Below are 56,466 nucleotides of genomic sequence, written 5' to 3'. Positions count from 1 at the left end.
GATAGCTGTAATCGGCAGAGAAATTGCTGCCCATGATATTTTGCCAGCCCACTTGTACACCGTTGATATCACGGCGTGTGTCGCTGCGATCGGTGCCAATGGCGTACGGGTCTTGCCACACTTTATTCGGTAAACCGGAGAATACATACGATACGGAAACAATACCGCTTTGGCCTAAACGCTGACGCACCCCCAGTTGCTGAGAGAAGTCCAGACGCACGGTATCTTGGATCAGGTTACCCAGATAGAACTGAGTGCCACTGTCACCCAGTGTATAACGCAAGTCGAGGTTAAAAGCAGGGCTTACCTGATTCTTCCCTGAGGGATCACTGGTCAGGCTGTTAACTTGTTTGTTCGCACCATCTTCGCCGCTTGGGCCAAGGTACAGGTTTGATGAGTTGCGAGTTACGTTTACGCCCGCAGAAACAAATCCTGACCAACCACTTTCTGTTGGAATATCAAATGGTCCCGCCGCATTTGCGTAGCCAGCTATAGTGAGCAAAGGGAGAGTAATTAGCGCTTTAGTCTTCATGATGATCCTGATTATAGTTATTTAGTGAGCCCACTCACGGATATTGCTTTCTCAATGTAACGTTAATGCATTGTTTTTCAATGCAATTTATGGGTAAATACATTTTCTTATTATCAGGCGCTTATCTTATACCGGTTAGTCATAGAATACTGTTTCGATATTGTTTCTCGCGAAATATACAAATACATCTGCAATTAAGTATTTACGCTACCAGCCACTTTGCAACATTAAAGCAAGCTCGTTACGCATGTTTACATGCTGAAATGTGATCTTTGTATGACTTAACGCTGATGATCGGGTACACCAAAGACGGTTTTATTTGCTTATTTTGTATTCGGCAGAAAATAACGGATTGTCCTGCTCAAGTGAATATCAATTCAACATGAAATCTGAATGGTTACCTTATCATTATGCCAATGAGTACGATTACCCGATCACGATTGAAAATGATATTTATCAGCATGTCGCTGGTATTTTCTTCAGTTACACACGCCGCTGAACATAGTAATGGCTTGCCTTCCTCAGTGATGAGTGAAAGCGCTATCCGTGACAGCAATATGCAAGCATGCGCAGAGCGATTACACTTTGATAGTGTGCAAGATTACATTCACTATCTTGATACCCATAATATCGATATGGATAGTATTACCGAAAATGGCGTCCCTGCGCTGTATTGCAAAGATTTGCCGTTGGACATGAAAAAAATCAGCGGTGATACCAAGAAAAACACATTTATTATGATCATGCTTCCGGTGATCAAAAAAATAAATCAGCAAATTGAAGATGACCGTAGTCAATTAATCAGTTTGCACGCTAAACAAGAACGTGGAACTCCGCTATCACCAGAGCAAAAACTGTGGTTAGAAAATTTAGCGGATCAATATGACGTAAGCAGTGGGAATTATCGTGAACTGCTACAGCGCGTGAATACTATTCCCGCCTCGTTAGTGTTGGCGCAAAGTATTCAGGAAAGCGGGTGGGGGACATCTTATACCGCGCGAGCGGGTAATGCATTGTTTGGTCAGCATCGATCGCCAGGCAATCAAAATTACACTGTTACCGTTGATCGTGGACGAGTGCATCTTGCTGGTTACGATACCATCCATAACGCGGTTTCTGCATATATCCACAACCTCAATATTAATCCAGCATATAAACACTTACGCCAAATTCGCGCTGATTTACAAGCGAGGGGAGAGCCGCTGTCAGGTTACCAATTGGCGCAAGGTCTTGTTCATTACTCCACGCGTGGCAAGTCTTATATCCGCGATTTACACCACTTAATTCGAGGAGCTGACTTGGAACAATATGACGATATCAGTCTGGCGGATAACCCACCGGTCACAGTTAGTTTTCAGGATGCCTAAACACACAATTCTGTGGTGTTAAAATCAGTGTGGATTAGTGATGTTATGCTGATAGATACGTCGTCTAATCCACTCTTTACTCTTTTATTTATCCTATCTTTTTAGTACCACATCAGGTAATCTTCTATATAGAATACATTAAGTCATCATACAGTTTATTGATATACCAAAAGGTAAGCGCTTCGCGCTGAACTATCCCTTTAAAAAAGAACTCATCACAAATGACAGATCATCTTAAAGAAACAAAATACCGTATTGACTGCGCGCTCGATGAGCTTGAACATTTTCTAACGGAAAACCCGCTACAAGCATTATGGTTATACGAGCTACCACAATGGAAAAGGGACGATGAAGGAACGTTACCCGATACTATCCCTGTCACTGAAATTCATGGAGGTAATGAACTCACGCCGCTACTCATGAAAATCTATCGACAATTTTATGCACCAGAACCGGAGGGAAGGGATGATGAACCTTCGACCAAAATCGTGCAGCGCTATCCCGGCATTGCCGTCTGCTCCGGTTCACATGAAGAATTAACCGAGCTTATTGGGCAAGTGAATCAAGCCAAAGACGCCTTCGCGGCGGCAATCAAAGCTGTAGGGAACCCTGATCAGCGTTTCGAAGCCGTGCATTCACGTTTCCCCATGATGATCACCTTGCAGGCAACTCGATATTTAAAAGTGTTACCCTGTAACACCACACGCATCAGTTTTGCATGGCAAAAACCCATTGCCTCAAAAAGTGATCACGACAAGCTCAACCGTCAGTTATTGCTAGAAAAGCTCACTCAAGAAAGGCGCTATCCACCGGTTAATATTGCCATGCAATTAGACGGTGATATTTGGGCGGCTCAAATCGAAGAAGAAATCGCACTGGTCGAAGCGTTGCCTGAAAATGCACGTTTGCGTTATCGCCGTGTGCTGCGTGAAGTTCCGCAGGCCAATTGGGTGTATGAAACCTTTGATGCAGAGCAGGGTGAGATCATTGAATTGCGCGGTAACGGTAAGGTCAATTTGCCTCTGCTCACAACGCGAATGCCCGATAAACTCAAAGGGTTAAAAAGCTATGATCGGCAAAAAGCCGAAGCAAAACATCGCCGTCCTGTAGCGAAAGGTAAGATTCTATTGCCGCGATTAGGCATCGAATTAATCCCTCAGTAGACTGAGATCAGGTTTAATTTTATAAGGCCCAATCACCATGAGCGATTTACTGGTATTTCTGATCCAGCTGCAAAGCGTGTTTGATGCGCATGCTTGGCTCGCCCAAATCCTGATTGTGGTGATATTTACCGCGATCTCATTAATTGCTTGGTTTGTCTTTCGTAAGAAAAACCGTAATAGCCGTGACTATCACAAATACTTGTGGCGACTGTTTTGGCAAATCAGCTCACCGGTAATCTTGTGGAGCATCTTCATTCTGAGCAGTACGCAACTACTCAGAATTGTCGCCAATGAGTTTATGCCATCACTTAGCGGTATTATCGGTGATATTCGCTTATTTGCCGTGCTTTGGGTGATGGTTCGCGGGATTTTCAAATACCTGAACTCGGTTGAGAAAGTGCAAATTATGCACGGCAAAGACTCAACCACCGTGAGTGCCATCACCAAGCTCAGCAAGTTCTCAGTGCTCTTGCTATTTTCTCTGATCATCGCCGATTACTTTGGCGTCAGCTTTTCTGGATTACTGGCTTTCGGTGGGACAGGAGCCATCATCATCGGTTTAGCCGGCAAAGATATCCTGTCGAACTTCTTCAGCGGCTTGATGATCTACATTGACCGGCCATTTAATGTCGGGGATTGGGTCAGCTCTCCAGATAGAAATATTGAAGGCACCGTGCAGTCGATCGGCTGGCGATTAACCAAAATCTTTACGTTCGATAACCGCCCACTGTATGTCCCCAACTCGGTATTTTCGAATATCAGCGTTGAAAACCCAGGGCGCATGACCAACCGTAGAATCACCGCCACCATTGGTCTGCGCTATGAAGATGCAGAGAAAATGGATGATGTTGTGAACGCAGTCAGAAGCTATTTACAGCAACACGATGCCATCGATCAAACGCAAGATTTACTGGTCAGTTTCAATGAATTCGGCGCGTCATCACTGAATTTTTCCATCTACTGTTTTACTAAAACCAGCGATTGGGCTGAGTGGTTAGCCATCCAACAACAAGTCTTTTTGCGCATTATTACCTTGATTAAAGAGCAGGGCGCGGCATTAGCATATCCTGGCGAAACCGTGTTTTTGCAATCGGTACCGCTAAACCGTCCGGGAAATGCTGGCTCAGGTTCGAGTAACGGCGGAGTCGGCTCAGTGACTCTCAAATCCTAGCGTTGCGTTAAAAGATAACTGTCGCTAAAGCAGGCTGAAAATCAGCCAGTAACATCAAAGAAAAAACGGGTTTACCAGTACATTTTACTGAGCGCGACACTTAGCACTGTACAAATGCGGTAAACCCGTTTCAGTTCGTGATGCTCGTGATGTAAGTTTTACGGAAATACTGCCGGCTCAACTCAGCGTATATGACGGCCACCATCGACATGCAATGTGCGTCCGGTAACGTAACAGCTGCTCAGCAAATACGACACCGCCTCGATAATTTCTTGTTCGCCCGGTGCGCATTGCATCACTGATTTATCCAAGGCTTTTTGTTTGTACTCGTCTGAGTCTTGCGGATTGAACATAATCAAAGCCGGAGCAATCGCATTTACCTTAACTGCGGGCGCAAATTTCTTGGCAAATGAAAGTGTCATGTTCTCCAATGCCGCTTTACTCGCTGCGTATGCAATGTGTTTATCACTGCCTTTTTCCACCACATAATCGGTAAAGTGGATGATATCCGCTTTCGGTGCAAAAGACTGCGCTAACAGATGGTTAAGCAGATAGGGGGCTTTGACATGAATTTGCATCATCGCATCTAACGCATGTGACAGTGTCACAGCATCATGTCCATCTTTTTCCCATGCCGAGGCATTGTGCACCAATGCGCGAATTGAGGTATTTCCCCATTCCTTCAGTTGCTGGGAAACCCGTTCTGCAAACTCGTTAATCCCGCGATCTGTACTAAAATCAGCATACAGACAGCAGACACCACGCTCGCGAAGTTCTGCCAATTCAGGGTATTCACTCCGGTAACTAATGATAACGCGTTTAGCTTGCTCGCTAAAAAAGCGGGTCAGCGCATAGCCAATCCGGCGCGCGCCACCGGTAATGATATAAACCTCATTGCTCATTTCTGACTGCATGACATGTATCTGTTCGGTGAAGGTGATATGCTGTATTGATATCCTGAAATGCGCCACAGCTCAACATCTGAATCGGATTTTTGCTTTACCACTCTGATAGATAAGGTCAAAATCAGGGGGAAGGAGGATTATCGGGTTATGGCAATGGTAGACACTGATACTGTCGAGAGCCGTACAGTAGTGACGTTTGACTACACGGCGTTTTTGGCTGAGTCCTGTAAGAAGAAATGGAGTTTCATTGATGCGATTTACAGTGTAATACCATTATTTGGATTTGTGCTTAACAGTCAGATAAATAAAGATAAAAAGACAGAGGATCGTTTGCGTGATTTAGCACTGCAAATTCTGTCTACGCAAATCAGCGATGAAAACAATATCGCCCGTCTGATCAGACTGGCCAAACAGCAAAAAATTACCCATCTTCGGGTGTGCTTGCCTTATGCGTTAAACGCATCTCAGCTTTCATCGATCGAAAAAGAGTGCCCATCGGCACAACTTCAGCAGCAAGATGAGTTCCTTGATGTGAATATTCACTGAACACGTTGTGTGTCATTCAGAAGATCAATTCTGAGCATAGAACTTAGATAGCAGCTATAAAAAAACCGGCAATATATGCCGGTTTTTTTGCTCTCACATCGAGAAATGAAATGATGCTAGCGTTAGGAAATGCCTTGTGACAGCAACCATGCCGCTGGCAATACACTCAGTAACAGCAGGGAAACTCCAACGCGATCCATCTTCTTCAGTGGCGTACATTCGCAATCATTACGGCGCGCATAGAAGAAAATCAGCAAGCCTGGAGCATACATCAGCACTGACATCATCAGATGAGTCAGACCTGATGCGTACAGCAACCAGATCCCATAAATACACGCACCCGCACCAATCGACTTCAGCAGAACGCTTTGCTTTTTAATGGCCAACTTCAGCAAGAAAGCACCGACCAAGAAGTAGGGAACCAGCACCATTTCAGAGGCAATGGTCAGCAAGGTGTTGTAGGTGCCACCGTACATGTAGATCAGCAACAAGGCAATCTGTACCGCACCATTGGTCAGCCATAAAGACGCCGCCGGAGAACCGTTGGCATTCATCTTCGACAAGTAGCGCGGAAATGCACCTTGCAGCGCGGCCACGTATGGCACTTCAGCGGCCAGAATAGTCCAGCTCAGATAAGCTCCGCACACAGACACAATCAAACCAAGGCTGATGATGATTTTACCCATCGGGCCAATCATCAGATCCAGCATACCGGCCATAGATGGGTTACGCAGTTCGGCGACTTCGGCACGCGGCATGACGCCCACCGCCAGCAAAGTCACCAACAGGTAGATGCCCAGCGCAGAGAGCAAACCCAGCATAGTGGCACGGCCGATATCATGTTTGTTCTTCGCACGCGAAGAAACCACAACGGCACCTTCAACACCGATAAACACCCAAACGGTGATCAGCATGGTTTCTTTAACCTGCTGCCAGATTGGTGTGTCTAACGCGGCACCGGTGAAATCCAGATGGAAGGTTTCCCATTTAAAGAAAAATGCCGCCAGTACAATAAATGCACATAGCGGGATCAGCTTCGCAATGGTCGCCAACATATTGATACTGGCCGCTTGCTGTACACCGCGCAGGATCATGGCATGCACAATCCAGAGCAGGGCAGATGCACCGATCAATGCCTGCCAAGTATTGCCATCACCGAAAATGACATGACCGGGAGAATCCGTGAAAAAACTAAGCGTCGCAAATACAATCACCAGATAAGAAACGTTAGCGATAACAGCACACAGCCAATATCCCCACGCCGAGCAAAAACCAACAAACTCACCGAATCCTTCACGGGCATAAGTAAAAATCCCGCCTTCCAGATCCGGTCGCAGCCTCGATAAATGTAGTAATGCAAGTGCTAGAAAAATAATGCCAACACCAGTAATGGTCCAGCCAATCAGTAATGCGGCGGGACTGGCCACGGCAGCCATATTTTGGGGCAGGCTGAAAACACCGGCACCAACCATGGAGCTAAGAACCAGTGCAGTGAGTGCACCAAGACCAAGTTTTTTGTTCAATGTGGGGAGATCCTGAAGAATGGTCTAAACAAGCCGGTAGGAGATTACCGGCCCCAAGCATTATATTTTTACGACATAAAGTTTTATCCGGTGCTTACGCTGCGAAATATTCTTCGATGCCATTGAATACTCGCGAATTTTACGCACATGCTTTGGCATCAGCAAAGTTTTTTTACCCATGAAGGACTGATTTCTCAGCAATTAAGTATGAAATCACGTTGTAGCGCAGCAAATGTAATCAGCTAATTAGCAATACGCACAAAAACGATCGCGTAGCGTAATCAGCTTGTTGACATTAGGCCATTTACTACAAACCAAGCGCGTCAGAGCTGGCTAACACAGCCTAAATTTTGGTTTCGCTACGCAAAAATTTGTTGGCACTGTATCAGGCCGATTTTCAGATTTCACATAGCGCGATCAGCCTAAATCAGCGCATGAGCGAGTTAATAAGATGAGTGAGTTATGTGAAGTATCGATAACATTAGTCTGACTGCTACAGAGCCACTAAATAGCCAAGCGACATCATCACATAAGTACGCACAATGCCGGATTATGGTAAGTGACTCCAAAAATTCAGGCGTCAGAATTGCAAAAAATAATCTGCAAAAGAGAATTTCCGAAAACTTATAAAAACGGATGTTTAATTGTAGATGCGTGTTTTAACTCATAAAAACTTTATTTTTCGCTTTCACGAATGCGGTTTAACCCGCGAAGAAGCTGCTGAACTTTGTTTTGTATCTGTGAAGGAAGTCACAAAATGGGATAACGGGAAAAACATCCCGCCGATATGCAAGCGGTTGATGAGATGGTCAAAAGGACGCGAGCTTGGTGGAAATTTCGCCGGATGGAAGCTGGAAGACAACGGAAGATGGCTGATTTCAGCAGAGGGGCACAGGATGGCCCCACAACAAATTTTGAATGCTGTATACATAGAGCATCTGTACAGAGAAGAAAAAACACGGAACGAAAATATCAAGCAGATGCATGTACTCAGGGAGCTGCGGAAAATGTCGAGGATATAAAATCAGCCGACGAGCTACAGGAATGACAAAAATCGAGAAAGGATCTCAACAAAAACCAAAGGAAACTTCAGTGCAAAAATCAAAGTAGCGAAAACCCCCAAGATGAAAAAACACATAGGTGAAAGCCAAGAAGATGACGAGCGTTGACAATGTAAACCACGATGAATACTGCGAAGATTCGATGTACGGATTTCTTTAGGAAAAGAGCGATGACGCCGAAATTCCTTTGGGTTGTAGATATCATCCTTGTTAAACATAAACACCTCCTTGTCATATCTATCATATCAAAAAGAGCATTTTTTAACCGAGTGTAGTAGTGAAGTTGGGAGGTATCACCCCGTATTACTATACGGGGTAGGAGAGAGGCTGAACGGACTCATATGGACAAATCATGGACGGCAAAGAAGCGCCGCCCACAATTTGACCACAATCGCCGGAAACAAAAAGGGCACGGAGAGTTGCGCTCCGCGCCCAATAAGTTTTTTCTGTTTTTTATAAAAGCTAAAGACAACTAATAGTCATCAACTGACCCTTATATTTCATCTGGGCATTGCAGCCATCGATACCGGCCAAAGGTATACCATAGTAGACATAGTCGAAAGGTATCTCATCCTGCCCAGAAATTTTGACAATGGCGTAATCGTAGATGACCCCTTGCGGCGTATGCTTAGCTGAATGGCCAGTTATACGAAACTCAGCCGGAGGCGGTAAAGCTGGAACTGTTTTTTTTGCCTCTGCCGGCGGCGATGATTTTGCAGGCTCAGAAACAGACTGAGATTGCTCAGTTGGTGCAGGCTCATCACTAGAGAAAAAATAGTAATAGATGATGTAACAAGACACGGGAAGCATGAAAAACAGAAAGAAAAGTAAAGATTTCCAAGGAACCGGAGGCCGAACACCTTTAGGCGTTAAGATTGCAGGGTCACGGATAACATAAGCATCGGGACATTTGCGAACAAATTTAAGAATCGTTTTGCCTGGTAACAGCGAATAGCTAGCCCGTAAATCAACGTCCTTATCACCTAACGTTTCAATACCCGATTTAAACTCATAGTTAGTATCGTAGTAATTGTAATAAATCTCAGGCTTGTAACGCTCGGTCTTAACTAAATCACGTTTCCACGTAAATGATGGAGAACCGGACTTTTCACCTGTATATGTAGAAGCAATATTAATTTGCGGCAATGCAAAAAAAGGCTTTTTTAATTGCTGTAATGGCTTACCAGTTTCACGGGCAATTTTAGCTAGCTTAGCTTTCTGGATACCCTGATAAATATCATATAAATCAGATAGAAAGCCAAACCTAACCTTGTCATTCCAAGAGGCGCAACGGACAGTAAATTGAGCACAAGCAGAGATAACCTGCTTATCCATAAGCTCAGGATTTTGAACAAGAAAATATACATCCCAGCCAAATTTGCGCAAGTGAAGAACATAGTTGATAAAGGCTTTACGGCTTTTATCATTCCAGTCACGACAGTTAAGCCAAGTACCGCACTCATCAAATATCAGAGCGCCTTTATTAATTTTATCATCGTCAGGACAGCCACGCCCCAATAAATCGAAATCTTCCATTCTAGGATGGTCAGGCAAACGAAAAACAGGCTCATGACCATTAGGATTCATATACTCAAGAAAGAAATCAAAGTTCGCAGCAACACGCCTACCTTGAATTAAGTAATCCTGAGCAATTTTAGCAGCAAAGATACCCTTACCAGCGCCGAGAGTACCAGTTACAAGGTAATTAGGCATGTTACACCCTCACATTGCGTGCAGATGCCAAAATGCGAAGCGCTTGCATTTTATAGCGGAAAAACATACCAGCAACTTGAGCGGCGATAATTTGAGAAAATATAGCGCCAAAATTATTTGGCAATAAAGACAAACCAGCCGCTAACGCACCCTGAGCAGGAGCCTGAGAAGCTAAAGAACCAAGAATAGCATTAATGGCAGTGGTAAAAGTAAGAAAAAGTCCTATAAAAATAGTTAAAGTAACCAAAGCGCCCTGAATAGCAAAAATTTCACGTTCAGCACTTAAGCCAACAATTCTACCAATCCATTGAGCAATTCGAGTAAATAAGGCACCCATAGAAACCCCACTATAATCGTGTTGAACGAACAGAAATGCGATAAATAGTTAATAAACCAATAGCCTGAAAAATCCAAGCAACGAAAGGACGTAAATTCGCATCATAATAATCGCAATGCTGGCCTATAGTTACGGATTGAGCCGGTATAGTCATAGAAAGAAATGCGATAGATGGAATAGTAAAAACGTATGGTATGCAGGAAGAATAAGAAGGAATACCAAACATGCCAGAAGTGAAATTAAAAGAAGGTGGAGAAGGTAAATTACCTAACATGTTATCAATAGGCTTGAAGGCATCAAAATAAGAGTCATTGGTTAAAGAATCAGGAGAACCCAAACCAGCAGCAGAATCATTATCAATACGCAAATCACGCTGAGCCAATTGAGCGGCAGTTAAACCCTGCTCAAGATTAAGAACATTAACATTAACATCATTAGTTACCTCGACAGGTAACGGATTAGGGATAATAAAGCCACCATCAGGAGTAGGTTTTATTTCCGTGCCAGTATCTGGGTCTGGATTAGGGTCTGGATTAGGGTCTGGATTCGGATTAGGAATCGGTTCAAGACCGGGTAAAGGCCACGGTAACGGCCAACGACCAGTATCTGGCTTAGATGGATAAAGAGGATTATCAGGTGTTGGCGTTGGTTGAGGTGTTGGAACAGGAGTAGGAAAAGGCTTAGTAGGCTTAGCAGGAGGCGTAACAGGCTCAATTTTTTCTGGCCAAACAGGGTCATTGGCCGGAAATGACGGATAACGAGAGGGCGGAATAGTAAATGGCTCAGACTCAGGTTTTATTTTAGGAAGAGCAGAAGATACAAAATCATCAAATTGTTTCTCAACAGGAGCGCCAACAAAATAAACTTTTGCATGAACATTTTGACTTTTATATTGAGTATTATAGCCCTCGCCCGTCAAATATTGACCAGTAACAACAAAACCATAAGTAACATATGTAGATGTTTTATCATTAAATATAGGATTCGAAACATCAATATTGGAAATGCCTTTAGCGTCAAGTTGTTTAATAATGGCGGCCTTAACAGCACCAAAGCAATCAACAACAACAAAGCCTTGAGGTGGATAATATTGCACAAAATTATCAGAAGAAGATGCAGAGCAATAGCCACCCGAACCATTACCGACAACAGTACCGTCAGGTAATAAATAATGACCAGCTAAAGCAGCCAAACCAGCCCAAAACGCAACTTTAGAACCATGTTTTTTCACCCAATCAGAGACACCCTTTACAGGCGTTTTAACTTGACCACCATAAACAAGGTCAATTGCAGCCCAAGGAGATTTGCCCGCAACAACATTAATAGCGGCTGTTACGCCAGCATCAATAACCGTAGCGCCAACAACAGACGCAACAACAGAACCAACGGCAGGTAAAATAGCGTGCGCTTGATAAACGGGGGCAATAGCAATTAGGAAGGACAAAAATAGTGCGGTAATTTTTTTCATAAACCCCTCACCTAACAGGCGCAGACCCCCGAAAGGGAGTCTGCACCTGTTAACACCAGTAGTTAACTAGCGGCTTGACCGATGAGAGACTTGACCAGACCGATAGACGCAGAGGCACCAACCTTAGCGGTCAGCACAACGAACGCAGCGGCAACGATACCGCTGATATACGTTACCAGAGTCGTTGCAACAGCATTGGCAGAGGCCGCAGGGTCGAAAGCGCTAGCTTCGGCAAGCGCAGCAGGAGAGATAACCGCAACAGATACAACGGCAGCGGTGTTCAGAATTGCTTGTTTATGAGTAGCAACGAACTCTTTTGTTTTCTCAAAATTAAACATAAAAAACATCCCTATAGAGTGACGCGATGAAAAGACTGAAAGAAAAGCTTAATCACAACACCAACACAGACACCTAGAACGAAAAATAACGCTGTATATCCAATCACTGCATTGAACGCATCAGGCGCTAAAACATCAATTCTAGGCGGCTCAGAAGGCACAACAATTTCAGCATTTGTATCAGTCGGATTTAATGGGGTATCTTCTGTCTGAGTTGTATCAGTCATAGATTCACCCCAATTAGAACGCCAAGGCCGCCCGCTAAAACATAAATTTCTAGCGTTGCAAAGACGAACTCAGCAGGAGTCATTTAATCGTCCTCATCCGCTTGAGCAGCAGCAAGCTTTTCCTGCTTGAGCTGGCGAACGATGTTGGAGATAAAGAAAAGCAGGAAACCACCAACAATGCAGATGAGGCCAGTAACGTTTTGGGGAACACCCAAGAACGTCAACGCGCAATAAACAAGAAAAAGAAAAATAACTTGATAAAGAAACTGCTTAGAACTGGATGATTTACTTTGTACGTTTTCCATGAAAATTCCTTTTTTGGACAATGAACAGGTGAATGAAAAATCATTCATCTATGCACTGATATTCATCCATTTTGCAATTTTAATAGCAAGACGCTCACCAAGAATAGCAGCGGGAATCAAAATCAATCCAAGCGCAAAAGCAATGATGTAAGGTGAAATGTAAACGCCTTGAATGTTCATTCTTCGTCATCCTTGCGAAAGCCAAAAAATTTATCAAAGTAAGGTTGAAGAAACACAGACAAAGGCTTTGATAAAAAATAACCAACAACAAAAATCAAGAGAGGTACTGAAATAAAAAATAATTCATCAATCATATTGCAATCCTTGCAAGAAGATTCAATGCCCAATCAAAAATCCAGAAAGCGGCGGCGATGAAGAGTACAAAGTAAAATTTCAACATGGCCGCCTCAGAGAGCAATCAGACCAATTCAAAGTCAGAGACAATGTTACGCGCCGGATTTTTTGGGTCAGGGGAGAGAATCAGGTTCATTTGCGCCGGAATGTTCTGAATCAAACGAGAATAAAATGACATGTCATTAATCATAGAGATTTCTTTTTCTTCCAATCCAGAACGCTGGATATTGTGGTCATCAGAAACAAAAGATTCAGCCTGAGTCTGATAAATCACGCGAGCAAAAGAGTACGGCTTAGGTGTGCCGGATTTCTTTGAAATGCCACTAGCGATTTCAGCACGAATAACATTAACTAACATGGTAGACATAGATTAATCCTCGTTTAATGACTCTAAATAGGCGAGTCTAGCCTTTTCAAATTCAGAGAGTTTAGATGCCAAATAATCAGAGATAGACGAACGGAACGTATCATCCGTATCTGAACCACAAGACATATAAACCGGAGTTTGTAAGTGGTCAGGTATATCAAATTCAGACAAATGCGATGTCAAACGCTCAACAACATCATCAGGTGACATTTGAAGAACATTGGTCATAAAGTTGAGCATTTTTCCGGTATGAGTAGCAGCATGCTCAATGCTCTGTAAATACGTAGACTTATACGCACGATGACGAGTAGGGATAACCAAAGGTTCAGATTCCGGCATTAATGCATAGTCCAGAACCCAAGCAAGAGCCGGATACGAACCGGCCAAAAATTCATTTGGCTGGATTAATATTTCAATAGGAATATCACGGCTCTTATTGTGAAACTCGACCTCAAAACGAATCCAATTAGGATATTCCGCGCATGAAAGCTGTTTACCTTTTTCATACGCACGGAACAATTTCCCATTTTCACGATTACCGACATAACAGCAACGACCACCAGTCGGCACCATGCCATAGCGGCCAGATGGTAATTTTTGACCTTCACCAGAATGGACAGTACGCCATTTAGGCATCTTGCCACCCTTAGCTGAACGGAAGAGGCCATCGCAATACCAGCTTTCAACATCGTCATAAACATGCGCGCCCAATAAATCATCGTAGGCAACATCGACACGAGTTAAACGAACGCCGTTAACCTGAGACAAAAGCGCATAAACTTTAGACATATCTAAAGCAGCGCAAGCAGTACCGGACAATGAGACGTAGCAGCCGTGGTTTTTAGCACCCCACGCAACTGCGCCACACTGTGCGCCATTGCAAATAATATGAGCTGAATTGGAGTAGCCAAACATGCCAGCCGAACGAAGTTTTAATGACCAAAAATTGCCCGGCTTAGAGCAGTAAACAACCAAATCAAACAGGAAATCATCGATATGAGATGCGCAAAGGTTATCTAACGCCTGAACACCAACAGCAGACAGGCAGCTTAACCAGTTATCTGTAAATTTATCCGTATTGACCTCAACAGATGCAGAACCAATTGCACGGGAATACATCTGTGAAAATACATTGGCGGTTACATTTTTGATTACATCAGGATGTACACGATTTGAATCGATATATTGCATCATGGACGGAAAATCCAACGGCTCATAAGTGACAGAGCTCACCGGCTTAAGTGATGCAAGTGGAGAAGATGACAGAACATCAGTAGGAACCGAGCGCAAACGTGGAGTTAGGGCAGGGTTATGTAAGCAATCAACATCTGACAAATAATCATCAACTAGAACACAAGTTTCAGCCACCAGAACGCCAACCTTAGCAAGCTCTTTAAGCTGCCGAATTGGCTCAGGTGAGAAGCTGAAACTCAGCCAGTCGATAATTGACGTAGACATTATTCAATTGCTCCAAAATCACCAAACTCACCAGCGAGCCAAAGCTCATGGCGGTTTTCGTTGGTTACTTCGATAATTTCAACATCAGACCCGTAACGCGCTGTGGCATAACTGACAAACTGGGAAAGAGAATCAAACAGCTCAGGATGCCCATCAATGAGGGCATATACTGAACCGTCTGTATCGGGCATTTCGTGATAGATTCTCATTTCTGATATGCTCAGTTACGTGATATGTAATCAAGCTAATTACATAACGTGTAAATTGCAATACATGCAATTGAGCGCATGAGACGATAGAATGAGCAAAAAAAGGGGAAACGAATGAATACGAATGAACTACTAAACGCCTACAAAAAGGCTAAAGGATACGAAGAAGATAAGCAGGTAGCCGCCGACTTAAACACAAGCGGCGCGACAATCTCAAGAATCCGAAAAGGAACAATGAAACTCAATGACAAACAAATAGTTATCCTTGCTGAACAAGCAAATGTTGATGCAAAGGAAGCATTGCTGGGAATACACGCTGAACAGAACGAAAACCCAACCATCAAGGCAGTTTGGGAAGACATGCTAAAAAAGTATAAAAGCTGCGGTTATGTTATCCAAAGCCTTGCTGCATGGGCTTTTGCAGCCGCAGCGATTCCAGCACTTGAGTGCGCACAATGTATATTATGTTAAATAGATAATGAGAAAGGAGCTTCATGCATTATCCGCCAGCCAGACCATGCTAACGGACACTCTAGATAACAATCCACTAACAATCGACACTCGCCTACTCCACCCATAAATCGCTGTAATTTGCGTTCATTTTTCACACAGTTCTGTTAGCGATAAAATCCAACCATGGCGTCGGCAACGTTTCACTCAGTAGACGTTGTTGTTCTTCAGTTCGCGAGTTCCAAAATGGCTGCCAGAAATATTCCCACCAATATGCGATTTCACCTTGCAGTGATCCCAACTCGTCCGGATTTAACTGCGGAAATGCCTCCATCGGCATTGGCGCTAACCATCGACTTTCCGATTGAATGTGCTCAACACACTGCGCATCATTAGTCACTACCGTAACTATGATTCCCGCAAATGCTGAGTGCTGGCACAGATAAATGCTCGGAGTTTGATCAGATGCCAATGACTCACTCCCATCCCTAAAACTAGCATTCGCGAAACATGATTTTTGCTGTGAGGTTTGCAATGGCTGAGTCAGTAGCCGTAGTGCTGTTTGCTCTGGTATTACTGAATCCGTTGCATAACCTAGCTGGCTCAGCAACTCGGTGAGAAACAGCATTTGTTCTGACTTGATCAACCAAGACAATGTCCAGGCGTGGAACTCAGGTATAGATGACGCTGTTGCAAGCGGATACCCTACTCTTTCCGGCAAACTTTGCGTGGCATAAGGCATTAGAAATGGTAGCGCCCATTTGGGATAACGCCGCCGTAAAACATGTAATCGGACTGCATCACGCATGCGCACTATACGTGAACTCCATAACGCCAATATTCCGGTTGCGGCTTTCATTACGACTCTCTACATCCCTGCATTCTGAATTTTCTCTATGTATTATCCACGAAACATCTATTGAGCGATGTGCACTGAATCAGTAGTTAGCAAGCAAGAAAAAACCGGCTTCAGCCGGTTTTATGTGAGCGCCGATTTGCTAAGTGTATTCGACGTATTCATACGATCATCAAACGTTCAGTATGGAACAATGTGCCAAACTTCCTTAATCTTATCGCCACTTTTATCGCCTTTTGCCTTATCCTGTGCATAGAGATAAAGCGGCTTTCCTTTATAGGCCCACTGATATTTGCCATCACCACGGGCCACCAGCGTAAAATCGCCCACAGGTTTACTGCCTGTCGCCGCTAAATATGGCGGCCAAATAGCGGCACATGCATCAACGCAAGTACTGGCACCCGGCTTATCCTTATCAAAGGTATATAGAGTCATGCCCGTTGCACTGACCATCATACCGTTCTCGGCATAAGCAGGTTTTGTGACACCGTAACCGGCATGAGCAACACCGGTTAATGACCAAAACAGTGCAAGAATCATTACCATCAGATATTTCATCTTTCCTCCTTGCCGTTCCCGTTCCAACTGACCAGATGACTAAGCATATCAATCACTCAGTCACCCTCACTTTACCCTGATAACGCTATGCAAAATCTGCTTATCCACACGAGGGTTTATCGTGGCAATTTTCGCAAATAACCCTCATATATGACCAAAAAACAGACTGAAAGTTGTTTTTTATCGCCCCATTACGCTATGCCAGCAGTGTTATTCAATCCACCAGCCGATTAAATATAGCTCAATGCATAGGTGTTGGTTATGCCGCCAGATAAAAACTCTAATTTTACTGGATATAACCCCCGTGAAATTTTATACCGCAGCCGAAATTCATTAGAAATCGATTAGTTATGGTTATACCTGTACGTAAACCAAAATCGCGAGGGTCATTAGCTCCCTGCAGCCGATAACACGCCAGAGTGAAAGCAAAGGGAAAACAAGGAAGCGAAGCTAGGCAAATCACAGAACGCAGATAAAGAAAAACCGCCCGAAGGCGGTTTAAAGATAGAGAGATGAAACTCAAATAGAGTTATACACAGTCGTGAGCTTATAGATATAACGTCTCGCCTGCGCATCATTATGTTGCTGATTTATATAGCTATAAACCTGCTCTGGCGACATCCGGTTAATCTTTTGAATCGCTTTTTTCTTATCCGGATGGAAAGATCGCAATAGCGCCCCAGCCCCATTACTGTAAGCCGCCATCATCGCATAACGCATGCTTTTCGGATGACGGATCCCCGCCAACTGCCGATCACGCAAGATGCTCAAGTACGCTGTGCCAGTATCAATGTTATTGTACGGATTCAGTAAATAAGCTTTCGATGGCATCCCCGAACTATTTTTGTAGACTCGGAACACTTCTCGTCCAGCGGTATCGCGCTTGATTTGCATCAGACCAATGGCGTTAGAGCGACTAATCGCGTTCGGGTCAAAACTGGATTCCACCTGAATCAGCGCCGTAATTAGCTTCTCATCCACATTATAACGACGGGAGGCTTTCTTAATCGCCGGCATGTATTGTTTCGCACGATAGCTTAGAACATCACTGGAGTAGTTCGGTTTTGGCCCCCGATGACTCCCCTGTGAACCCGCACAACCGGCCAGAACCAAAGCCACGACTGCAATACCTAACCAGGACTGCATTTTTTTCATTGATAACAACAGATAATCTCCCAGAATATCCCGGCGCAAGAATTTCCGCGTAAGTTTAGCAATCTCAGTAAAATGAACCGTATGCAGAATCCGTAATCTGTGATGACGGTCTGCTATTTTATATTTGTCTGACATGCATAACGCGATCGGGTCATTTTTTCTTTAACAACCAAAGTGTTAGTCAATCAGATCTAACAGATGTTCCCTTCGGTGTAAGGAAATCTCTTTTCGTCATGCAGGCACGGTTGCGGTACGGGTCAGCTGAGCAAATCGCACCCCTTTTAGCCCAGAGATAGCATTACATAACTGCTCAATACGTGTTCCCACGCCGCGAATAATAATGGTTTCCAAACAGTTAAAGTGATCGATATGTACATGTGTCGTGCATAAAACATGCACATGATGATCGTGTTGGATACTCACCAGTTTTTCCACCAGCCCCGTTTGGTGATGATCATAAATCAGCGTTAGCACACCCACCAGCTCACTTTCGCCCTCTTTCCATTCGTCACGAATCATATCTTCACGAATCAAATCGCGGATATATTCAGAACGTGAACTGTATGCGTGACGTTGTAACTTAACATCCAAAATGTCATTCAGTTGCTTTGGAAGAGAAACCGTAAAGCGCTGAGTTTCCTCGTTAATATTTGCCATATTCCATTCTCTGCTGAAACACAATCACACATTCAGGTAAATGTGACACCGTCATTTTCGTGACCTGACGCACTAAGTCATCAAATCTGATTTGTTACCATTCCCGTCAGTAATACTAAATCATAAAAAGTATTACTGACTACCCGATGATGCACTCGATGAACCATTCCTAAAATAAAGTTCTTGATGCAGCACGTTGTCTACCACAATAACAATAGCCATAAGAAAGCGCATATGATCTTACCACACTTACCTTCGAGCTTAACGGCACGGAAAGTAACACCTCTGGCTTCTGTTCTCGGAAGCACCCTACTCGCCATGACGCTTATCACACTAGCGGCGCCAGTCGAAGCCAGAACATTAACGTTAGCAATTGGTGATGGCCCCACCGAAGGTTTTGATCCGGTAATGGGTTGGTCACATACCGGAAACCCACTATTTCAAAGTACGCTAATCCAACGTACCCACGACTTTTCATATGAAAATGAATTGATTGAAAACTACCAGATTAGCCAAGACGGGAAAACGTGGACGATTACGCTTAAACCTGATCGCCTATTTTCCGACGGCTCACCTCTTACCTCTAAAGATGTGGCCTATACCTTTAACGCCGCCAAAGCCTCCGCGGGCAAAGTCAACATGGGGCGCTTTGTCTCGGCAGAAGCGCCGAACGCACAAACCGTTGTTCTGCACCTCTCGGCACCACAAAGTACCTTTATTAATGTACTGGCCTCGTTAGGCATTGTGCCCGCAGGTAAACATGGCAGTGATTATGCTTTCCATCCGATTGGCTCTGGCCCTTATACGTTGGTGAGCTATCAACCCGGCCAACAAATGATTATGGAAGCGAATCCGTATTATCAAGGCAAGAAAAATGACTTTGATAAAGTGGTGTTGCTGTTTATGGATGAAGACAGCGCTTATGCCGCCGCACAAACCGGTCAGCTGGATTTGGTGAAAATTCCACAATCTTTGGCTTCAGTGCCCGTATCCGGCATGAAACTGCTATCACATAAAAGTGCTGATAACCGTGGCATTATGTTCCCGATGGTCAAAGCCGGCGCCAAAGATAAAGATGGCAACCCGATTGGCAATGATGTCACTGCCGATGTGGCAATTCGCAAAGCCATTAACTATGCAATTAATCGCCAACAATTGGCCGACCAATTACTGGAAGGTCATGCTGTTCCTGCATTTAGCGCCGTGTATGGTTTACCGTGGGATGCACCGGATGTCGCTTTTAAAGACGGTGATGTGAAAAAAGCCATCGATATTCTGGAACAAGCCGGATGGAAAGATACTGATGGCGACGGCGTGCGTGAAAAAGACGGTGTACGCGCCGAACTGACTCTTTGGTATACCGCCGGTGACACCACGCGCCGAGAAATATCACAAGCGGTGCGCGAAATGGTCAAACCGCTCGGGATCAGCATGAATCTACGCTCCGGTAGCTGGGATGAAGTCAGCCGCTATATGCATGCGAACCCCGTATTGTTCGGCTGGGGAAGCCTTGACCCGAGCGAACTCTATAACCATTACCACAGTAGTAAACGGGGCGTGGAATTCTTTAATCCCGGTTATTACAGCAACCCTGCCGTTGATAAACAGCTCGATTTAGCGATGAATACACCAGACTGGAAAACTGCGCGCAGTTACTGGCAACAAGTTAACTGGAATGGAAAAGCCGGCGTCGGAATTCAAGGCGATGCCGCTTGGGCATGGTTGCTGAATCTGCAACATACCTATCTGGCTAACCCATGTCTGGATATGGGGAATGTGCCCACCGAGCCCCATGCCTATTGGAGTGTGCTGGGTAACATTACCGAGTGGAAATGGACATGTCAGTGATGTCCACGCTAAAACAGTGGTCAGGCAAACTGACCGGGCTGGTTGGTCGTGGCGTGTTGTTATTGTTTACCGTCGCGCTGGGCAGCTTTACGCTGCTCAGCTTATCGCCGGTGGATCCTGTTCGTGCCTATATCGGTATGGATGCGCTACGCATTGACCCCGAACAATACGCTAAAATCGCTGCACGTTGGGGGCTAGATCAGCCCGCTTGGAGTCGTTTTCTCAACTGGTTAAGTAATATCCTGCAAGGTGACTTGGGCTTTTCTCAAGTCTATAACGCTCCGGTTGCTGAAGTTATCAGTGACCGTTTTCTTACGTCGCTGGGTTTGCTTGCTGGAGCTTGGTTACTTTCCGGTTTGTTCGGCTTTGCGCTTGGCGTGTTAGCCGGTCGGCGCAAAGATTCTCTGACCGATAAGCTAATTTGTGCACTCGCCTACATTATGGCGTCACTACCCGCCTTCTGGATTGGATTACTTCTTCTCTCTGTGTTTGCCGTACAACTGGCGTGGGCGCCAGTATGCTGTGCGCTGCCAATGGGGATGTTACCCGAACAAGCCACATGGACGATGCGATTACAGCACATGATTCTACCGATGCTCACTTTAAGCTTAATCGGTACCGGTAATATTATTCTACATACCCGCGCGCGTCTTATCGAAATCATGCAAAGTGACTTTGTTCGCTTTGCCCGCTCACAAGGTGATGGCGGTTTACCATTATTACGCTTTCATCTATTACGTCATATCTCAGCACCAGCACTGTGTTTGCAATTTGCCTCTTTTGGCGAATTGTTTGGCGGCTCCGTATTGGTTGAAAAAGTGTTTGCTTATCCAGGATTAGGCCAAGCCACCATTGATGCAGGGTTACGCGCGGATGTCCCCCTACTTTTGGGAATAGCGTTGTTCAGCGCCCTCTTTGTCTTTACTGGTAACCAAATCGCAGAATGGTGGATTCGCTCACTTGACCCACGGCTAGCCAAATCTCGCTCTTACCGAAACTCTTACAATGAACACTGCGATACAACACCGCCCCACATTGCTGCACTATCAAATACACAAGAAGGTGCGCCACGATGACCCATGATCCACGCCCGGCCATCTGGAAGCTATTTATCGCGGGCGGCTTACTGACGTTGTTACTCGGCTGTGCGACTTACTACCATCAGGCAGACTTGCCCCTGAATTTATTAGCCAAGCGACAAATTCCTTCAGCCGAATACTTGCTAGGTACTGATAATTTAGGACGCGATTTGCTGATCCGCTGCCTACAAGGGGTTTATACCAGTTGGCAAATTGGGTTGATTGCCTCACTCACCAGTGGCGCGATTGCCTTATGTACCGGCGTATTATCAGCACTAGGCGGCAAGCGTATTGATATGACGCTGCGTTGGTTAATTGACAGCATGCTGTCTATCCCGCATCTGATTTTACTGCTGCTACTGTGTTTTACTTTAGGTGGCGGTAAGCACGGTGTCATTATGGCAGTCGCGCTCACCCATTGGCCAAAGCTGGCGTTACTCATTCGCGCTGAAGTACTGCGAATCAAAGAAAGTGACTTCATTCGCTTGGCCACCAAGCTGGGTAACAGTCGTTGGCATATTCTGCGCGTTCACTATCTACCGCTATTGCTGCCACAAATCCTCGTGGGGATCTTGTTGATGTTTCCGCACGCCATCTTGCATGCCGCCGCGCTCAGTTTTCTGGGGTTCGGTTTAGCCCAACATGAAGCGTCGCTGGGTTTGCTGTTGGCCGATGCCTTGCGCTACCTCAATACTGGCGCATGGTGGTTAGCGTTGTTTCCCGGTTTGTTTTTAGTCGCCTTAGTGATGCTGATTGAACAATGCGGACAAGCCGTACAACAGCTTTGGCAGGAGATCCTTTAATGTTACAGCTCAAGCAGTTTGGAGTAGAGACAGCCTCCTACCGCTGGTTTGGTCGTCCGCGCTGGCAAGCACGCTTACAAGACATCAATCTACAACTCCATCCGGGAGAGCTGGTTGCGCTTGTAGGCGCTAGCGGCGCCGGAAAATCATTATTAGTACAGGGATTACTGGATTTACTGCCCCCTCATACACGTCGCACCGGCAAGATCTGTATCACTGAGCTCACAGGCTCCGCTCAAGCGCCATCGGGAAAAAGTTCTGCACCGCATCGATTATTCAGCTACATACCGCAAAGTGTCGCTGCGCTGAACCCATTACGTACTATCGGTGCACAACTACAACGAGCCGGTGAGCTTGCAGGTATTCCCCCCTCTCAACGCGAGCCACATATTGCATCGCTACTGAAGCGCCACCAGCTAGACGATGGGATACAACAGCTGCATCCGCATCAGATCTCTGGCGGGATGGCCAAGCGCACATTGATTTGCTGTGCCAGCTTGCATCACAGCCGTTATTTACTCGCCGATGAAGTCACCGCGTGGCTAGATGACGATAACGCCAGAGCCACGTTACGCCATCTACGCGAACGTTGTGAAGCCGGATGCGGCGTATTGTGGATCACCCATGATTTAGCGCTCGCCGCGGAATATGCCGATCGCGTCGCGGTTTTGCATGCTGGCCGCTTAGTCGAAACCCTCTCTAGCACTGAATTGCGCCGTGGCGGAGGCAGTGCTTATGTACAAGCGCTGTGGCAAGCCTTGCCACAACACGGTTTTCACGTCAGCGATCCGGCTCAACTTCAGGAGCTTGCCCGTGCTGCAGGTTAAAAACTTAGGGATTTACCAAGATCAGCGCTGGTTATGGCGTAATTTCAATTTGCAAATAGCCGCCGGTGAAGTGGTTGGCATTCAAGCGCCTAGCGGCTACGGTAAAACCACACTTGGCCGAGTGCTCGCCGGGTGGCAAGCCGCGGATGAGGGTGAGATTTTGTATCAAGACCAGCCGTTGCCATCAAAAGGCTACTCCCCAATACAACTGCTGCCACAACATCCCGAGCAAACCTTTAATCCAGTACGACGCATCGCAGACAGTATCCACGATGCGTGGCACCCACCCGTTGAATGGTTAGAACGGTTAGCAATTGACCCCGAATGGCTGCAACGCAGACCTGACCAACTATCTGGAGGCGAGCTTGCACGCCTCGCGTTACTTCGCGCATTAGACCCACGCACAAAAATTTTAATTGCCGATGAAGCCACTGCACAGCTCGACAGTAATTGTCAGGCGCTCATTTGGCATACAATTTTGGGCCTTTGCAGGGAAAAAAAATTAAGTTTACTTGTGTTCTGTCACGATAATGCATTAATGACTTGCGTATGTCAGAGAGTTATCGGCTATACTTAATTTGCAGTGCGCGGAGTGCCGTCCTGTAGTAGTTATGGATTTACGAAAAATTTATGAGAAACCAAGCAAATAAGTATGTACAAGAGGCTAACCTGTGGTACTATCCATCTCGCCGGCCTGTAAAGCAGACCTTATTTATGCAACAATTTGATTCTGAACGCTTCGCTACACCGCTTAACTTTGTTAGTACGTTGTCCTGAAGATTTTCGTTCAATTGGTCATCATAAATATTTCTTTATTCTGGCTAGAACGCGCTATGCGTAATGTTTAACTTTTAAAGATTTTCAGGAGACATCATGTCTAAATCTACTGGTACCGTTAAGTGGTTCAACGAAGAGAAAGGTTTTGGTTTCATCACTCAAGATAACGGCGGTGCTGACGTATTCGTTCACTTCCGCGCTATCCAGAGCGAAGGCTTCAAGACCCTGGCTGAAGGTCAAAAGGTTTCTTTTGACGTTGAACAAGGCCAGAAAGGTCCTCAAGCAGCTAACGTAATCAAGCTGTAATTGAGTCCTCCTACGGAACCTCGGTTTCGTAAGACAAAAAGCATCCTTAGGGATGCTTTTTTTATGTCTGCAATTCTCATCTCCCCTGCTCTTTGTTTCCTTTTTCTTTCCCTAGAAAACATCAATCCGTTCATCAATTTCTTTTGGCTTTCTTACGCTAGTATCCTTAACTCCACTTTTTCTTAGTCTCTCCTTACCAAAAAGTAATTAGGAGTAAAAGATAGGCTACGCAATTCAGCATTTACTGCAATATTTACGATCTTTGTTGAACGCTCACCCTGAACACAATCATCACGTAATATTATGTAGAGCCGAAATTATTACTTATTGATGCATTACTACGCGTTGTGGGCATAAATAAAGCAATTAACAATGAAAAGAGATGAAGGAATAACCGAATGTGCACAAAAGTCAAAACGCGGAAGAAAATGGGAAGGTAATAGAGATACGAGTATTAGGAATATTCAGCAGATGGCGCATTACAGGTAACATGCGCCATTAACTTTCAAAAGGCGAAAATCCTGTGCAAGACTATCTATTAGGTGGAACGACTCAGCACCAAGATAGCCACGCGACGATTACTCATCTTTAAGTAGCGTAATGGCCGTAAAACCAAGCTTTAAAAAGTAGTTACGACGAAAATCCTTCACGGCTTTGGAGCCTTTCGAGGTTGCTGCGACCTGTTGCTCCATGATGATGAAGCTTTTCAGATCAATGCCTTCTTCTGCTGCCGCAGCCTCAAACATGTCGTGATATTGTGTATAGGCAAATGGGATTTCTTTCGAGACACCTTTATAGGTGTACGCTACTTTACGGGCCATGATGGGCTCCTGTCTTTTCAATCGTTACCAGTGAGCACTCAGCCCCACTTTCAGAAGACGCGCACTATAACGAGAATAGCCCCCTAAATTCAACCATTGCGGGCATGTCATCAGCAAGTTCTGCCTTCGCAATAATGGGCATACACACCACCATACCTAATCAGGCATAACGCACAAACAAAAACAGCCGTGTTGCACGGGTTACGTACAGCACGGCTGTCAGTGAATCAGTGTTAGCCACTCGCGATTTTACAAATGAACTTTGTGCATGAACTATCTGTAGCGACGAGTTATAGGCGACGAGATTGCCAATACGCCTGACGCCAGTATTGAGTATTCAGCGATGATTTAATCACCCCTGCCGATGTTGAGGCATGAATGAAGCTATCATCATCGGCATAGATCCCAACATGTAACCCATTCGGGCCTCGACCGGTACGGAAAAATACCAAGTCTCCCGGTTGCAGATCGTTTTTCGGCACTTTCTCACCCCGACGCGCCTGCTCACTGGTAGTGCGCGGTAACTTGAGCGCAAAGCGGTCTTTAAACGTCACCGAGACAAACCCTGAGCAATCGACTCCGCGCTTACTCATCCCGCCCAAATGGTATGGAGCACCATACCAATCATCCAATTGCTCATGTAGCGCAGCAATCACCATAATTGGATCGCCCAGCGAGCCACGAATCGGCGGCCCCTTTACGGTATCCGGTGTCGAGGAACAAGCGGCCAGCAGAGCAGATGCCATTATCAGTAAAGCAGGACGCCACAACGGGCCCTTCTGAAATATCCTTATCATAGGTCTAACTTATTCTGTTGTAATGAAACACGCGGAATATATGCATCCTGCTCAGTCTTACTTAAAGATATGCGAGCTAAAGATGCATGCCGTCTGTTTTATCCGCTAAGAGACCTTATGAGCAAGCATTCCCTCAGCAGTAAATCGTAATATTTCATGTGTCGCGGTACAGTTACATCTGTTTGCTGCGGGTTCGCACAATCACGGGGTCAGCAATAGTTCTCGCCCTTCTACCTGTACTCGCCTAAATGGAACCTGATAAACCGCACTCAATCGCGCCTCGGTCATCACTTGAGCGGTATTTCCCTGCGCCACACAACGGCCATTTTCGATGAGCCAGACCTGATCGGCTTGAGCCAATGTATGATTTAAATCATGTCCGGTCATCACTATGGTTAAACCCGCGTCTTTAAGTTCACCCAGCAGCGTATTAAATACCGCTTGATAGGCAATATCCAGCGCGGTCATCGGTTCATCTAACAATAACAAACGTGGTGCGCCAGATAATGTCGGCCACACTTGTAAAAGAATAGAGACTAACCGGACTCTTTGCCATTCCCCACCAGATAAATGTGAAATCATGCAAGAAAGTTTCGGCTCTAACGATAACCGGCGGGTTAATTCACGCACAGCAAATTCCGTCTCCGCAGTTAACGGATGACGTAGGTAGGTATGAATATACTGATAGACGGGTAAATCTAACCCAGGATACTGTTGCTGCGGCAAATAGCCACGTAAGCGTGCTAATTGCGCTACCGAGCAACTTGATAATGGGCGCGGCTTCTCGTAATCAGTATCCAAATGGGGATGACGTGATGTAGCCCTTAATGGCGTTACATCATTCAGCAATACTTGCCCCTGTTCGGGATGTAACATGCCCGCCAATATCGCCAGCAGTGTACTTTTGCCAGCACCATTAGGGCCAATGAGATGCGTAATTTGCGCTGGCTGGATAATACCCGACACACCGCACAAACGAGAGCCGAGGTGTAAATCAGTCGCTTGTAACATGACGTAATAGCATCCATACAAAAAGTGGCGCACCAATACTGGCCGTAACAACCCCTACCGGCAATTCTGCGGCATTCAGCGACAATCGTGCGACTAAGTCCGCCAGCATCATCGCCGCCGCGCCACACAGACCACAGGCCGGCAATAAATAGCGCTGATCCGTAAAGCCGCCGAGACGCAGGAGGTGCGGCACAATCAACCCGACAAAACTGATGATTCCCGCCAATGCCACGCTACTGCCAATAATGACCGCAACAGCCAGCACCAACATGATCCGTAATACCCGAGTATTAAGACCTAATTGACGTGCAGCTGTATCACCCAACATCAACAGATTAAATACCGGCCCACGGCTCAGTAGCCACAACAGCGGAATAACCAGAAGCGGCAGCAACCACAGTTGTGACCAACTGATCCCGCTAAAGCTCCCCATCATCCAGTACATGAGCTGACGCAGACTTAAATCATCACTGAGATATACCATCCACGTCATCAAGGCACCGCTAAGAATACTCAGCGCCACCCCCATCAATAACAGACGTGCATTATTAAGTTGTCGATAATGTGCCAACCAGAGAAGAAATAGAGTACTGATCAGCGCGCCCGTTATGGCCAATACACTGACTAACCATAACGGGGGAAATCCCTGATAAGCCCACATGGCGAATACTAGCAAGACCCCCGAGCCATTAGACAGCCCTAATAAGCCTGGCTCTGCCAATGGATTAGCAAACAGATTCTGCATCGCCGCCCCAGCGGTGGCCAGCGCCGCGCCGGTTAAACAGGCCACAATTAAGCGCGGTAGACGCAATTGGAATACCAGCATCTCTGTCATCGGATCATGCCAATTGTGCAACGTGACCCATTGCTCACCTGCCGCCAGACTAAATACAAACAACGCCACAACCAACAGCGCCATATAACCGAGCCGACGTCGGCAGCGCTGCTGCTGTGCTAACACTAATTGATAAAATGGCATCAGAACATCAAATCACGAGAAGAAACAGGAACGACCGTCAGACAAGCGCGCTGGCCAATAGCCACATTCAGGTTTGGGAACACTACGGTTTCCCCTTCCTGCTCAATGCAGTAGGTAGTTTGCCCATCCTGCGCAACCACATCGCCACAACGAAACGCCGAAAAATTCGGTAAGTCATCTAAGAAAAGAAAGCGAAAATCATCACTCTGCCGACGGATTTCACGTCGCACCTGATACAGGTGGAATTCCGTACCCACCGCGTTAGCCTGCTCAAGCGATTGCCAACGCGGCCATACGTATTGACGATCTGACAGTAATGCCATCAATGCCTGTTGTAATGGACGCAGCGGCGTTAAATCATTCTGCCCAAATGGACAGGCTCGGCCAAGCTCGATGGTAAACGCATGCGCATCAAACTCACGCGCAGTGAAATAACTAAATGTGGTGGTCGGACAATGCATCAACAGCACAGTGCGAATATCACTCGCCGCAAGGAAACCCAGTTGTGCTTGGCTATACGGTTCGCCATGACGAAATGGATAGATAGCAAAGCGTTCATGGCGCGACGCACGTAGCGCGGTATGTAAATCATAGTGACAACGTTCGCGAGCTACCGCCTCTGACCCGTTAGTGGCATCACCACTCTCACGATAGCCGCCTTCACGAAAGAAGCGATCGACATAGGCTTCTAATTTGGCTGCCCGATCACGTTCGCGCGAACGCCCGCCCAAATGTGCGCCGCTGAACAACCGGTTAAGGTTGTCACGGATTTCGCGTACATTGGCATTCATCGCCGCGGGGTTACCAAAGATAAACATCACGCGCTGCTGTACTGCCCACTCCTCCAGTAACAGCCCCTGCACCATCTGCGCCAGTAACTCCACAGGCGCGGTTTCATTACCGTGAATGCCACAGGACAAAATAATATCGCGCGTACCGGGATACGCTGGAGTAAAGACAATCACACCGGTATCCCACACGGAAACCAGTGTGCCATTTTCCAGCTCAAATTCACCGGCAGGCAGGTGCCACTCATGAGCCAGAGTCAGAGCTAAAAAGTCGCCATTCAGCAAAGCCGCCTGTCGCATAGCGCTATCCTTCGTATTTCTCTGTTTTGTTTTATGCCGTGTACTGACACTGCGTATCTTACTTAAAAATACCGCAAATTCAGGCAAGTGATGATAAATCCTCGCGGTGAACTAACATATTTTTGCTTTGTAACCGAAAAGCTCTTTTCAGCAGCACACTTATTACGCGATATAACAATGCTCAAGGTAAAGCTCGAGGTAAAAACACCAGATATGAAAAAGGCTGCCGTCAGGCAGCCTTTTGTGTGATAGGAGGCGTTATTCCTTTATTGTGGCATTTTCCACACGGGCTTTAAGCTTTTGCCCAGGCTTGAATGTCACTACCCGACGGGCAGTAATCGGAATATCCTCTCCAGTCTTGGGATTGCGCCCAGGTCGCTGGTTTTTATCACGAAGCTCGAAGTTTCCGAAACCAGATAGCTTAATCTGTTCGCCATTCTCCAAAGCCTTTCTGATTTCCTCGAAAAAAGCTTCAACCAGATCCTTGGCATCCCGTTTACTGAGCCCGAGGCTTTCAAACAGATTTTCTGCCATTTCGGCTTTGGTGAGCGCCATAGATTTAGTCCCTCAAGGATGCTTGGAATCTTACTTTTAACGCTTCCACTATGCCAGACACAGCGTTAGCGATTTCCTCTTCTTCCAGTGTACGGGAAGTGTCTTGTAGAGTCAGACTGATCGCCAAACTCTTACAACCATCATTTACACCTTTTCCACGGTACACGTCAAATAAGTTTACGCCAACTAACTGATTTCCGCCAACTTTCCGACATTCATCGATAATATTTTGTGCAGAAACTGACTCATTGACCACAATAGCAATATCGCGACGGTTCGCTGGGAAGCGCGAAATGCTCTGTGCAGAAGTGATGGTACGCTGAGAAATCTTGTCCCACAGCACTTCAAACAGCATAGTGCGACCATTCAGGTCCAGCTTACGCTCCAGCTCCGGATGCAGTGCACCGATAAAACCGATTTGTTCGCCATCCAGTACCAGCGCAGCGCTTTGGCCTGGGTGCAGAGCTGGGTTTGAGCAAGCTTCAAACTTCACATCATCCAGACGGCCGGTCAGCTCCAGAACAGCTTCCAGATCGCCTTTCATGTCAAAGAAATCAACGGTCTTGCTTTCCTGACCCCAATGCTCGTTGCTGCGGTTACCGGTCAACAAACCGGCCAGCATCACTTCCTGACGCACACCGTTTTCAGCCGCCGCATCTGGCACAAAGCGCAGACCGCTTTCAAAAATGCGCACACGTGGTTGCTGACGGTTCTGGTTGTAAACCGCAGCACCAAGCAGACCAGACCACAGAGACAGACGCATTGCAGACATGTCTACCGAAATTGGGTTTGGCAGGATCATCGCCTCTTCACCCGGATGCAGCAGTGCTTGCACCTTAGGATCAACGAAGCTGTAGGTGATCGCTTCTTGGTAGCCTTTATCAACCAGCGCCGCTTTCACACGCTTCAGCGGCAGATTCGCTTCGCGGTGATCGTTCATGCGCAGTTCAGCCAGTGGAGCTTCATTTGGAATATTGTTGTAACCAAAGATACGGGCCACTTCTTCGACCAGATCTTCTTCAATTTCCATATCGAAACGCCAAGATGGCGCTACCGCTGTCCAGCCTTCTGCAGTCTTGCTCACTTGGCAACCCAAACGAGTCAGGATATCTGTAACCACGTCATCTTCAACATGGTAACCAATCAGAGCATCCAACTTGCTACGACGCAGCGTAATGGTCGCCGCTTGTGGCAGATGGGCCGCAGAGGTCACATCAACCACTGGACCGGCTTCACCGCCGCAGATTTCCAGCAGCAGCGCGGTAGCACGCTCCATAGCTTTGTTCTGCACCGCATAATCCACACCACGCTCGAAGCGGTGGGAAGAGTCAGTGTGCAGACCGTAAGCACGAGCTCGGCCTGTGATGCTCAGTGGGCTGAAGAAAGCACATTCCAGCAGAACATCTTTGGTTTCTGCCGTTACGCCAGAATATTCACCACCGAAAATACCGGCCATCGCCAGTGGACGGCTATGATCAGCAACCACCAGAGTGTCGGCACGCAGGGTCACTTCGTTGCCGTCCAGCAGAGTCAGCTTCTCGCCCTCTTCTGCCATACGCACCACGATGCCACCATCAATCTTCGCGTGGTCAAACGCGTGCATTGGTTGGCCCATTTCCAGCAGGATGTAATTAGTCACATCCACTACGGGATCGATAGAGCGAATGCCGCAACGACGCAGTTTTTCCTGCATCCACAGCGGGCTGGTGGCGTTCGCATCAATACCTTTGATGACGCGACCCAAATAGCGTGGGCACGCATCCGGTGCACTCACCTTGATTGGCATCACGTTGTCGATGCTCGCGGCAACTGGGCTGATTTGTGGCTCAGTCACTGGCAGACGGTTCAGTACGCCCACTTCGCGCGCGATACCCAGCATACCTAAGCAATCAGCACGGTTTGGCGTCAGACCAATTTCAATCGCGTTATCGTTAAGCTTCAGATACTCACGAACGTCCATACCCACTGGCGCATCAGCTGGCAGCTCGATAATGCCATCTGACTCAACCGGAATCGCCAGCTCGTCGAAAGAACACAGCATGCCTTCTGATGGTTGGCCACGCAGTTTGGCTTTCTTGATTTTGAAGTCGCCCGGTAATACCGCACCCACGGTGGCACAGCACACTTTCAGGCCCTGGCGGCAGTTTGGTGCACCACACACGATATCGATAGGCTCACCCGCACCGACATCAACTTTGGTCACACGCAGCTTGTCAGCATCAGGATGCTGAGCACATTCCACAACATGGCCAACAACCACACCCGTAAACGCACCAGCTACTGGCTCTACGGCGTCAACTTCCAGACCGGCCATGGTAATTTGTTCGGACAGTTCTTCGGTGCTAATCGCAGGATTCACCCACTCACGCAGCCAAGATTCGCTGAATTTCATCGTGTTCGACTCCTGAAATTATTTGAATTGCTTAAGGAAACGCAGATCGTTCTCGAAGAAAGAACGCAGGTCTGTTACACCGTAACGCAGCATAGTCAGACGCTCTACGCCCATACCAAATGCGAAACCGGAGTAAACTTCAGGATCGATACCGACATTGCGCAGAACACTTGGGTGCACCATACCGCAGCCCAACACTTCCAGCCACTTGCCGTTTTTACCCATCACATCCACTTCGGCAGAAGGTTCTGTGAACGGGAAGTAAGACGGACGGAAACGAATGGTCAGATCTTCTTCAAAATAGTTACGCAGGAAATCGTGCAGAATCCCTTTCAGCTGAGTGAAGCTGATGTTCTTGTCGATCATCAACCCTTCCACTTGATGGAACATTGGGGTGTGAGTCTGATCGTAGTCGTTACGGTATACACGGCCTGGCGCAATGATACGAATTGGCGGCTCTTCGTTTTGCATGGTGCGGATCTGCACACCGGAAGTCTGGGTACGCAGCAAACGGCGTGCATCAAACCAGAAGGTGTCGTGATCAGCACGTGCCGGGTGGTGACCTGGGATATTCAGTGCATCGAAGTTATGGAAATCATCTTCAATTTCCGGACCGGTTGCTACGCTAAAGCCCAACTCACCGAAGAAGGTTTCAATACGTTCAATGGTACGGGTTACCGGATGCAAACCACCGTTTTCGATGCGACGACCCGGCAGAGAAACATCGATAGTTTCCGCAGCCAGACGAGCATTCAGCGCGGCAGACTCCAGCGCTTCTTTCTTCGCGTTCAGCGCTTCCTGAACTTCCTGTTTCGCCTGGTTGATCACCTGGCCTGCAGCCGGACGCTCTTCCGCCGGAACATTACGTAAAGACTGCATTTGCAGGGTCAGGTGCCCTTTCTTGCCCAGAAACTCAACGCGGACGTTATCCAGCGTAGCGACATCATTCGCCTGCGCGATGGCCGCCTGAGCCTGTGCAACTAATTCTGCTAACTGCTGTTGCATGTATTTCCTCGATTACCCTATTCAGGGAATTGCCCGTAGCCGTAACCTACCAATAAACAAGGATATTATCGTTTTCCTGTCTATTCACCAAACGCTAATACGGTTCCGAAGACAATACCGGATGCACGTTACAACCGGATTGTGCTTTTTTCATCGTTTCCGCATGTTTTTCTGACGATAGCACCAATAAAAAAGCCTCCCAGAGGGAGGCTTTTTCTGCATTCGTCTTTCGTTTCTTTTCTCAGAGCGAAGCAACCTCCCGATTAACAGGGGCTAAAGAAGAAGAAACGAAAAAAGAATGTATGGACAGTCATTAAGTGCTTACCAAATTGTTTGTGTTCTACTTTTACTGCGTCAGCTTCGATTTTCTCAGCGCCGCTTTGACTGGTTTTACCAAACTGCCGATGACTGAGTCAATCACTACCGCATTAATACCAATCTACCCGAGACTCGCTCTAACTAACCTGTACTACTGGCCAATACGCTTGCGATAGACCGTGTGATACAGGAGCCAGAAATGAATAAGGGAGGCATTGCCTCCCTTACCCGAGTTCGGCTTACGCCAGAGCTGCTTTCGCTTTTTCTACCAGAGCAGCGAATGCTGCTTTGTCGAATACTGCGATATCAGCCAGGATCTTACGATCGATCTCGATAGATGCCTTCTTCAGACCGTTGATGAAACGGCTGTAAGACATGCTGTTCTGACGAGCAGCAGCGTTGATACGCGCAATCCACAGCTGACGGAACTGACGCTTCTTCTGGCGACGGTCACGGTAAGCATATTGGCCTGCTTTGATTACTGCTTGGAAAGCAACGCGATAAACGCGAGAACGGGCACCGTAGTAACCTTTCGCTGCTTTCAGAACTTTTTTGTGACGTGCACGTGCAGTCACACCACGCTTCACACGAGCCATGGTTATCTCCTAATCGTCTTAAACCTGAAAAAAAATTTTTATGCGTATGGCAGACAAGCTACAACCAGAACCAAGTCAGATTTAGCAACCATTGACTTGTGGCGCAGATGACGCTTACGAGTAGTGGATTTCTTAGTCAGGATATGACGCAGGTGAGACTGCTTACGCTTGAAACCACCAGAAGCAGTTTTCTTAAAACGCTTAGCGGCACCGCGCACGGTTTTCATTTTTGGCATGAGTATCTACTCCGCATTGTTAAATACAACGAACCAGCTGGGCGAGTAATAGCGGTGCGAACACCGCTATTGACTACTTGTAATGCCTTACTGTTTCTTCTTAGGTGCGAGCACCATGATCATTTGACGTGCTTCGATTTTGCTCGGATACGATTCAACCACAGCAATTTCTGCCAGGTCGTCACGGATACGGTTCAATACCTCAACACCGATCTGTTGGTGAGCCATTTCACGACCACGGAAACGCAGTGTGATTTTGGCTTTATCGCCTTCTTCAAGAAAACGAATCAGGTTGCGTAGTTTGACCTGATAGTCGCCTTCATCAGTACCAGGACGGAATTTAATTTCCTTAACCTGAATAACTTTTTGATTTTTCTTCTGTTCTTTCGCAGCCTTGCTCTTTTCATAAAGGAATTTGCCGTAATCCATGATTCGGCAAACCGGCGGCTCTGCGGTAGGACTAATTTCTACCAGATCAACGCCTGCTTCTGCTGCTTTTTCACGAGCATCATTGATGCTAACTACACCGATTTGCTCGCCATCGATGCCAATCAGACGGACCTCACGAACGCGAATTTCTTCGTTGATACGGTTTGGTCGCGTTGGCTGAACTCGTTTTGCGCCTTTAATAAGCTTATTCCTCTAAAAGATTCAAGTTACGGCTGCGAACTTCTTGCTTCAGATGAGCAATGAATTCGTCAACATTCATGCTGCCTAAGTCTTTACCGCGGCGAGTGCGGACAGCGACTTTACCGCCTTCCACTTCTTTATCGCCACAGACCAGCATATACGGCACACGCCGTAAAGTGTGCTCGCGGATTTTAAAGCCAATCTTCTCATTTCTCAAGTCTGATTTTACACGCAGACCTGCTGAGTGAAGTTTTTCGGTTAATTCGCGAACATATTCGGCTTGGTTGTCAGTGATATTCATCACTACAGCCTGTACCGGAGCCAGCCAGGATGGGAAGTATCCTGCGTATTCTTCGGTCAAAATACCGATGAAACGCTCCAGTGAGCCTAAAATTGCACGGTGAATCATGACAGGTACGTGGCGGTCATTGTTTTCGCCAACGTAAGAGGCACCCAAACGACCTGGCAGCGCGAAGTCGAGCTGGATAGTACCACATTGCCATGCACGATCCAGACAATCATGCAATGTAAATTCAATTTTCGGGCCGTAGAACGCCCCTTCACCCGGCTGAAGCTCAAACTCCAGACCATTAGCACGCAGTGCTTCTGCAAGCCCCTGCTCTGCTTTATCCCAGGTTTCATCGGAACCGATGCGCTTTTCCGGGCGAGTTGACAATTTTACTGCAATATTCTCAAAACCGAAAGTGCTGTAAACGTCGTAAACCATTTTAATACAATTGGTTACTTCAGATTGCACTTGGTCTTCAGTACAGAAAATGTGCGCATCGTCCTGAGTAAAGCCACGCACACGCATCAAACCGTGCAGAGAGCCTGACGGCTCGTTACGGTGACAGCAGCCGAACTCGGCCATACGTAACGGCAGATCACGGTAAGATTTTAGACCTTGGTTAAAGATCTGCACGTGACCTGGACAGTTCATTGGCTTGATCGCGTATTCACGGTTCTCAGAAGAAGTGGTGAACATCGCTTCGGCGTATTTTTCCCAGTGACCAGAACGCTCCCACAGGACGCGGTCCATCATGAATGGGCCTTTCACTTCCTGATAATCGTACTCACGCAGTTTCATGCGTACGAACGCTTCCAGTTCACGGAAGATAGTCCAGCCATCATTGTGCCAGAATACCATGCCCGGCGCTTCTTCCTGCATGTGGTACAGGTCAAGCTGCTTACCGATTTTACGGTGGTCACGCTTAGCGGCTTCTTCCAGACGCTGCAAGTAAGCATTCAGCTGCTTCTTGTCTGCCCAAGCAGTACCATAAATACGCTGCAACATCTTGTTGTTGCTGTCACCACGCCAGTAAGCACCGGAGATTTTCAGCAGTTTGAAGTTGTGGCAGAAACGCATGTTAGGCACGTGTGGACCACGGCACATATCAATGTATTCTTCGTGATGATACAGAGCCGGTTTATCGTCACGGGCTACGTTCTCATCCAGAATAGCGATCTTGTACTCTTCGCCACGCTCAGCGAATGTATCGCGAGCTTCCTGCCAGCTGACTTTTTTCTTGATAACGTCGTAATCTTTTTTGGCCAGCTCCAGCATGCGCTTTTCGAGCAGATCCAGATCTTCCTGATTCAGGGTACGATCGATATCAACGTCGTAGTAGAAACCGTTGTCGATTACCGGACCGATGGCCATGCGGGTATTAGGCCACAGTTGCTTAATGGCGTGGCCCAGCAGGTGCGCACAGGAGTGACGCAGAATTTCTACGCCCTCTTCATCTTTGGCGGTGATGATAGAGACTGATGCATCGTTCTCAATCGGATCGCAAGCATCCACCAGCTCGCCATTGACGCGACCAGCAATACAGGCTTTGGCCAGACCAGGACCGATATCACGCGCGATATCCATAACAGAAACGGCATGATCGAACTGACGTTGACTACCGTCAGGAAGAGTAATAACAGGCATTATGATTCCTTATTCTGCAGTGGTGACCCACACGAAAGATCACATACAGAGTTAATAATCTTTACTTTTCAGATAATTAAGCACTCATCATCCCTTAACAGATTGGTAGTGATGTTGAGTACAAGTCGGTACGCGGAGGTTCTCCGGCACACAGCGCACGACACCATTACCTTGATGTCTTACGCTGACAGTTTTCGATGTTATCACTAACCAACAGGTAATTGCACCCTTGCGGCGCACTGAAACACTGTGATTTGAAAGAGAAATCACGGGTAAATACCCACAAACGACAGATTAACTTGCTGGGTTACGAGGGAAAGAAGTGAAATAAAGGAAAGATAAGGCGGGAAGCGATACTCAGCTACAACATAAAACTCATGACATAAGCAAACGAGAGTACGCACCCTCCCCAAAGGGTGATGCCAGCTGACGATTGTGTTCTGGATAACAGACAAAAGAGTAAGGCTACCAGCAACATAAGCTCGATGATCACCTGTACTGGAAACGCCAGTAAGCGGTAATACATCATATAAACGAGGCTCTGACCGGAGAGTGTCTGTTGACGTAATTCATTCTCCACCAGCAAAAATGCGCTGATGTAGAGCAGATGATTCAGTGTTAAAAATGACAAAACCTTATGCATGCCCGCTTCACTCCCTGAAAGCCTGATAGGTTACGCATGAGCACCTTACTTGATAACCGGTTCACCCTACCCACCCCTATAATCACCTCATCCTTGAGTGTGCTATAGCGTTAAAGCGTTAATGATGATCCGAAATGTATGGATGCAGAACAAAAAACGTACACCTATAAAGATATAACACCCTCTCTAGATTTTGGGAAATCATGACTTAACGTTACGTAGCTATACAGCCGCTTCTGCGGTGTAGATTCCCATTTTGCGGATTAGCAGCGCCTCGGAGAAACACGCCAGATAAGGCTCAGTACATTCTGATGGCAAAAACATATTGCGATAGTATGTTTTTGAATTACAGGCAGGTTACGCAAGGTTAAAGATTGTACAACTGTGCGCTATCTCAGGGATTAGACTAGATTTATACGCTAGCGTTAATGGTAGCACTCCGCTAAACCGTAAGGGGTAACTCTATGTGGCATAGCATTTGTACATTGCTGAGCGAACAGTTTCAGTATGATTACTCGATAACTGAGAAACAGATGCTTCAGGGGGGGGAAGTTCATGAGACTTATCGGATCACTGATGGGAAAAATCCGGTATTCATTAAAGTGAACGATATCTCCCTGCTATCGAAGTTTACCTCTGAGCTGGACGAGCTGCGCTTACTGAAAAACAGTGAGACGATTCAAGTTCCCCAACCTTATGCTGTCGGCTCCTATCGCGATAAGTGCTTTATCCTGATGGAGTTTCTTGAACTGCGTGAATTAAATCAAGTGGACGCCGCAGAGCTGGGTGCTCAGCTTGCGTGCCTACATCTGTGGGGCGAGCAGCTTAAATTTGGTTTTGATGACGATAATTGGCTTTCAAGCACACCACAGCCAAATGGCTGGATGCCGCGATGGGATAAGTTTTTTGCTGAACAACGCATCGGTTGGCAGTTACAGCTGTGCTTGGAAAAAGGCATTAATTTTGGCCCGGTCGATGTGATTGTCGATAGCGTGCGTGATTTGTTGGCCGGGCATCATATTGAACCGTCGTTATTGGTTGGCGATATGCGACTAGCGAATTGTGCGAGCACGGCGCAAGGGCCGGTAATTTTCGACCCAGCATGCTATTGGGGGGATCGTGAGTGTGACATTGCCTCCAGTGAGTTGTTTACCCCACTTCCCGATGCCTTTTATCGCGCCTACGAGCGGGTCAGCCCATTGCCAAATGGATATCAGGATCGCAAATCTGTCTACCAGCTCTATCACTTACTGAATTTCTGTAACCTGTTTGGTGGGCACTATCTGGAGCAAACGCAAAAAGCGATTGATGATCTGCTGCAGAACAATTACTGATGTCGTGATACGCCGCATGATGATTTGAATAGAGATGACATCATGTTTTTAATTGGGGTGACGGGCCGTTATACATTCTCAGTGGGTGACGAAATGGATTATGATGTGCGCTAAAAGTGCGCCATCTCACTAACATTATTCGGTTTATTTAGCGGACATCGCCTGTCACATCTGTGGGAGCGCCGCCACTCAGGGAGACGTCATTCCATGCTTAAAGCAGCAATTTTTGATATGGACGGTTTGTTGGTTGACTCCGAGCCGTTCTGGCAACAGGCTCAGTTAGATATCTTGCAACCTCTTGGGGTGGAAATCACCCGGCATGACACCACGCTGACCACTGGTGTGCGCATCGATCAGATCGTGAATCTCTGGTATAGCCGCTTCCCTTGGCCTGCTCCGAGTAAAGAAACCGTCGTTAATCAGATTGTGCAGCGTGTTGGTGAACTGGTTGCCGAATACAAACCTTTGATGCCTGGTGTACATGAAGTGTTGGCGCTGTGCCGCAAACGCGAGCTAAAGATTGGTTTAGCCTCTTCCTCACCACTGGAGTTAATTCATACCGTGCTTAAAGCTCTGGATATGACACAAACTTTCGATGCCATTGAATCGGCTAAATTTTTAGCTCATGGCAAACCCCACCCAGAAGTTTATCTCAAGTGCGCGCAGGCACTGCATGTGCAGCCGACACAGTGTATTGCCTTTGAAGACTCATTACCGGGTTTGATTGCAGCCAAAGCGGCGCGTATGCATACCGTTGTGGTGCCAGAAAAATCGCAGTTAGAAGATCCGCGTTGGAGCATTGCCGATTACTGCTTGGCAAGCTTGCAGCAAGTGACTCATGCTCATCTGAATTAAGGTAAATTCGCCTTAGAACAGTAATTTATGAGTCGGATCATCATTTCCACTTATTTCGTGATGAGAATCAAAATTATTCACTATATTGAAGTAGAGAACACCGCTTCTCGGATGTTGCCGTAACAAGGAGTTGGTTATGCGTCAATACAGTGAAAAAGTGATTGAATGTCCACACTGTGGTCATCATATGCGGGTTGCGCTGGATTACAGCAACGGTAATCAGAGTTTTTACGATGACTGCCCGGCCTGTTGTAATGCGGTACACCTGAACATTGAAGTGGATGAGCTACATGGCAGCGTTAAACTCTTTGTTGACGCCGATGATGAGCAAATTTTCTGATTCTAGCCAAGAATTCATTCAGTGTCGTACACCGACATCTGACATGAGCGATTGAAATTGAATGGGAAGACTGAATTGCAAATAAGGGCCTTGCGGCCCTTATTTTATTGATAACGCTGAAAGTGAAAGCGTTCTTGCCGTTCAATATGCAAAGGCTGCACATCCAAACGCTGAGTAAAGGCCGGCGAATTCACCACCAGCGTATGAAACTCACCGTGCTCGCCACAGGGATCTACATTAGCCGGTAATTCAGCCAATAACGATGCATCAAAGCGACGGCCACAAAACTCCCCATTTAGCTGCGTGGTATCCACGCTTATCAGGTAAGTCTCAATCCCGCGCAGGATAATCTCCTGCGCTAACAAAGAAGTTGGCTCCCCCATCAAGGGGAATAAAGTCTGCCAACCTTGTGGCTCTAAGTAACTACGGCGAAATTCAGCAATCCCATCCAAAAACAGATCGCCAAACGCCAACGTATCAAACGGCAAGCCACTTTTCTGTAACCCTTGCACCACGCTTTGTTTATAGACTTCATTGCTTGGCCAATGCGGTAACGCAATGGTGCATAGTGGTAACTGTAAACGCTGCGCCTGTTGTTGCACGATGCGAATTGGCGTGCCCTGAATCGGAACTTCATCACCACTGTAAGTGGTAAACAGCCCCACCACTTCGACATCAGGCATTTCTTGCAATCGAAGCAAGGTCAGCATGGAGTCTTTACCTGAGCTCCAGCTCAGTAATACCCGTTTCACTGACCGCTCTCCATATGAGTTACGGCAGCATGTTGTTTCATCTGCTCGGCCATCACGCGCTCGACAGTATCCACCACCGCTTGAGTTTGCGGGTCAATTTCCAGATTAACGCGGTCACCCAAGCGACGCTGTCCTAAAGTGGTTCTAGCCAAGGTTTCCGGGATCAAATTGACACAAAACCGTGAACGGGTAGTTTCACCAATGGTCAGACTGATCCCATCAACGCCGATGTACCCTTTGGTCAGGATATATTTCATCAGTTCTTGTGGCGCGCGAAACCAAATCTGACGATTCGTTTCCGAAGTCAAAATCTTCACCACTTCCGCGGTAGCCATTACGTGCCCTGACATCGCGTGTCCGCCAATTTCATCGCCAAATCGTGCGGCACGCTCAATATTGACCCAGTCACCGACCTTTAACGCCCCCAGATTGGTGATGCGCAAGGTTTCCTTCATGAGGTCTACAGTAATATGTGCACCATCAATGCGGGTGACTGTCAGGCAGACACCATTATGCGCAACCGATGCGCCTAACGTCAGTCCGGATGACAACTCTACAGGCAATGCCACTTCCATCGTTCTTAACTGATCTTTTTCTTCAATCGCGATGATTTGTGCTTTGCCCTGCACTATTCCGGTAAACATGTTCCTACTCCTGACTGATAGCTCGGTAAATGCTGCTCGCAGTGTGCCTGATTTCTTGGCGTTGGCCAAATATCGCCGTTATGACAGTAGCAGAATTTTGCCTATGCAAATCGTGCCAACCTGTCTAACCTGCTGATTTTTAACAGTAGAAAATAGCACCATCCCTCTGAATTTACTGGTAACATATTAACCGTTTCCTTTCTATAAATTACGCAGAGCCTAAAAATGCCTCTGCGAAAGCACAAAATAAGGGATTGTTCTCCCTGCTGTCGCTTTGCGTTGTTTTTTCTTTCGGAGTTTTTGTGCAGAGATACCGTTTAGAAGCAAAAAGCTTGCTTAAACTGGCAATTCCAGTGCTGATTGCACAGGTTGCCCAAACCTCTATGGGTTTTATTGATACCGTGATGGCGGGTAAAGTCAGCGCGGCAGATATGGCCGCCGTGGCTGTGGCATCGTCTATCTGGTTGCCGGCGATTTTATTTGGTCATGGTTTATTGATGGCGCTGACGCCGGTGATCGCGCAGCTTAATGGCTCTGGGCGTCGTGATCGTATCGGTCACAAGGTGCGTCAGGGATTTTGGCTCTCTTGGATCATCTCTATCCCGATCATGCTGGTGCTGTATGGCAGCCGGATTATCGTGGAGCAGATGGATATTGACCCACATTTGACCGATCTGACGGTGCGTTACCTGCAGGTGATCATGTGGGGTGTGCCGGGCTATCTGATGTTTGCCGTGCTGCGCTCGTTTAACGAAGGGCTATCCAAAACCAAACCGGGGATGGTGATTGGTTTTGTCGGCTTGCTGATCAACATTCCGGTTAACTATATCTTCATCAATGGTAAGTTTGGTGCGCCAGCACTGGGAGGCGTGGGCTGTGGCGTGGCGACTGCCATGGTGTATTGGTCTATGTTCTTGATGATGCTGTATTATGTCACCCGCGCTCGCAGTTACCGTGACTTAAAAGCCTTTGATAGTTGGGAAAAGCCTGAAAGCAAAACGCTGGTGAAGTTGACGCGTCTTGGCTTCCCTATCGCGATGGCGATGTTCTTTGAGGTAACACTGTTTGCGGTTGTCGCCCTGCTGGTATCTCCATTAGGTACAACCATTGTGGCGGGTCACCAGATTGCGCTGAACTTCAGCTCAATGGTCTTTATGTTGCCGCTGTCGATGGGAATTGCAGTGACTATCCGCGTTGGTCATCGTTTGGGTGAGAAGTCCCCTGATGATGCGCGTGTGGCGGCCATTACCGGTTTGGTGGTGGGCTTTACGCTGGCGATGTCGACCGCGATTTTGACCATCTTGTTCCGTGAAAGTATCGCCAATATTTACAATAGCGATCCGCAGGTTATCCATGTTGCCATGCAGTTGATGGTGTTTGCCGGTATTTACCAGTGTTCCGATTCCATTCAAGTGGTCGGCAGTGGCGTACTGCGTGGCTACAAAGATACCCGCGCTATCTTCGTGATCACCTTCATCTCTTACTGGCTTATTGGTTTACCAATCGGTTATGTACTGGGACGCACCAATTATTTAGTACCTGCAATGGGTGCGCACGGTTTCTGGATTGGCTTTATCAGCGGTCTGACTACTGCCGCGTTACTGTTCTTGATCCGCATCCGTTGGTTGCAGCGTCAGGACAAACACAAGATCTTAGAGATGGCCAGCCGCTAATCGTTTACTGATTGCTGACGGCTCACCGAGCCGTCAAACAAAAAGTGCTGTCAAACAAAAATCCCGCATCAATGTCCGTTGACTGGCCAATGATGCGGGATTTTTTTATCACTGCGAGCTTATAACTATGGCGAGATTATTCTCGACTCACCCTCTTTAGCAGGCTAAAAGACAGGCCAAGCAACACGCCAAACAATCCCAAGAAAATTAAGAAGGCATAGCCATGATGCGCCATGGCGTAAAGATCATGTTTCTCAAACCACATCATGAAAGAGACATTAAGTACTAACGCTACAATAATGAATAAAATCATCATGATAATAATCCATGTAAAAGGCTCGCTTTAATCTGAGTCCGTTTTTTGCCTACCTTAATCTCTGCCGTGTATACAGCAGATAAACTAAGACAATATTCAGAGCCCAATATTCATTACTGAGTATTCATTACTGAGTGTAGCTATTCATCGCAGCAGCAAACTCAAATGTGCAGAAACGATATGATTACGCTCCTTTTTAGATAAATCCGCTTTTTGACTTTTATTGATCATCACCGGCTTAACATAGCGTGCCGGCCAGTTGAACACCGCGCTTTGTTCGGCGATCTGAATCCGTGACCATGAGTCAGACAGCGTACCGGGCAATCGTGTAGACGTAATGGCTTTGGCTGTCGACAACGTGGATACGGGCAACAGCAAAAGAATACAAAGCACAACGCTTAACATATGCATATCGCCATCCTCCTACTTTATACCTGACGTCAACCCCATCCCAGACAGCTAACCTACATCGCTCCACTACAACTCACTTAAGCTAACGTTGTTTGTGCTAACTTGACGTCAACTCACTTTCTAGGAGCACTGGGAGATTAATGTTAGCGTGAGATTCACTACGATTTGTTTATCTCTTGTTAATGACTCTAGATGTTTTCTCGCTGACAGCAAGAGCCCCGCACGATTATTATGTGTAACAGTCTTTTGCTATTTAATTTCTAGCCAGTTAATTGTTGTTGATTGATTTTCAATGGGTTATTTATTTCATTGACGGATGCCGATGAAATAAATAACCGTAAAAAGAAAATCTAGGCGATTAAAACAGCAAACCAATATGCACTTACATGCATCATAGGAAATAAAAATAACACATTGCAGCAACTTTCCGCTCAAGCACGGCTCTAACTGAGCGGCAGGTATGTTATAAAAGCCCTCGACAAAATACACACTGGCACAATAACAATATTAATTTTCATTAAACTTCATGCTATTAGCAGAAAACTACGGGTAGGTATCACTTGTTAAGACACAACACTTCAGGTAAACGGATGTTCCCGAGGCTGTCTCTTTCGTGCAGTAAGGAAACTGTGACGTTTCTTACCAGCTTATATTTGGGCACAGTTCTTAATTTTAGTTTTTATGCCCAGCTGGCGGCTATCTTTAAAGAGATGACTACCGTCCATCCAGCATTTATCATTAGTATTCCCTTTTTTGTTGTCTTTACCCTCAACCTCGCGCTCAACCTACTCAACTGGCGCTACCTGATTAAGCCGGTCATTATCCTACTGTTAATGAGCTCCGCTGCCGTTTCTTATGCCATGATCAAATACAGTGTTGTATTTGATCGCGACATGATTCAAAATATTTTTGAAACCAATGTGGCAGAGGCTCATGCGTATATTAATGCCTCCTCCATCACCGCCTTTGCGCTGTTTGTTATCCCTCCGATTTTTTTATTGCTCAATACAAAAATTCAGTACGGTGGCTTTTGGCGTGAACAGGTGCGCCGTTTAGCCAGCATGGTTGTTTCAGTCGTGGTAATTGCCATTATTGCGCTCTTTTTCTACAAAGATTATGCGTCAGTGGGCAGAAATAACCCGCAATTGCTCTCACAAATTGTCCCCACTTATTTTATTCGTAACACATATAAGTACATCAAAAAGGCCCATTTCTCAGCGCCAGTACCTTACACCACGGTAGGTGCAGATGCAGTGCGAACGCGTGTGCCGACAGAAACCAAACCATCAATTACCGTATTGGTACTCGGGGAAACCTCGCGTAGTGCTAACCATTCACTGAATGGCTATGCGCGTGATACCAACCGATATACCCAACAATTAGGCATGATTTCGTTTAAGAATGTCAGCTCATGTGGCACGGCAACTGCTCTTTCGGTGCCTTGTATGTTCTCCAATTTGGGGCGTAGCAATTACAACGAACAACAAGCCAAAAATCAGGATAATGCGTTGAATGTCATTCAACGTGCGGGGATTAACGTAACTTGGCTAGAAAATGATGGCGGCTGTAAAGGTGTTTGTGACAAGGTCACCACCATTACCATTAATCCCGCTGAAAAAAATGCCTATTGCAACGGCAAGACATGTTACGACGAGGTGTTTTTACCTGAGTTAGACAGCCTGCTCAACAAAACCGACGGTAAAGACGCGTTGATTGTCTTACATGTGATTGGTAGCCACGGCCCAACCTATTATCAGCGCTATCCGGCCGAAAAACGCCTATTTACGCCAGATTGTCCGCGCAGTGATATTGAAAACTGCTCAACAGAGCAATTGGTTAATACCTATGACAATACGATCGCGTATACCGATTATGTGATTTCTAAAGTGATTAATCGGCTCGATGCTCCTGCTCTGACACAGAAATACAACACCAGCTTATTGTATATCTCTGATCACGGCGAGTCTTTGGGTGAGTCCGGTTTATACCTGCATGGCACGCCATACAGCGTGGCACCAGACACTCAAACTCTGGTTCCTATGATGCTATGGATGTCGCCCCAGTTTATTGCTCAGCGTGACATCAATGCCGAATGTCTGAAACAAAAAGCAGGCAGCCAAGCATATTCCCACGATAACTTATTCCATACCTTGCTGGGGATCACTGGCGTGAAAACGCAAGCTAAGAACGGTGAGTTGGATATTTTAGCGGCCTGTCAATCCTAGCAGCCATCAGAACACAAAGTTCGTCATACACAAAAGGGTTCAGCAATGAACCCTTTTTCATGTAGGGATGATGATGAGTTATGTGGCGTATTCACGCAGAGTGGTGCAAAACTTTATGCATTGGGACATGCAAAATGTCCGCTTCGATAAACTCATCACCACAGGCGGTAAACCCTAAGCGATGGTAAAAATCCACCGCATGACTTTGTGCGCCCAGAAAGACTCGTGGGTAACCCTGCTCTTGTGCAAACTGAGCCAGCGCATTTACCACTTTCGCGCCCATGCCTTTACCGCGATTACTTTTAAGTACAGCTACGCGCCCGATATGGCCATCAGCCAGAATGCGCCCGGTCGCGACCGGTTGACCATCTACAAACACCAGCGCATGCCATGCTTGTGGATCTTCGCCGTCTAAATCCAACGCTCGGGAGATGTTTTGTTCCTGACCAAACACGGTTTCTCGAATCTGACAAATATGCTGCTGATCCGCTCCTGAGAATGCAACAACCCTGACTTCTTCCATTTCTACTTCTCCGGCGGATGATAATAAGGAGGAGTTATCGACGCAATCTGTCGATGACACCACTGATGACGGCAGGCGTAATCAGAACAATCTGTGCGCATAAAACGTAATACGCCAAGCGATAAGGATAGCCCGCCATCCCCGATACTAGCATTGCCAAGATCAGAAACACTAACGCAGACAATAAACCGTTCCTGAACCGGTTTTTTCTTTGTTTAAAAAAGAACCAGAAATAGACGAGCGCGACTATCGTAAAACAAGCTGTCATCATTGACAGATTCAGCCCCCAACCGACACCACCACGAAAATGGCGACCAAGGGAATGCGCATACTGATGTCCGACCGAGTACAAGGCAGATAGCACCATCGTACTCAACAAAGCACTGATTACTGTAAACAGAATACACGGCCACCGCGCTATTGGAGATGCCGTATTGTTTGGAGTGGTATTTATTGACCCGGTGTTTGCGGCAGATTTATTTACTGACATAACGGTAATCCTCTGCTGCATTTCATGACTGAACGGCCCGAACAAAACAGCGACGCAGAGGAAGATAAACGAAGAAAGGGCTTTTGGATATGCGAGAAGACATGTTTTAGAAAACAAGGGCTAGAAAACAAATACGACAAAACCTCGCATAGCGAGGCTTTGTCTGAAATCTGGTACACCCAAGTGGACTCGAACCACCGACCCCTACCATGTCAAGGTAGTGCTCTAACCAACTGAGCTATGGGTGTATGTTGTATAGGTTGCTTATCTGCTGAATTTGGTACACCCAAGTGGACTCGAACCACCGCCCCCTACCATGTCAAGGTAGTGCTCTAACCAACTGAGCTATGGGTGTATCGCAGATTTTGGTGCGTCCTAGTGGACTCGAACCACCGACCCCCACCATGTCAAGGTGGTGCTCTAACCAGCTGAGCTAAGGACGCTTTGCAACTCGCTTCACGACATGTTGCCGTTGTAAGCGAGGTGAATATTAACGATAGCTCGGGATGCTGGCAAGTGAGAAAGTGCAAAAAAATCAAATCACTGAACTGATTGGCCTAAATTGCATCAATCCGTTGATTTTTCATGCCAATCAGTTCACACCTTCACTGCACCCTGCTGCATGTCCGCACAAAAGCACTGAATCACCTCGAGCATCGCCGATGGCGCCCCCCGAAGCTAACCACCCCGCAGCGCCTACAAGGTACAAGAGGGAATAATATGCTGCTTCACATAGCGATTAAAGTCAGATAACTGGCACCAACCCGCCCGCTCACTTGCAGTTTGGCAACCAGGCAGTTGAAGTGTCACCGCATGCGGAGGTTCAGTTAAGGTTAACGGTGTTTGTTCGCGCATTTGCGCCAAGCTTTGGTACACAACTTGTACCCGTAACCAAGGCGTACCACGGCTATCTCGCCAGCGCTCAAAGACCAACTCGCCTCCTGGCGGGGTATTATCCGGCTGTTGTGGCAATGTCCAATCGGTGCCCAGTAAACCAGAAAGATTTGCCAAATTCGTGTCATGGCCGGCTAAAAAGACGATACGTGCCTTCGCGGCCGGCGTGCCTAATGAATCTGCACCGGCGGTATCATTTAGCGCAGCGGTGATGGTCTGTAATAATGCAGAGCCTTGATGCGCGGCGATGTATGGTGTGCGAAACGCCAAATTAAACGCGGCGTTATGCAAACTGAGTAGCTTGTTCCACTGTTCCTCAGTGTGAATACGTCCCCACCCCGGCGCGGCCATGCCTTGGGCTTGTTGCAGTAAAAACATCTCCGCCAAGGTGGAGGACAAACTCAGCGCGCCATGTTGCTGTATCTTTACTCCATCACCGATGGTGACTTTTTCCGGTATCGTCGCCGCTAAGGTACAAACACCTGATTGCGGGGCGTTTAACTGGCAATAAGCGGAATCCTCAAAGCGTAACACCTTATCCATCAATGCCAGCGCTGGCGCATGTGCTTGGTTAATTTTGCCTAACGGTATGCCGACCTGCATTTGTACCGCAGCAAGGGCGGTATCGGGATCCATTTTGCAAGTGGAGTCCGGCTGAATATGAAATAGCGGATCTTTTTTGCGTACATCAGACTGATGGTGAATAGACAAACCGCAGTCCGGCGCTAAACCTTGCAAGAAGGCCTCACCGGTTTTACGCGTCCGTTCATCCACATCAGCCCAAACATAGATATCAGCCGGAGCCGGACAGCCTTTGGTGCTATCGGTTTCTGCCGCAGATGCTGTCGACGACGCTGTCGTAGCAGTACTCAACAACCCCTGCTCACGCCAATAATCGCGGTAATAACGTCCCATCAAGGAAATCAGATGCTCACCGCGTGGCGTGATATCCCCCAAGGGAACTGGCCACGCAGGCCACTGCTCAGGCGTAACCTGGTAGAGTAAAGGCGGCATTTTTGTTGGTGCACGCACGCCATGCCGACTCAAGATCACGACCTTCTCCAGCGTCATCGCTGGCATATCAGACGTTGCGGAGGCCGTTGATGCGGTAGATTCCGCTACCGCAGACGCCTGCGCCAACCCACTCCACAGTCCGATCATCGCCAACGCGAATCCTGCTAGTCGGCACTGTCGGTGTTTTGTATATGGCGAACTGAGATACGTGGCAACGCACCTACTCGTGGTAACCTTTAAACTGTGCATGATCAACATCCTTATTCTTAACTCATTGCTATGTTTTCATTGATTCTGCTGCAACGGTAATATTCTACCTCGCCTATTTTGTAACAAGTAATTTAACTTAACATTCACTTTTATATTCAGATAGATACTCCAAGTCAGCCTGTTTTTCCTCTCTACAATCTACGTGTAAACAAACTCGACGTTAGAGGTATAGCGCTATAGATGGCTGTTATGCACAATTCGATATATGTTAAGGTTTTACTGATATTCAATAAGATAATGCATGACGTTAACATCAGAATCGTTAACGCTTAACCAAATATAGGTATTTAATTATGATGATGCAGAAATGCGTATATGGGCTTTCTCTGGCTCTGCTGCTGAGCACTTCGGCACATGCCAACATCCTCAATCGCGACTGCACCATGGAAAAAGCAACACGCAACGCAGCAATGGAAGCAACATTAGGTGTAAGTGGTAACTGTACTGTAGAAAAAGCGCTCAAAGAACAAGCAGGAAAAGCTGTAGGTTGGGATGAAAAAAAAGATGCGCTAAATAATACGCAAGAGCGTATTAAAGACAGTAAACAAGCGCTCAATCACGATATTCGTACGGCAAAAGAGCGAGTGAATAATACTCGTGATTCGATTGAAGATGCCATACAACATCCTGAAAAAGCCATTATCAAGCAAGCGCTTAAATAAGCTTAACCCACTATTTAGCTGTTTATTATATGCACATAAAAAAACCGCCATCATAGGCGGTTTTTTATTATTCACATTACGCTCGCTAATCACTTATTCATCACTCAGTAATGGAAACCCATTAGCGACGAGCGACGGATGGCACGGCAGCCGGTTTGCCACCTTCCACCCATTGGCGAATACGATTAGCATCCCCCACTGGCGTGCGTTTACCCACGGAGTCGAGCAGTACAATGGTCAAATCGTTTTTACCGCCAGGCTGTGCACGCATAACCAAACAGCGCCCTGCTTCATCGGTAAAACCGGTTTTACTTAAGCGAACGTTCCAATTGTCATTTCTAACCAGTGGATTGGTGTTCACAAATTGCAACGCATAGGCTGGATTTTTAAATCGCATCTCATGACTTTCGGTCTGCGTAAACTGACGAATCAGCGGTTTTTGATAGGCCGCCTTTACCAGTTTTGCGAGATCGTTGGCTGTTGATACGTTATGTGTCGACAGACCGGTTGAATCAGAGAAACGCGTATTTTTCATTCCTAACGATTTTGCCTTTCGGTTCATCGCTTTAACAAATGCGCTCTTCCCACCCGGATAATGACGCGCTAAGGCAGACGCCATGCGGTTTTCTGATGACATTAATGCCAGCAGCAACGCATCGTGACGCGTAATTTGCGTACCAAAGCGGATACGCGAGTGGGTATTTTTTAGTGTGTCGCGGTCCCGTTTATCGACCGTAATCACTTCATTCAGATTTTGTTTTGCATCCAGAACCACCAACGCGGTCATCAGTTTTGTCACTGATGCAATAGGAACCACTTTATTGGGGTTTTTCGCATAGAGGGTTTTGCCCTTTCGCGTATCCACCACCAGCGCACTGGCTGACGCCAATTTTAATTCTGCTGGTTTAGCCGATGCGTGTACTGGGGTTATGCTTGCCACGAAAAATGAACATGTCAGCGCATAAACAAGACCTAAAATGCGGCTCCTTTTGCTCATACAAACTCCATCCATTTACATATACAGGATCAATGATTTGTTTTTTTATCTGTTTGGGTATTCGGGCGTTTTACCCGAGCTAAGCCTTTTAAAAAATTGCGCAGAAACTGGTCTCCACAAATCCTGTAGTTTTTATGATCTTTTTGACGAAATAATGCACTGAGCTCTGGTTTAGAAATCCGCAGCTGCGCCGCTGACAGAATATTGATTATGTCGTCATCCTTTAATTGAAGCGCAATACGGATTTTACGCAACACTAAATTGTTGGAAAAACCTTCTTTTATTTGTGGCTTTGCGGCACTTTCCGGAGCTGGACCACGAAAATGGGTAATCAGCCCATCCAAAAATGCCATCAATGCCGCATCAGGACACTCGCGAAAATCCGCTTCATCCTCTTTTGACAGCCATGAGGTAACGGTTTCGGCCGTGGTTTCATATCCTTCACCTTTCATCAGGTTCCGGATTTTAGTTGCACTCAGTTGCAGTGAGTAACGCAGGCTTCGCAAAACATCGTTAGTAATCATGGAGTTCCAAATTCGGTTAAATGTATACCGCAGATTACCCGCGGTAAAAGCGTGCGCATACTAGCACAACCACTCTCAGAGGGAATATCAATATTGCGCTCGCTCTGCGCCCAAGTTAGCTGATAAACTGTAAAAAACTTTTTAGACCGTGATACCGCACGGCTTTCTTTGCAAAAGGCATTGTCATGGACATCTTCCATCTTGAAAACCACCCTTATGTTGAACTGTGTGATTTGCTGAAAATTCAGGGCTGGAGCGAAAGCGGCGCGGCAGCAAAAGCTGTGATTGCTGAAGGTCTGGTTAAAGTTGACGGACAAGTTGAAACCCGTAAGCGTTGCAAGATCCAATCTGGTCAGGTTGTTTTGTTCCAAGGCCAGAGTGTTAAAGTCAAAAGCTAACCGCATGCGAACTTTCACACGGTAACGACTCAATGCCATTCCTGCTCTGTTGCAGAATGGCATTTTTATTTTCCCAATTCATGACTGTTGTAGAAGATAAAATCTAAGGAATACTGATGTATAAGTTGCTTGCTCTGGATATGGATGGAACCTTGCTGACTTCACAGGGTGAGATTTCACCCAACACGCGTGAGGCCATTGCGAAAGCCAGGGCAATGGGCGTGAAAGTAGTGCTCGCCTCTGGCCGACCGCTGGAAGGTATGCTGCCGTATCTGAACACCCTAGGGCTGAACACCGATGACGATTTTGTCTTGTGCTATAACGGCTCATTGATTCAAAAAGCCGGTAGCCATGACGTGGTTCGTAGCTGCATTTTAAATGGTTGCGATGCACATGCGCTGCAAACGCTCAGCCGTGAGTTAGGGGTGAATATTCACGCGTTTTCACGCCGGTTAGGATTAATCACGCCAAAACGCAACCATTACACCGAACATGAAGCGAAACTGAACGGGATCCCGCTGCTAGAGATGGACTTTGCCGAGCTCCCTGCTGATGAAGAGATCCTGAAAGTGATGTTCATCGATGAGCCCGAGGTGCTCTCCGAGGCCATCGCGCGTTTAACCCCTGACCTGCATCAGCGCTATACCATCGTACAAAGTGCGCCGTATTTCCTGGAGTTCTTGAATCCGTCCAGCAATAAAGGGATTGCAGTTGGCATGCTGGCAGACTATTTGGGATTAGATCCATCAGAGGTGATTTGCGTGGGTGATGCCGGTAACGATCGCCATATGATTGAGTTTGCCGGACTCGGCGTTGCGATGGGTAATGCCACTGAGGATATCAAGGCGATTGCTGACTTTGTGACCAAGAGCAATGATCAAAACGGCATCGCCCACTTAATTGAGCGTTTTATCGTGAACCCTGAGCTGGAAAGCTGTGTTTGAGTTTGGTTTTTCCGGAACGCTAACGGTAATGCTACATAGATAAACAGGTTTCAATCGGTAGCCGCGACGGCTGTATCATCACGTTGTACAGCTGTCGCGGCTACATTGTTTTTGCCTCGCCCTCGTTCTTGTATCACCAGCACGGTTTTCCTTGGTTATTATCCTCTATTTCTTTGTGCCTCTTTTGTCTATTTGCCCCTTCTTATTGCCCTTTTCTCTTTTTAGCCAAGCTGAATATCGACAAAAAATGCGCCCAACAAACATTTCATAATGCTGATGAATGTAACCGAATACATCGAATAAAGAGGCGAAAAACTTAGCAAGTTGTATAAAATAACCACAGCTAAATCTGCTTTCACAATCACCTGATGTCTCAGCCATATGAACCGAATTCCCCGTATAACTGGCTCCCAAATCATATTCATCATACAAATTGAGTGGGTTATTCGAACTGGTGCCGGTTTTGATCGCCACAAAACATCATTTGATTGTCACAAAATTCGCTTACAAACAGATAAATAATCTGCTGATCTTACTTTTCCCTTTAGCGCGTATTTGCGTTACATATTTAAAACCAGAAGTCATTTTCACGTAAAAGAATAAGAAAAGCGTGTTGTATTTTTAGGATTAAATTCAGAGGGTAAGCCCGTAATGAAAGCGCAAAATACCGAATGTCTTACATCAACAGACGATCTTGAGTGTGCAGAGATTAAACCGGATAACTGGACCCGGATTGCCACCGAATTGCTGGATAAAGCCGGTATTATGATTAATGGACCGCGTCCTTTTGATATGCGGATTAAGCATCCCGACACGCTGATGCGGATCTTGCAAGAAGGTTCACTAGGATTAGGTGAAAGCTATATGGATGGCTGGTGGGAGTGTGACCGGCTAGACGTCTTCTTCGACAAAGTGTTGACCGCAAAACTTGATCAACAACTGCCCTCTCATCTGAAAGACATTTTACGTATTGCGCGTGCGCGGATATTTAATATGCAAACCCGTCACCGCGCGTGGCAAGTTGGCAAAGAGCATTATGATTTGGGTAATGACCTGTTTAACGCCATGCTTGATCCAAACATGCAATATTCTTGCGCATATTGGAAAGATGCCGATACCTTAGCCGATGCGCAAGTGGCCAAACTGAAGATGATATGCGAAAAACTGCAGCTCCAGCCGGGAATGGAAGTGCTGGATATTGGCTGTGGTTGGGGTGGCTTAGCGGCCTACATGGCAAAAGAGTATGGCGTAAGCGTAGTTGGTGTGACCATCTCTAAAGAGCAGCAGCAACTGGCGCAAAAACGCTGTGAAGGCTTGCCGGTACAAATCATGCTGCAAGATTATCGCGATCTGAACGAAGAATTTGACCGCATTGTATCCGTTGGGATGTTCGAGCACGTCGGGCCGAAAAACTACCGTACCTATTTCAATGTGGTGAATCGCTGCCTGAAAAAAGATGGCTTATTCCTGCTGCACTGCATCGGCAGTAACACCTCAGGCGTTAAGGCAGATGCGTGGATCAGTAAATATATCTTCCCGAACGGCTGCTTACCGTCTATCCGGCAGATTGCCGACGAAGCGGAAGGTCATCTGATTATGGAAGATTGGCACAACTTTGGCGCTGACTACGATAAAACATTGATGGCGTGGGATGAGAACTTTGTCCGCGCATGGGATTCAATCAAAGACAACTACTCCCCTCGTTTTTACCGGATGTTCCGCTACTACTTGAATGCCTGCGCTGGCGCGTTCCGTGCTCGTGATATTCAACTGTGGCAAGTGCTGTTTAGCCATAGCGGCCTGCGCGGTGGCGTCTATATTACGCACTGATTATGATTGATACACAGTGATAAATTGGCGGTGAGTGTTAGTTTCACGCTTAATTGCACGGCATCAAGCATAATAAAAAAGAGGCTTTCGCCTCTTTTTTATTTACGCATGTATCACGTGTAGTAAACACGCCTTGCGTTTACTCCGCGCCGGAGTCTGTCATCATCGCCAAGCGTTCTTGTTCAAAATCGGCATTTAGCGGCTCTAACACCGGCATGCTGCGAGTGATATTCGAGGATAAACGCTGGAAACGCTCAACTTTGCCATGTAAGCCCTGTCGACCGGCTAATGCTGTCACCGTTTTATTGTAATGGTTGCTGGCAGCTGTCAGGGTATTGCCTAGGCGCTGTAAATTTTCGGCAACGACACACACTTGGTTGTAAATATCTCCGGCACGCGCCGTGATCTCCTGCGCTTCGCTGTTACTGCGTTCAATCATCCACAAATTAGAAACAGTACGTAGTACCGGCATTAAGGTTGTATGCGACACGAGAATCACTTTTTTCTCGTAGCCGTAGTTAAACAAATCACGACCATACTGCAACGCAGCGATATACGCCGGCTCTACCGGCATAAACATCAGCACAAAGCCCGGGCTATTAATGCCGCACAGATTGCTGTAATCCTTGCTGGCCAAATTATCGATATGATTTCTCACCGCTTTAACATGATCCTGCAACGCTTGCAGACGGCTAGCATCATCGGTAGCGGCCACGGCCTGACTGTAGTCAATCAGTGAGACTTTGCTATCAATAATCAGATGTTTGCCATCCGGTAAATTGATCACAAAATCAGGGTAATAGGTTGAGCCATCGGCACTTTTGAATACGGCCTGCGCCTGATAATGTTCATCTCGCAGCAGCCCAGCCAATTGCAGCGTCTGCTCTAACTGCGCCTCGCCCCAGTTACCGGCCAGTTTTTTATCCCCTTTCAAGGCGCCGGCAAGCATGGATGCTTCTTCAGACATCTTCATGCCGATATCGAGCACTTTACGGATCTCAGACTCCAGCACCACATTGCCTTTGAGTGATTCGGCATGCACTTCATTAACACGACGCTGGAAGCCTTCAATTTGCTCACGAAATGGTTGCAGCAAACGGGCTATCGAAACCTGACTTTGCTGATTAAAGACCTGATTTTTCTCATCCAAAATCTGATTGGCGAGATAGTGAAACTCCGTTTTCAGCTGCTGACGGCTTTGTTCTAGATCCCGTTTTTGCTGCTCTAATACGCGCTGTTTTTCGGTTAATACCGCTTTGAGTTCCGTATGCTCACTGAGTAAGTAGGTGTAGTTTTCGTTCAATACACTCAGTGCGTGCTCTTTATCCAACAGCAACTGCTTCACATCTTGCAGATGTTGCTGTGCAGACTCACGCAAGGTTTGCTGACGAACCAGCTCTTGCTCGGTTTGGCGGCATTGCTGTTCACTGAGCTGTAGGGCTTGAGTCTTCTCATTTAAGTGACGTTGTAACTCATCATGCTGCTGAGCAAATTGGCGCTCGAGGTAAAGGCGCTCCTTTTCCCACTCCGCTTCCGCCTGCTCTGCTTGGCGCTGTGCATTTTTGTGGTTCAGTATCAACAACAGCAGCATTAATGCAGATACTGCCGACAGCACTATCACCAGCGGTGACAATGTGATCATGTTTATCTCCTTGATTCGCTCAGCGCGCCTTTCCCTTTCAAACGCTACAGTAGAGGGAAATCGAGCAAGACATTGTTCGTACTCTACCCTAACCGAGTGAGTTAACCATCTGATTATCCCACAGTTAACCCGCCGTTGGCTTATCTTGTTGAGCTTTATATCTGGCGCGTGCGGAGAGTGTGCAGTTTCATTTTTTGCTTATGCGCGGATTGGTTTAGGCTGAATAATTTGGATGATGACTTAATTTAAGTGTTTATTTTTTTCATACAAAAAAGGTTTGTTGATAAGAAACCAGATACTGAAACGACTTAGAGATTGGGGGTTTACCACGTTGCGGATTCAGGCAAAAAAAGCGGCACGCTGA

At 46.6% G+C, this 56,466-nt stretch carries 62 protein-coding genes, 3 tRNA genes, 1 pseudogene and 1 other annotated feature (1 of these 67 cut by a window edge); of the genes and pseudogenes, 21 read left to right on the top strand and 45 right to left on the bottom strand.

The annotated features are described in order from the left end of the window. Positions 1-532, bottom strand: partial view of a DUF2860 family protein gene (locus L975_RS10590; protein ID WP_039044714.1) — the 5' portion only. It extends 518 nt beyond the left edge of the window; the window shows 532 of its 1,050 coding nt (coding positions 1-532); its start codon is at positions 530-532; its stop codon lies off the left edge, out of view. A 461-nt stretch (positions 533-993) separates the two neighbouring features. Between L975_RS10590 and L975_RS10585 the strand changes: the two genes are divergently transcribed. The 3 genes from L975_RS10585 (at position 994) to L975_RS10575 (ending at position 4,233) form a co-directional block, all read left to right on the top strand. Further along, complete coding sequence (locus L975_RS10585; RefSeq protein WP_177326637.1) at positions 994-1,899, top strand: glucosaminidase domain-containing protein; 906 nt, start codon at positions 994-996, stop codon at positions 1,897-1,899. A 221-nt stretch (positions 1,900-2,120) separates the two neighbouring features. Next, on the top strand, positions 2,121-3,062 hold the full coding sequence (locus tag L975_RS10580; RefSeq protein WP_072033064.1) for a DNA replication terminus site-binding protein: 942 nt from the start codon (positions 2,121-2,123) through the stop codon (positions 3,060-3,062). Between the two features lie 37 nt (positions 3,063-3,099). After that, positions 3,100-4,233 carry a mechanosensitive ion channel family protein gene (locus L975_RS10575; RefSeq protein ID WP_052181407.1) on the top strand — a complete coding sequence of 378 codons (1,134 nt, stop codon included), beginning with the start codon at positions 3,100-3,102 and terminating at the stop codon, positions 4,231-4,233. 182 nt (positions 4,234-4,415) lie between these two features. Here L975_RS10575 and folM read toward each other — a convergent pair whose 3' ends face one another. Then, entirely contained in the window at positions 4,416-5,147 is a 732-nt protein-coding gene (gene folM, locus L975_RS10570) for a dihydromonapterin reductase (RefSeq protein ID WP_156121200.1), read from the bottom strand. 138 nt (positions 5,148-5,285) lie between these two features. On the opposite strand from folM, the gene L975_RS10565 reads away from it, so the two are divergent. Further along, complete coding sequence (locus tag L975_RS10565) at positions 5,286-5,684, top strand: hypothetical protein (protein ID WP_010863547.1); 399 nt, start codon at positions 5,286-5,288, stop codon at positions 5,682-5,684. A 122-nt stretch (positions 5,685-5,806) separates the two neighbouring features. Here the strand turns inward: L975_RS10565 and L975_RS10560 are convergent, their stop codons facing one another. Beyond that, positions 5,807-7,207: an amino acid permease gene (locus L975_RS10560; protein ID WP_010863548.1), complete on the bottom strand. Its 1,401-nt coding sequence runs from the start codon at positions 7,205-7,207 to the stop codon at positions 5,807-5,809. Between the two features lie 650 nt (positions 7,208-7,857). Between L975_RS10560 and L975_RS10555 the strand changes: the two genes are divergently transcribed. Beyond that, the gene (locus tag L975_RS10555) at positions 7,858-8,229 is read left to right on the top strand and encodes a hypothetical protein (protein WP_047708566.1); all 372 of its coding nucleotides are present in this window, start codon (positions 7,858-7,860) and stop codon (positions 8,227-8,229) included. Between the two features lie 501 nt (positions 8,230-8,730). Here the strand turns inward: L975_RS10555 and L975_RS17285 are convergent. From L975_RS17285 to L975_RS10510, 11 genes are all read right to left on the bottom strand, one after another. Beyond that, positions 8,731-9,981, bottom strand: a complete 1,251-nt coding sequence (locus L975_RS17285; protein WP_052181406.1) for a zonular occludens toxin domain-containing protein — start codon at positions 9,979-9,981, stop codon at positions 8,731-8,733. 1 nt (position 9,982) lies between these two features. Continuing rightward, positions 9,983-10,318 (bottom strand): DUF5455 family protein, encoded by a 336-nt coding sequence (locus L975_RS10545; RefSeq protein ID WP_047708564.1) that lies wholly within the window; start codon positions 10,316-10,318, stop codon positions 9,983-9,985. A gap of 10 nt (positions 10,319-10,328) precedes the next feature. Further along, positions 10,329-11,786 carry a hypothetical protein gene (locus tag L975_RS18185; protein WP_156121199.1) on the bottom strand — a complete coding sequence of 486 codons (1,458 nt, stop codon included), beginning with the start codon at positions 11,784-11,786 and terminating at the stop codon, positions 10,329-10,331. 62 nt (positions 11,787-11,848) lie between these two features. Next, positions 11,849-12,124, bottom strand: coding sequence for a hypothetical protein (locus L975_RS10530; RefSeq protein WP_047708558.1), 276 nt, complete (start codon positions 12,122-12,124; stop codon positions 11,849-11,851). Positions 12,125-12,135: 11 nt separating this feature from the next. After that, complete coding sequence (locus tag L975_RS18180; RefSeq protein ID WP_156121198.1) at positions 12,136-12,351, bottom strand: hypothetical protein; 216 nt, start codon at positions 12,349-12,351, stop codon at positions 12,136-12,138. 83 nt (positions 12,352-12,434) lie between these two features. Further along, positions 12,435-12,656 carry a hypothetical protein gene (locus tag L975_RS10525; RefSeq protein ID WP_047708556.1) on the bottom strand — a complete coding sequence of 74 codons (222 nt, stop codon included), beginning with the start codon at positions 12,654-12,656 and terminating at the stop codon, positions 12,435-12,437. Positions 12,657-12,704: 48 nt separating this feature from the next. Further along, a complete protein-coding gene (locus tag L975_RS18645; protein ID WP_255359276.1) occupies positions 12,705-12,836 on the bottom strand; it encodes a hypothetical protein in 132 nt (43 codons plus the stop codon). After that, positions 12,833-12,970, bottom strand: coding sequence for a hypothetical protein (locus L975_RS18175; protein ID WP_156121197.1), 138 nt, complete (start codon positions 12,968-12,970; stop codon positions 12,833-12,835). The genes L975_RS18645 and L975_RS18175 overlap by 4 nt, the downstream gene beginning before the upstream one ends. A 104-nt stretch (positions 12,971-13,074) precedes the next feature. Beyond that, positions 13,075-13,377: a hypothetical protein gene (locus L975_RS10520; protein ID WP_047708554.1), complete on the bottom strand. Its 303-nt coding sequence runs from the start codon at positions 13,375-13,377 to the stop codon at positions 13,075-13,077. A 3-nt stretch (positions 13,378-13,380) separates the two neighbouring features. Beyond that, the gene (locus L975_RS10515) at positions 13,381-14,835 is read right to left on the bottom strand and encodes a replication initiation factor domain-containing protein (RefSeq protein WP_052181405.1); all 1,455 of its coding nucleotides are present in this window, start codon (positions 14,833-14,835) and stop codon (positions 13,381-13,383) included. Further along, positions 14,835-15,044: a hypothetical protein gene (locus tag L975_RS10510; protein ID WP_156121196.1), complete on the bottom strand. Its 210-nt coding sequence runs from the start codon at positions 15,042-15,044 to the stop codon at positions 14,835-14,837. Before L975_RS10510 ends, L975_RS10515 begins: the two co-directional genes overlap by 1 nt. Positions 15,045-15,158: 114 nt before the next feature. Between L975_RS10510 and L975_RS10505 the strand changes: the two genes are divergently transcribed. Next, positions 15,159-15,515: a DUF3693 domain-containing protein gene (locus tag L975_RS10505; protein ID WP_047708550.1), complete on the top strand. Its 357-nt coding sequence runs from the start codon at positions 15,159-15,161 to the stop codon at positions 15,513-15,515. 133 nt (positions 15,516-15,648) lie between these two features. On the opposite strand, the gene L975_RS17280 is transcribed toward L975_RS10505, so the two are convergent. From L975_RS17280 to nikR, 4 genes are all read right to left on the bottom strand, one after another. Then, a complete protein-coding gene (locus L975_RS17280) occupies positions 15,649-16,353 on the bottom strand; it encodes a hypothetical protein (RefSeq protein WP_052181404.1) in 705 nt (234 codons plus the stop codon). A 177-nt stretch (positions 16,354-16,530) separates the two neighbouring features. Beyond that, on the bottom strand, positions 16,531-16,908 hold the full coding sequence (locus L975_RS10495; RefSeq protein WP_010863550.1) for a hypothetical protein: 378 nt from the start codon (positions 16,906-16,908) through the stop codon (positions 16,531-16,533). A gap of 519 nt (positions 16,909-17,427) precedes the next feature. Further along, positions 17,428-18,054 (bottom strand): transglycosylase SLT domain-containing protein, encoded by a 627-nt coding sequence (locus L975_RS10490; RefSeq protein WP_036769730.1) that lies wholly within the window; start codon positions 18,052-18,054, stop codon positions 17,428-17,430. A 240-nt stretch (positions 18,055-18,294) separates the two neighbouring features. After that, the gene (gene nikR, locus L975_RS10485; RefSeq protein WP_010863552.1) at positions 18,295-18,720 is read right to left on the bottom strand and encodes a nickel-responsive transcriptional regulator NikR; all 426 of its coding nucleotides are present in this window, start codon (positions 18,718-18,720) and stop codon (positions 18,295-18,297) included. A 318-nt stretch (positions 18,721-19,038) separates the two neighbouring features. Here nikR and L975_RS10480 point away from each other — a divergent pair, with 318 nt between their 5' ends. The 6 genes and pseudogenes from L975_RS10480 to L975_RS10455 all read left to right on the top strand — a co-directional run bounded on the left by L975_RS10480 (position 19,039) and on the right by L975_RS10455 (position 24,360). Then, complete coding sequence (locus tag L975_RS10480; RefSeq protein WP_052181403.1) at positions 19,039-20,568, top strand: ABC transporter substrate-binding protein; 1,530 nt, start codon at positions 19,039-19,041, stop codon at positions 20,566-20,568. Further along, positions 20,568-21,548: pseudogene (locus tag L975_RS10475) on the top strand (ABC transporter permease); the annotation flags it as partial. The gene L975_RS10480 and the pseudogene L975_RS10475, both read left to right, overlap by 1 nt. 92 nt (positions 21,549-21,640) lie before the next feature. Then, positions 21,641-22,450 carry an ABC transporter permease gene (locus tag L975_RS10470; RefSeq protein ID WP_047708545.1) on the top strand — a complete coding sequence of 270 codons (810 nt, stop codon included), beginning with the start codon at positions 21,641-21,643 and terminating at the stop codon, positions 22,448-22,450. Further along, on the top strand, positions 22,450-23,277 hold the full coding sequence (locus L975_RS10465; RefSeq protein WP_047708543.1) for an ATP-binding cassette domain-containing protein: 828 nt from the start codon (positions 22,450-22,452) through the stop codon (positions 23,275-23,277). Before L975_RS10470 ends, L975_RS10465 begins: the two co-directional genes overlap by 1 nt. Beyond that, a complete protein-coding gene (locus L975_RS10460) occupies positions 23,264-23,854 on the top strand; it encodes an ATP-binding cassette domain-containing protein (RefSeq protein ID WP_047708541.1) in 591 nt (196 codons plus the stop codon). The genes L975_RS10465 and L975_RS10460 overlap by 14 nt, the downstream gene beginning before the upstream one ends. Before the next feature lie 296 nt (positions 23,855-24,150). Further along, a complete protein-coding gene (locus L975_RS10455) occupies positions 24,151-24,360 on the top strand; it encodes a cold-shock protein (protein ID WP_010863558.1) in 210 nt (69 codons plus the stop codon). Between the two features lie 578 nt (positions 24,361-24,938). On the opposite strand, the gene L975_RS10450 is transcribed toward L975_RS10455, so the two are convergent. The 13 genes from L975_RS10450 to L975_RS10390 form a co-directional block, all read right to left on the bottom strand. Continuing rightward, on the bottom strand, positions 24,939-25,181 hold the full coding sequence (locus L975_RS10450) for a DUF2960 domain-containing protein (RefSeq protein ID WP_010863559.1): 243 nt from the start codon (positions 25,179-25,181) through the stop codon (positions 24,939-24,941). A 290-nt stretch (positions 25,182-25,471) separates the two neighbouring features. After that, complete coding sequence (locus tag L975_RS10445) at positions 25,472-25,927, bottom strand: NlpC/P60 family protein (RefSeq protein ID WP_010863560.1); 456 nt, start codon at positions 25,925-25,927, stop codon at positions 25,472-25,474. A 252-nt stretch (positions 25,928-26,179) separates the two neighbouring features. Continuing rightward, a complete protein-coding gene (locus L975_RS10440) occupies positions 26,180-26,989 on the bottom strand; it encodes an ATP-binding cassette domain-containing protein (RefSeq protein ID WP_047708540.1) in 810 nt (269 codons plus the stop codon). Next, positions 26,973-27,968 (bottom strand): vitamin B12 ABC transporter permease BtuC, encoded by a 996-nt coding sequence (gene btuC / locus L975_RS10435; RefSeq protein WP_039044723.1) that lies wholly within the window; start codon positions 27,966-27,968, stop codon positions 26,973-26,975. Before btuC ends, L975_RS10440 begins: the two co-directional genes overlap by 17 nt. Next, entirely contained in the window at positions 27,968-29,056 is a 1,089-nt protein-coding gene (gene astE / locus L975_RS10430) for a succinylglutamate desuccinylase (RefSeq protein ID WP_047708538.1), read from the bottom strand. Before astE ends, btuC begins: the two co-directional genes overlap by 1 nt. 258 nt (positions 29,057-29,314) lie before the next feature. Next, entirely contained in the window at positions 29,315-29,611 is a 297-nt protein-coding gene (gene ihfA / locus L975_RS10425) for an integration host factor subunit alpha (RefSeq protein ID WP_010863564.1), read from the bottom strand. A 4-nt stretch (positions 29,612-29,615) separates the two neighbouring features. Continuing rightward, entirely contained in the window at positions 29,616-32,003 is a 2,388-nt protein-coding gene (gene pheT, locus L975_RS10420) for a phenylalanine--tRNA ligase subunit beta (RefSeq protein ID WP_047708536.1), read from the bottom strand. 18 nt (positions 32,004-32,021) lie between these two features. Beyond that, positions 32,022-33,008 (bottom strand): phenylalanine--tRNA ligase subunit alpha, encoded by a 987-nt coding sequence (pheS, locus tag L975_RS10415; protein ID WP_010863566.1) that lies wholly within the window; start codon positions 33,006-33,008, stop codon positions 32,022-32,024. 185 nt (positions 33,009-33,193) lie between these two features. Continuing rightward, positions 33,194-33,323, bottom strand: a sequence feature (Phe leader region). A 242-nt stretch (positions 33,324-33,565) separates the two neighbouring features. Continuing rightward, positions 33,566-33,922 carry a 50S ribosomal protein L20 gene (gene rplT, locus L975_RS10410; RefSeq protein ID WP_010863567.1) on the bottom strand — a complete coding sequence of 119 codons (357 nt, stop codon included), beginning with the start codon at positions 33,920-33,922 and terminating at the stop codon, positions 33,566-33,568. 38 nt (positions 33,923-33,960) lie between these two features. Then, positions 33,961-34,158, bottom strand: coding sequence for a 50S ribosomal protein L35 (gene rpmI, locus L975_RS10405; RefSeq protein ID WP_010863568.1), 198 nt, complete (start codon positions 34,156-34,158; stop codon positions 33,961-33,963). 87 nt (positions 34,159-34,245) lie between these two features. Further along, positions 34,246-34,788, bottom strand: coding sequence for a translation initiation factor IF-3 (gene infC / locus L975_RS10400; RefSeq protein ID WP_071596471.1), 543 nt, complete (start codon positions 34,786-34,788; stop codon positions 34,246-34,248). A 4-nt stretch (positions 34,789-34,792) separates the two neighbouring features. Continuing rightward, a complete protein-coding gene (gene thrS, locus L975_RS10395; RefSeq protein ID WP_047708533.1) occupies positions 34,793-36,721 on the bottom strand; it encodes a threonine--tRNA ligase in 1,929 nt (642 codons plus the stop codon). Between the two features lie 361 nt (positions 36,722-37,082). Then, entirely contained in the window at positions 37,083-37,364 is a 282-nt protein-coding gene (locus L975_RS10390; RefSeq protein WP_047708531.1) for a hypothetical protein, read from the bottom strand. A gap of 464 nt (positions 37,365-37,828) precedes the next feature. Between L975_RS10390 and L975_RS10385 the strand changes: the two genes are divergently transcribed. The 3 genes from L975_RS10385 to L975_RS10375 all read left to right on the top strand — a co-directional run bounded on the left by L975_RS10385 (position 37,829) and on the right by L975_RS10375 (position 39,893). After that, positions 37,829-38,698 (top strand): fructosamine kinase family protein, encoded by an 870-nt coding sequence (locus tag L975_RS10385; protein ID WP_036769751.1) that lies wholly within the window; start codon positions 37,829-37,831, stop codon positions 38,696-38,698. Between the two features lie 207 nt (positions 38,699-38,905). Next, complete coding sequence (gene hxpB / locus L975_RS10380; RefSeq protein WP_010863624.1) at positions 38,906-39,553, top strand: hexitol phosphatase HxpB; 648 nt, start codon at positions 38,906-38,908, stop codon at positions 39,551-39,553. Between the two features lie 136 nt (positions 39,554-39,689). Then, the gene (locus L975_RS10375) at positions 39,690-39,893 is read left to right on the top strand and encodes a CPXCG motif-containing cysteine-rich protein (protein ID WP_039044730.1); all 204 of its coding nucleotides are present in this window, start codon (positions 39,690-39,692) and stop codon (positions 39,891-39,893) included. Positions 39,894-39,997: 104 nt separating this feature from the next. On the opposite strand, the gene L975_RS10370 is transcribed toward L975_RS10375, so the two are convergent. Both L975_RS10370 and L975_RS10365 read right to left on the bottom strand, forming a co-directional pair. Continuing rightward, a complete protein-coding gene (locus tag L975_RS10370) occupies positions 39,998-40,645 on the bottom strand; it encodes an ATPase (protein ID WP_047708529.1) in 648 nt (215 codons plus the stop codon). Further along, positions 40,642-41,289 carry a riboflavin synthase gene (locus L975_RS10365; protein ID WP_047708527.1) on the bottom strand — a complete coding sequence of 216 codons (648 nt, stop codon included), beginning with the start codon at positions 41,287-41,289 and terminating at the stop codon, positions 40,642-40,644. Before L975_RS10365 ends, L975_RS10370 begins: the two co-directional genes overlap by 4 nt. A gap of 302 nt (positions 41,290-41,591) precedes the next feature. On the opposite strand from L975_RS10365, the gene L975_RS10360 reads away from it, so the two are divergent. Beyond that, positions 41,592-42,962, top strand: a complete 1,371-nt coding sequence (locus tag L975_RS10360) for an MATE family efflux transporter (RefSeq protein WP_047708525.1) — start codon at positions 41,592-41,594, stop codon at positions 42,960-42,962. A 136-nt stretch (positions 42,963-43,098) separates the two neighbouring features. Here L975_RS10360 and L975_RS10355 read toward each other — a convergent pair whose 3' ends face one another. Beyond that, the gene (locus L975_RS10355) at positions 43,099-43,278 is read right to left on the bottom strand and encodes a hypothetical protein (RefSeq protein WP_036769754.1); all 180 of its coding nucleotides are present in this window, start codon (positions 43,276-43,278) and stop codon (positions 43,099-43,101) included. A gap of 144 nt (positions 43,279-43,422) precedes the next feature. Then, the gene (locus L975_RS10350) at positions 43,423-43,689 is read right to left on the bottom strand and encodes a hypothetical protein (protein WP_047708523.1); all 267 of its coding nucleotides are present in this window, start codon (positions 43,687-43,689) and stop codon (positions 43,423-43,425) included. A 629-nt stretch (positions 43,690-44,318) separates the two neighbouring features. On the opposite strand from L975_RS10350, the gene L975_RS10345 reads away from it, so the two are divergent. Continuing rightward, positions 44,319-45,914 carry a phosphoethanolamine transferase gene (locus L975_RS10345; protein ID WP_218185592.1) on the top strand — a complete coding sequence of 532 codons (1,596 nt, stop codon included), beginning with the start codon at positions 44,319-44,321 and terminating at the stop codon, positions 45,912-45,914. A 91-nt stretch (positions 45,915-46,005) separates the two neighbouring features. Here L975_RS10345 and L975_RS10340 read toward each other — a convergent pair whose 3' ends face one another. From L975_RS10340 to L975_RS10315, 6 genes are all read right to left on the bottom strand, one after another. Next, positions 46,006-46,437, bottom strand: coding sequence for a GNAT family N-acetyltransferase (locus L975_RS10340; protein ID WP_047708519.1), 432 nt, complete (start codon positions 46,435-46,437; stop codon positions 46,006-46,008). 34 nt (positions 46,438-46,471) lie between these two features. Further along, positions 46,472-46,927, bottom strand: a complete 456-nt coding sequence (locus L975_RS10335; protein ID WP_047708517.1) for a hypothetical protein — start codon at positions 46,925-46,927, stop codon at positions 46,472-46,474. Between the two features lie 171 nt (positions 46,928-47,098). Further along, a tRNA-Val gene (locus tag L975_RS10330) sits at positions 47,099-47,175 on the bottom strand. 30 nt (positions 47,176-47,205) lie between these two features. Then, a tRNA-Val gene (locus L975_RS10325) sits at positions 47,206-47,282 on the bottom strand. An 11-nt stretch (positions 47,283-47,293) separates the two neighbouring features. Continuing rightward, positions 47,294-47,370 (bottom strand) — tRNA-Val (locus L975_RS10320). Between the two features lie 253 nt (positions 47,371-47,623). Beyond that, positions 47,624-48,982: a histidine-type phosphatase gene (locus L975_RS10315; protein WP_047708515.1), complete on the bottom strand. Its 1,359-nt coding sequence runs from the start codon at positions 48,980-48,982 to the stop codon at positions 47,624-47,626. Positions 48,983-49,398: 416 nt separating this feature from the next. Between L975_RS10315 and L975_RS17275 the strand changes: the two genes are divergently transcribed. After that, the gene (locus L975_RS17275; RefSeq protein WP_010863633.1) at positions 49,399-49,767 is read left to right on the top strand and encodes a hypothetical protein; all 369 of its coding nucleotides are present in this window, start codon (positions 49,399-49,401) and stop codon (positions 49,765-49,767) included. A 121-nt stretch (positions 49,768-49,888) separates the two neighbouring features. Here the strand turns inward: L975_RS17275 and pbpG are convergent, their stop codons facing one another. Together pbpG and L975_RS10300 are read right to left on the bottom strand one after the other, a co-directional pair. Continuing rightward, entirely contained in the window at positions 49,889-50,764 is an 876-nt protein-coding gene (gene pbpG / locus L975_RS10305) for a D-alanyl-D-alanine endopeptidase (protein ID WP_052021589.1), read from the bottom strand. Between the two features lie 29 nt (positions 50,765-50,793). Next, complete coding sequence (locus L975_RS10300) at positions 50,794-51,288, bottom strand: DUF1456 family protein (protein WP_047708514.1); 495 nt, start codon at positions 51,286-51,288, stop codon at positions 50,794-50,796. 185 nt (positions 51,289-51,473) lie between these two features. Here L975_RS10300 and ybcJ point away from each other — a divergent pair, with 185 nt between their 5' ends. Both ybcJ and yidA read left to right on the top strand, forming a co-directional pair. After that, positions 51,474-51,686, top strand: a complete 213-nt coding sequence (gene ybcJ, locus L975_RS10295) for a ribosome-associated protein YbcJ (RefSeq protein ID WP_010863636.1) — start codon at positions 51,474-51,476, stop codon at positions 51,684-51,686. A gap of 116 nt (positions 51,687-51,802) precedes the next feature. Next, positions 51,803-52,630 (top strand): sugar-phosphatase, encoded by an 828-nt coding sequence (gene yidA / locus L975_RS10290; RefSeq protein WP_047708513.1) that lies wholly within the window; start codon positions 51,803-51,805, stop codon positions 52,628-52,630. A 165-nt stretch (positions 52,631-52,795) separates the two neighbouring features. On the opposite strand, the gene L975_RS10285 is transcribed toward yidA, so the two are convergent. Next, a complete protein-coding gene (locus L975_RS10285; protein WP_047708511.1) occupies positions 52,796-53,104 on the bottom strand; it encodes a hypothetical protein in 309 nt (102 codons plus the stop codon). A gap of 177 nt (positions 53,105-53,281) precedes the next feature. On the opposite strand from L975_RS10285, the gene cfa reads away from it, so the two are divergent. Further along, entirely contained in the window at positions 53,282-54,460 is a 1,179-nt protein-coding gene (gene cfa / locus L975_RS10280; RefSeq protein WP_047708509.1) for a cyclopropane fatty acyl phospholipid synthase, read from the top strand. Between the two features lie 139 nt (positions 54,461-54,599). Here cfa and rmuC read toward each other — a convergent pair whose 3' ends face one another. Next, positions 54,600-56,102 (bottom strand): DNA recombination protein RmuC, encoded by a 1,503-nt coding sequence (gene rmuC / locus L975_RS10275; protein WP_072033062.1) that lies wholly within the window; start codon positions 56,100-56,102, stop codon positions 54,600-54,602. Between the last annotated feature and the right edge of the window lie 364 nt (positions 56,103-56,466).

The sequence above is a fragment of the Plesiomonas sp. ZOR0011 genome (assembly GCF_000800945.1).
GTDB classification, from domain to species: Bacteria; Pseudomonadota; Gammaproteobacteria; order Enterobacterales; family CAMTGL01; genus Plesiomonas; species Plesiomonas shigelloides.
This window is presented reverse-complemented; position numbering and strand designations above follow the sequence as displayed.

Excerpts from the sequence above, each read along its gene's own strand:
- L975_RS10585 (WP_177326637.1), top strand. The coding sequence starts at position 994 with ATGTCGCTGGTATTTTCTTCAGTTACACACGCCGCTGAACATAGTAAT.
- L975_RS10580 (WP_072033064.1), top strand. The coding sequence starts at position 2,121 with ATGACAGATCATCTTAAAGAAACAAAATACCGTATTGACTGCGCGCTC.
- L975_RS10575 (WP_052181407.1), top strand. The coding sequence starts at position 3,100 with ATGAGCGATTTACTGGTATTTCTGATCCAGCTGCAAAGCGTGTTTGAT.
- folM (WP_156121200.1), bottom strand. The coding sequence starts at position 5,147 with ATGCAGTCAGAAATGAGCAATGAGGTTTATATCATTACCGGTGGCGCG.
- L975_RS10565 (WP_010863547.1), top strand. The coding sequence starts at position 5,286 with ATGGCAATGGTAGACACTGATACTGTCGAGAGCCGTACAGTAGTGACG.
- L975_RS10555 (WP_047708566.1), top strand. The coding sequence starts at position 7,858 with ATGCGTGTTTTAACTCATAAAAACTTTATTTTTCGCTTTCACGAATGC.
- L975_RS17285 (WP_052181406.1), bottom strand. The coding sequence starts at position 9,981 with ATGCCTAATTACCTTGTAACTGGTACTCTCGGCGCTGGTAAGGGTATC.
- L975_RS10545 (WP_047708564.1), bottom strand. The coding sequence starts at position 10,318 with ATGGGTGCCTTATTTACTCGAATTGCTCAATGGATTGGTAGAATTGTT.
- L975_RS18185 (WP_156121199.1), bottom strand. The coding sequence starts at position 11,786 with ATGAAAAAAATTACCGCACTATTTTTGTCCTTCCTAATTGCTATTGCC.
- L975_RS10530 (WP_047708558.1), bottom strand. The coding sequence starts at position 12,124 with ATGTTTAATTTTGAGAAAACAAAAGAGTTCGTTGCTACTCATAAACAA.
- L975_RS18180 (WP_156121198.1), bottom strand. The coding sequence starts at position 12,351 with ATGACTGATACAACTCAGACAGAAGATACCCCATTAAATCCGACTGAT.
- L975_RS10525 (WP_047708556.1), bottom strand. The coding sequence starts at position 12,656 with ATGGAAAACGTACAAAGTAAATCATCCAGTTCTAAGCAGTTTCTTTAT.
- L975_RS18645 (WP_255359276.1), bottom strand. The coding sequence starts at position 12,836 with ATGAACATTCAAGGCGTTTACATTTCACCTTACATCATTGCTTTTGCG.
- L975_RS18175 (WP_156121197.1), bottom strand. The coding sequence starts at position 12,970 with ATGATTGATGAATTATTTTTTATTTCAGTACCTCTCTTGATTTTTGTT.
- L975_RS10520 (WP_047708554.1), bottom strand. The coding sequence starts at position 13,377 with ATGTCTACCATGTTAGTTAATGTTATTCGTGCTGAAATCGCTAGTGGC.
- L975_RS10515 (WP_052181405.1), bottom strand. The coding sequence starts at position 14,835 with ATGTCTACGTCAATTATCGACTGGCTGAGTTTCAGCTTCTCACCTGAG.
- L975_RS10510 (WP_156121196.1), bottom strand. The coding sequence starts at position 15,044 with ATGAGAATCTATCACGAAATGCCCGATACAGACGGTTCAGTATATGCC.
- L975_RS10505 (WP_047708550.1), top strand. The coding sequence starts at position 15,159 with ATGAATACGAATGAACTACTAAACGCCTACAAAAAGGCTAAAGGATAC.
- L975_RS17280 (WP_052181404.1), bottom strand. The coding sequence starts at position 16,353 with ATGAAAGCCGCAACCGGAATATTGGCGTTATGGAGTTCACGTATAGTG.
- L975_RS10495 (WP_010863550.1), bottom strand. The coding sequence starts at position 16,908 with ATGAAATATCTGATGGTAATGATTCTTGCACTGTTTTGGTCATTAACC.
- L975_RS10490 (WP_036769730.1), bottom strand. The coding sequence starts at position 18,054 with ATGCAGTCCTGGTTAGGTATTGCAGTCGTGGCTTTGGTTCTGGCCGGT.
- nikR (WP_010863552.1), bottom strand. The coding sequence starts at position 18,720 with ATGGCAAATATTAACGAGGAAACTCAGCGCTTTACGGTTTCTCTTCCA.
- L975_RS10480 (WP_052181403.1), top strand. The coding sequence starts at position 19,039 with ATGACGCTTATCACACTAGCGGCGCCAGTCGAAGCCAGAACATTAACG.
- L975_RS10470 (WP_047708545.1), top strand. The coding sequence starts at position 21,641 with ATGACCCATGATCCACGCCCGGCCATCTGGAAGCTATTTATCGCGGGC.
- L975_RS10465 (WP_047708543.1), top strand. The coding sequence starts at position 22,450 with ATGTTACAGCTCAAGCAGTTTGGAGTAGAGACAGCCTCCTACCGCTGG.
- L975_RS10455 (WP_010863558.1), top strand. The coding sequence starts at position 24,151 with ATGTCTAAATCTACTGGTACCGTTAAGTGGTTCAACGAAGAGAAAGGT.
- L975_RS10450 (WP_010863559.1), bottom strand. The coding sequence starts at position 25,181 with ATGGCCCGTAAAGTAGCGTACACCTATAAAGGTGTCTCGAAAGAAATC.
- L975_RS10445 (WP_010863560.1), bottom strand. The coding sequence starts at position 25,927 with ATGGCATCTGCTCTGCTGGCCGCTTGTTCCTCGACACCGGATACCGTA.
- L975_RS10440 (WP_047708540.1), bottom strand. The coding sequence starts at position 26,989 with ATGTTACAAGCGACTGATTTACACCTCGGCTCTCGTTTGTGCGGTGTG.
- btuC (WP_039044723.1), bottom strand. The coding sequence starts at position 27,968 with ATGCCATTTTATCAATTAGTGTTAGCACAGCAGCAGCGCTGCCGACGT.
- astE (WP_047708538.1), bottom strand. The coding sequence starts at position 29,056 with ATGCGACAGGCGGCTTTGCTGAATGGCGACTTTTTAGCTCTGACTCTG.
- ihfA (WP_010863564.1), bottom strand. The coding sequence starts at position 29,611 with ATGGCGCTCACCAAAGCCGAAATGGCAGAAAATCTGTTTGAAAGCCTC.
- pheT (WP_047708536.1), bottom strand. The coding sequence starts at position 32,003 with ATGAAATTCAGCGAATCTTGGCTGCGTGAGTGGGTGAATCCTGCGATT.
- pheS (WP_010863566.1), bottom strand. The coding sequence starts at position 33,008 with ATGCAACAGCAGTTAGCAGAATTAGTTGCACAGGCTCAGGCGGCCATC.
- rplT (WP_010863567.1), bottom strand. The coding sequence starts at position 33,922 with ATGGCTCGTGTGAAGCGTGGTGTGACTGCACGTGCACGTCACAAAAAA.
- rpmI (WP_010863568.1), bottom strand. The coding sequence starts at position 34,158 with ATGCCAAAAATGAAAACCGTGCGCGGTGCCGCTAAGCGTTTTAAGAAA.
- thrS (WP_047708533.1), bottom strand. The coding sequence starts at position 36,721 with ATGCCTGTTATTACTCTTCCTGACGGTAGTCAACGTCAGTTCGATCAT.
- L975_RS10390 (WP_047708531.1), bottom strand. The coding sequence starts at position 37,364 with ATGCATAAGGTTTTGTCATTTTTAACACTGAATCATCTGCTCTACATC.
- L975_RS10385 (WP_036769751.1), top strand. The coding sequence starts at position 37,829 with ATGTGGCATAGCATTTGTACATTGCTGAGCGAACAGTTTCAGTATGAT.
- hxpB (WP_010863624.1), top strand. The coding sequence starts at position 38,906 with ATGCTTAAAGCAGCAATTTTTGATATGGACGGTTTGTTGGTTGACTCC.
- L975_RS10375 (WP_039044730.1), top strand. The coding sequence starts at position 39,690 with ATGCGTCAATACAGTGAAAAAGTGATTGAATGTCCACACTGTGGTCAT.
- L975_RS10365 (WP_047708527.1), bottom strand. The coding sequence starts at position 41,289 with ATGTTTACCGGAATAGTGCAGGGCAAAGCACAAATCATCGCGATTGAA.
- L975_RS10355 (WP_036769754.1), bottom strand. The coding sequence starts at position 43,278 with ATGATGATTTTATTCATTATTGTAGCGTTAGTACTTAATGTCTCTTTC.
- L975_RS10350 (WP_047708523.1), bottom strand. The coding sequence starts at position 43,689 with ATGCATATGTTAAGCGTTGTGCTTTGTATTCTTTTGCTGTTGCCCGTA.
- L975_RS10340 (WP_047708519.1), bottom strand. The coding sequence starts at position 46,437 with ATGGAAGAAGTCAGGGTTGTTGCATTCTCAGGAGCGGATCAGCAGCAT.
- L975_RS10335 (WP_047708517.1), bottom strand. The coding sequence starts at position 46,927 with ATGTCAGTAAATAAATCTGCCGCAAACACCGGGTCAATAAATACCACT.
- L975_RS10315 (WP_047708515.1), bottom strand. The coding sequence starts at position 48,982 with ATGATCGGACTGTGGAGTGGGTTGGCGCAGGCGTCTGCGGTAGCGGAA.
- L975_RS17275 (WP_010863633.1), top strand. The coding sequence starts at position 49,399 with ATGATGATGCAGAAATGCGTATATGGGCTTTCTCTGGCTCTGCTGCTG.
- pbpG (WP_052021589.1), bottom strand. The coding sequence starts at position 50,764 with ATGAGCAAAAGGAGCCGCATTTTAGGTCTTGTTTATGCGCTGACATGT.
- L975_RS10300 (WP_047708514.1), bottom strand. The coding sequence starts at position 51,288 with ATGATTACTAACGATGTTTTGCGAAGCCTGCGTTACTCACTGCAACTG.
- ybcJ (WP_010863636.1), top strand. The coding sequence starts at position 51,474 with ATGGACATCTTCCATCTTGAAAACCACCCTTATGTTGAACTGTGTGAT.
- yidA (WP_047708513.1), top strand. The coding sequence starts at position 51,803 with ATGTATAAGTTGCTTGCTCTGGATATGGATGGAACCTTGCTGACTTCA.
- cfa (WP_047708509.1), top strand. The coding sequence starts at position 53,282 with ATGAAAGCGCAAAATACCGAATGTCTTACATCAACAGACGATCTTGAG.
- rmuC (WP_072033062.1), bottom strand. The coding sequence starts at position 56,102 with ATGATCACATTGTCACCGCTGGTGATAGTGCTGTCGGCAGTATCTGCA.